Genomic DNA, 57,671 nt, shown 5'->3' with positions numbered 1-57,671 from the left:
CCAAGACATCCACTTGCCGATTATCGTCGCGGCGTTTGCGGATTTCATTTAAGCGGTGGCGCATTTCCCGCACCAGCGCGGCGCGGCGTTTCGGATGCTCCAGCAAATCATCGACCAGATACGGATTACGCACGACCACCCAAATATCGCCCAATACTTCAAACAGCATTCGTGCCGAACGTCCTGTTTTGCGTTGACCGCGCAGGTCTTGCAGGATTTGCCACGCTTCGTTGCCCAACAGTCGGATGACGATTTCGCGGTCGGTATAAGAAGTATAGTTATAGGGAATTTCTCGAATACGCTGAGGGGCAGTAGTCGTGGTCATGGTCGTGTTCCGTTGATGGATGTAATGTTTTTATATTAAAGGCCGTCTGAAAAATGCAATTTCTTCTTGATGGCGTAAAGTGTTAATGTAGTGTAATTTTCGATATTTTTCAACGGAAAAGACAATAAACATTTCAATGGGAATGATTTTCAACTAGGTAATATTGTTTACAATCTTGTCATGTAAATGATTTTCAGACGGCCTGACAGATTTTATCGCTTGAGTTTTTCTGTAAAACCGCTATAATGCGTTTCTTCTATGGCGGGTCTCCCCGCATGGTAATTCGGAACACCGGGTCAGGGGCGGAAGCCAGCAGCCCACTCTGATGAGCCAGTGCCGGGGGTTCGGCTCGCCACCTTATTCAAAAATGCCGGAGATGGTTAAGTCTCCGGCATTTTTCATTGTATAAAGCGTAATAAAAAGGCCGTCTGAAATCTCATTTTCAGACGGCCTTTGAGTTTATGAGCCAGCTATTTATGCTTCTTCTGATTTTGTATTGGGCAAAACGCAGTTCAGGATAATGGCCAATACGGCGCATAAACCTACACCGGCGAAGCTCAAAGTACCTACTTTGATAATCATGCCGCCGATACCTGTCGTCAATACGGAACTGACGATAACCAGATTTTTCGGCTGCATCAAATCGACTTTCGCATCAATCAATGTTTTGATGCCCAAAGAGGCGATTGTACCGAACAGCAGCAACATAATGCCGCCCATAACCGGCATAGGAATCGAAGCCAAAAACGCGTTGAACTTACCGAAAAATGCCATGAAAATCGCAAAAATTGCCGCCCAAGTCATGATAACGGGGTTGCTGTTTTTGGTAATCATCACCGCGCCGGTCACTTCACCGTAAGTGGTCACAGGCGGGCCGCCGATCAAACCGGCCACGCACACGCCCAAGCCGTCGCCGGCGAGGGTTTTGTCCAAGCCCGGGTCTTTAGTGTAGTTTTTGCCGGTTACATTACCGATGGCCATAATGCCGCCGATGTGTTCGATGGCCGGGGCGATGGCAACGGGCAACATAAACAAGGCAGCCTGCCAGTTGACTTGAGGCGTTTCAAAATGAGGGACGGCAAACCAAGGAGCGTTGATGATGGCGCTGGTATCGACCAAGCCCATGATCAAAGCCAACACATAGCCTGAAGCCACGCCGATCAGAATCGGAATCAGCTTCATCATTTTGCTGCCGAAGACAGAAACAATGACGGTTACCGCAAAGGTAAAGCCGGACAGAATCAGCGAGTCGATATAGTCGATGACCTGTTTTCCATCCGCCTGACCCATGGCCATGCTGCTGGCTGCAGCGGCCACGGACAAACCGATTACCATAATCACCGGACCGATAACCACGGGCGGCAACAGCTTGTGTACCGCATCTAGACCGCGCCATCTAATTAGCGCGGCAAAGACAAAGTACATGAAACCTGCCGCAAACAGGCCGAACATGGTAGAAGGCAGGCCCCATTCGCCGATGGAGTAGATAATCGGTGCAATAAAGGCAAAAGAAGAGCCGAGGAAAATCGGCACTTTACGTTTGGTAACCAATTGGAACAACAAAGTGCCCAAGCCTGCGCCCAATAATGCCAAAGCCGGGTTCAGTCCCGTCAGAAGCGGCACAAGCACCATGGCACCGAATGCGACGAACAAAATCTGCGCACCGGCTACCGCCGTTTTAAGCTGATTCATAAAAGCTCCGAAGAAAATTCAAATGGCGCAGATTATACTGATTTATCCTAATTGTGAACATTTATTTACAAAAGGCCGTCTGAACATATGTAACGATGACACCTGTTCAGACGGCCTTATTCGATAGCGAATTGTTAATAACTTATCAAAATCGATTAGGAAAATTTTCAGCCGCGTGTTTCGCGCCAAACCAAATAATCGCGCAGGGGTGGCATGGGCGGATTGATGCAGTGCGGACAGATGCCGGTTGTGTCTTCATCGTCGCTGTCGATATGGTAGTCGTTTGGATCGAAGCGCACCTGCTGCATCACAGCTTGCGCCAATGCTTGTTCCTGTACGACATCAAATTCAAATTTTTCCAAAATCTCATTCAATAGGCAGATTTCGCCGTCGCTGAAAGATTCGCTGTGTTTGACAATGAGGCGTTGATAATCTTTATTGCTGATTTTTTCGTGAAGTAAATTGGTCTGGATAGTCATGATTTTATTGTTGAAATAAGATGGTTAAGGTGCGGATTATAGCGGATATCGTGTCGGCTGTTTCAAAGGGCGTCTTTAAGTTGACGGGCTTTGGCGAATGTGGGGATAAATCTGTTCAATTCAATATTGACTGCCTGAAAATCGCGGCTATCAAAAAAATCGCCGATACGTATGGTTTTTCCCTGATAATCGAAAGACCATGCACCTTGTACACATTTTTGGATACGTAAAATATTGGGGACATTGTGAATTTTTCGTTTCATACCATTTTGGTAGAGGTTTTCGTTTGGCAACCTCTGTTTCCTTCCTTGTGCAACAGGAGCTTGGGGAATATGGTCACGAGAATGCCATTCGGAGATTTCTGACAACGGGAAACTACGCCAACGCCCAATGGAAAACAAGGTATAACCATGAGACAGCGTATGGTTACGGATCTTGATGTTTTCACGTCCGAAAAGTTGCCAAAGAAGGCCGTAAACAAGTGAACCGACTAAGTAGAAAGTAAAAAGTAAAGGGATGAGAATGGCTTCTAAATTAGTGAAATAGTGCTCTTCAAGGTAAAACGGCGCGATGCATGTAAGAACAAAGGAAAACATAAGAAATACCGCGGTAAAACCGATTTCCTGCGAGTCATGTACAACACGAGCAGATACGGCAATGCCGTCGGGCATGCGTTCGATTTTATAACGCGAAGATGCCATCAATAGCCTCCTATTTTTTCAGCCTGATACGCTTTTTGCAGCGGCCTAATTTGCGCCAAGCGGGCATGATCGATTTGTTCGGCAATTAAATGGGCTTTGCCTTGTGCGCGGCACTCGGCGGCAATTTTGCCTGCATCTACTTGATTGGCGGCCTCAAGTAAGGCCAGCCAGTGTTCACGTTGCGGATAAGGCGTGTTTTCAAGATTCAGACGGCCTTGTTTGTCGGCCACGCAGACGTTTAAGGCCGTCTGAAAACGTTCGGGGCGGCGGAATGCGTCGGTTTTTTTCAAAACATTCAAAATAGTTTTACTTTTGAACTGCCCGACTTGATGGAGCATGATGTGCCAACGGCAGACGAGTTCGGCAAGCTCGGCGCAGTGTTTGGGCGCGCGCAGGCGTTGATTGACTTCGCGGACGGGTTCGACGCCGTTAAGGTCGTGTCCGTAGTGTTTCGGCAGTATATCGGCCGGTGTTTTTGCCTTGCCCAAGTCGTGCAATAAGGCAGCATAGCGTTCAGCGAGGGACAGGTTCATCTCGGCGGCTCGTTGTACAACCATCAGCGTATGAATACCGCTGTCGATTTCGGGATGATAGTCGGCGCGTTGCGGTACGCCGAAAAGGGCATCGACTTCTGGCAGTAAAACTTTGAGTGCGCCGCATTCGCGCAAAACTTCAATCATTCGGCGCGGATTTTTCTCCATCAAGCCTTTGGCCAATTCCTGCCAGACACGTTCGGCAACCAAGGCATCCGCTTCGCCGTTTTCTACCATTTGCCGCATCAGCGACATGGTTTCATCGGCAATTTGAAAACCATAACGCGCGGCAAAACGGGCGATACGCAAAATCCGCACAGGGTCTTCGGCAAAGGCAGGCGAAACGTGGCGCAGGATGCCGGCCGCCAAATCTTGTTGTCCGCCAAAAGGATCGATGATCGTGCCGTCTGAATCCTGAGCCATGGAATTGATGGTCAGGTCGCGGCGCATTAGGTCTTGTTCCAGCGTAACGTCTTTATCGGCATGAAAACTGAATCCGGCATAGCCTTTGGCAGTTTTACGCTCGGTACGGGCGAGGGCGTATTCTTCGTGGCTGTCCGGGTGGAGAAAGACGGGAAAATCCTTGCCAACAGGTTGATAGCCTTGAGCTAACATGGTTTGCGCATCTGCACCGACGACTACCCAGTCGCGGTCTTTGACGGGCAGGCCTAAAAGATGGTCGCGGACAGCGCCGCCGACAAGATAGGTTTTGATGGTTTGTGTATTCATATAAAAATCGAACGATATAAAAAGGCCGTCTGAAAAGCCGTATTGGGTTTTCAGACGGCCTGAGTCAGAACGCTATTATGACGCTTTAGGTTTGTTGCTGTCGATAATCTTCAGTCCTGCGGCGACAACAAACCATATCGTTATGCGGCATATCCTTTATAATAAGCCCATTCAAATACGGAGCGGCAAATAATGCAGACTTGGCACGAGGCAATTGGTGCGGAAAAAGAAAAGGCGTATTTTCAAACGATTTTGGAGAAGGTGCGCCATGAAAGGCAGGCGGGGATAACCGTTTATCCGCCCGAGCGCGATGTATTCAATGCCTTTCGGACGACTGAATTCGGAAATGTAAAGGTAGTGATTTTAGGGCAAGACCCGTATCACGGTGCGGGTCAGGCGCATGGTTTGGCTTTTTCCGTCCAGCCTGAAATTGCGGTGCCGCCGTCGCTGGTCAATATTTATAAAGAGTTGGCGACGGATATTGAGGGTTTTCAGATTCCGCAACACGGCTATTTGCAGCATTGGGCGGAACAGGGCGTGTTGCTGTTGAACACGGTATTGACTGTCCGTGCCGGTTCAGCGCATTCCCATGCGACTTTTGGCTGGGAGGCGTTTACCGATGAAGTCATCCGACAATTGGATAAGGAACGCGAGCATTTAGTCTTTATGCTGTGGGGCAGCCATGCGCAGAAGAAAGGCGCGTTTATCGACCGCAATCGCCATTTGGTGCTGACCGCGCCGCACCCTTCGCCTTTATCGGCATATCGCGGCTTTTTTGGCTGCAAACATTTTTCGCAGGCAAACGCTTATTTGCAGGCACATGGTTTAGAGCCGATTGATTGGCAGGTTTAAATAAGATGAAAGGCCGTCTGAAAGCAGATTTTCAGGCGGCCTTATGCTTTAGTCTCAAATCGAATATTCAATCAGCTCGTTTTGAGAAAAGACATAAACCTGTTTCGGAATCAGCCTCAATTCTTTGCCTTCGGCGATTTGGTAACGCGCGGCATCGCTGCCTGCCAGCGTGATATGCACGTCTTGTTTGTCGTGTTTTACCACAATATGCGTCAATGCGCCGACGGCGTGGATTTTTTCGATTTTGGCGCGGATCATCGGGGTTTCGTTTTCGGCGGCAAGCTGCCATTCGTGCGGACGGATGTAGCCGATAGCGGTTTGTTCCTGCCATTTGTAGTGCGTGTCCAATTTCCACGCGAAGCCGTTGTAATGCCAGATGCCTTTTTCGATTCTGCCTTCGAAGGCGTCGGTTTCGCCGAGAAATTCGGTAACGAAGGCGTTTTCAGGTTTGCGGTAAATGGCTTCGGCACTGCCGGTTTGCTCGATTTTGCCGTGGTTCATGACGACGATTTCGTCGGAAACTTCAAGGGCTTCTTCTTGGTCGTGCGTCACCAGAATACTGGTTACGCCTAGGTTGTGATGGATGTCGCGCAACCAGGTGCGTAATTCTTTTCGCACTTTGGCATCCAGCGCGCCGAAGGGTTCGTCCAAAAGCAGGAGTTTCGGTTCGACCGCAAGCGCACGGGCGAGGGCGATGCGCTGGCGTTGGCCGCCGGAGAGCTGGTGCGGATAGGATTTGGCGAGGTGGGAGAGCTGCACGAGTTTGAGCAATTCTTCGACTTTGGCGCGGATTTGTTCTTTAGACGGGCGTTCAGACTTGGGTAATACGGTCAAACCGAAGGCGACGTTGTCAAACACGTTCATGTGGCGGAAGAGGGCGTAGTGTTGGAATACGAAACCGACTTTGCGCTCGCGCACATGCTTGGCGGTTACGTCTTGGCCGTCAAAGAGAATATTGCCGCCGTCGGCGTTTTCCAGTCCGGCGATAATGCGCAGTAGCGTGGTTTTGCCGCAGCCGGAAGGGCCGAGCAGGGAAACGAGTTTGCCGGTGGGGACATTGAGGTTGATGTTTTTCAGCGCGTGGAACGCTCCGAAGTGTTTGTTTAGATTTTGAATAGTAATGCTCATGCTGCGTTCCTTTCGGCGGCGGCGAGTTTTTTGTCTTGTAATTTGGTGATGATGTTCTGCACCGCCAGCGTCGCCAGTGCTAAGAGTGCCAATACGCCGGAGAGGGCGAATGCGCCGGTGAAGTTGTATTCGTTGTAGAAGATTTCGACCAAAAGCGGGATGGTGTTGGTTTCGCCGCGGATATGCCCCGATACCACGCTGACCGAGCCGAACTCGCCCATCGCGCGGGCGTTGGTGAGGATGATGCCGTAGAGCAGCGCCCATTTGATGTTGGGCAGGGTAACGCGCCAAAACATCTGCCAGCCGCTTGCGCCGAGTATCAGCGCGGCCTGTTCTTCGCTGTCGCCCTGTGCTTGCATTAAAGGAATGATTTCGCGTGCGACAAAGGGGAAGGTAACGAATAAGGTCGCCAAAATAATGCCGGGGATGGCGAAGATAATCTGTATGCCTTGCGCTTCGAGCCAGCCGCCCAATGCCGTGTGCGCGCCGAACAATAAGACGAACATCAAACCGGCCACCACGGGCGATACGGAAAACGGTAAATCGAGCAGGGTGGTCAGCAACTGCTTGCCGCGAAAATCAAAACGGGTTAGCAGCCACGCCATCGACACGCCCAATACGGCATTGACGGGGACGACAATCAGCGCGGTAATCAGCGTCAATTTGATGGCAGACCATGCCTCGGGATCGGTCAGAGATTGCAGGTACAAATCCCAACCGCCTTTTAAGGCTTCATAGAATACGGCAACCAAAGGCACGACCAGCATCAGCAGCAGAAAGCCCAAGGCGATAGCAGTCAGCAATACGCGCAGCCAACGCGGTTCGCTCAAGTTTGGATTAGTGGAATGGGTTTTCATGTTAGTGAAGTCTCTATTTATTCTTGTATCCGTTTAGGCCGTCTGAAAAATGTTTGCTTGATGTTTCAGACGGCCTGTTGTTTGTTAAACCTTCGCTCCGGCGCGGCGGCTCAAAGTCCATTGCATGATGTTCAAAATCAGCAGGATGACAAACGAAATCATCAGCATAAACAGAGCAACGGCAGATGCACCCTGAGCATCGTATTGCTCCAGTTTGCCTGTAATAATCAAGGGCAGAATTTCAGACACCATCGGAATATTGCCCGCAATAAAAATAACCGAGCCGTATTCGCCGGTAGAGCGGGCAAACATCATGCCTGCGCCGGTCAACAGGGCCGGTGTGATTTCAGGTAAGAGGACGCGGCGGAACGTAGTCCAACGGCTTGCGCCTAAAGTCACCGCCGCTTCTTCATACTCGCCCGACAATTCTTCTAATACCGGCTGCACGGCGCGGACGATAAAGGGCAGGCTGACGACGATCAGCGCAATCCAAATGCCGATGGGTGTAAACGCGATTTTGATGCCCAAAGGCTCGAAAAAACGGCCTATCCAGCCATTGGGCGCATACAGGGTTGCCAACGCAATGCCTGTTACCGCCGTCGGTAGCGCAAACGGCAAATCGACCAAAGCGTTTACCAACCCTTTGCCCGGAAATTCATAGCGCACCAATACCCAGGCGACCAACGTGCCGAACACGATATTGGTCAACATCGCATAAAACGACATCCGCAAGCTCAGCCAGACGGCCGCCAAGACATTGGGTTCGGTAATCGTGTTCCAAAATCCGCTCCAGCCGATTTCCGCCGCTTTGGCCGCCATCATTGCAAACGGCAAAACCACCAAAAGCGACAGGCATAAAACCGTCAAACCCAGGCTGAGCTTGAAACCCGGCAATACAGAAGGCGTTTTGAGTAACAACATAATGGCAACCGTCAGAATTTAATACACGCTTACTTTAACAAGGCAGTCTGAAAACTGGAAAGAATGCTTTGTTTGGTATAAAGACGATTTTGTTATATTGAAAAGATGAAAAGGTCGTCTGAAAACCAAATTTCAGACGACCTTGCTGGTGTGGTAAATATCAATAGGCAACAGGATCTTGAGATGCAGGCTGGCGTTGCGCCGCGTCATAGTTTTCCTGAGCCGAGCGGACGGCTTTTTCTAAACCGTTGATCCGTTCGAGATAACGGGCGTAGTTACGCTCATTGCCATAACGCACTTTTTTGCCTTCTTCCAAATTTTTCTTGGCGGTATCTAAAGCACGCTTGGCTGCGCCGACGTCAGCCGGATTGACCGGGGCGACAGCTTCTTCCGCTTGCTCGGTTTTGCTTGGGGAAGTCGGCGTTGCCGGTGTTGAAACAGGCGCAGAAGTATAGACGGACGGTTTGCCGATATTGCTGGCTTTGCAGTTTTTGCCGCCGGCTTGGGTATAGACTTTGCGGCCGGCAGAATCGGTACATTCAAAAATAGGCGCGGCGGAAATTGCAGTTGTCAAAGTGAGTAGTAATGTACTGATCCAAATTTTGTTCATTTTTATTTTTCCTTAAAACCATTTCCACCAAACAAGCAAAGCCGCAATCATGATGATGTTGGCGAAGAGGATGGGCTTCCACTGTCTGGGCGCACGTCGTAATTCAGCGCCAGATCGTGTGCGGCGGATATAGAAAAACGGGCTGAGCAGCATGGAAGCGGCGCATACCAAAATAATCACGGCGTAATAGATTTTGTGCGTTTCCATATTGTTTCTCCGTTTCAGACGGCCTGAAATGCTGCCTACAACGCATTTTTGCGTGAAGCGCTGTCTGTTTTTATCTTGCATAGGCATTGGGCACACTTGCTATGGCCTCAATCCTGAGGTCTTTGCAAAAATATGCTACAATCGCGTCCGATTATAACATTCTATTTATAAAGGTTTTACGAATAATGATTTCTACCAACGGCATCACCATGCAGTTCGGCGCAAAGCCGCTGTTTGAAAACGTATCCGTCAAATTTGGCGAAGGCAACCGTTACGGCTTGATCGGCGCCAACGGCTCAGGCAAGTCCACCTTCATGAAAATCCTCGGCGGCGATTTGGAACAGACTGCCGGCGAAGTAGCGATTGAAAACGGCGTGCGTTTGGGTAAATTGCGCCAAGACCAGTTTGCCTACGAAGACATGCGCGTGCTGGACGTAGTGATGATGGGCCATACCGAAATGTGGGCGGCGATGACCGAGCGTGATGCGATTTACGCCAACCCCGAAGCTACCGAAGACGACTACATGAAAGCCGCCGAACTGGAAGCTAAGTTTGCCGAATACGACGGCTACACTGCCGAAGCACGCGCTGCCGAATTGTTGAGCGGCGTGGGCATTTCCGAAGATTTGCACAATGCGACCATGGCAGAAGTCGCCCCGGGCTTCAAGCTGCGCGTATTGCTGGCGCAAGCCCTGTTCTCCAAGCCAGATGTATTGCTTTTGGACGAACCGACCAATAACTTGGACATTAATACCATCCGCTGGTTGGAAGGCGTGTTGAACCAGTACGACTCCACCATGATTATCATCTCGCACGACCGTCACTTTTTGAACGAAGTCTGCACCCATATGGCGGATTTGGACTACAACACCATCACCATCTATCCGGGCAACTACGACGACTATATGCTTGCTTCCGCCCAATCGCGTGAGCGCGCCCTGAAAGACAACGCCAAAGCCAAAGAGAAACTGCAAGAGCTGCAAGAGTTCGTTGCACGCTTCTCTGCGAACAAATCCAAAGCCCGTCAGGCAACCAGCCGTCTGAAGCAGGCAGACAAAATCAAATCGGAAATGGTCGAAGTCAAACCTTCTACCCGTCAAAACCCGTATATTCGTTTTGAAGCCGACGAAAAAGCCAAATTGCACCGTCAGGCTGTGGAAGTTGAAAAACTGGCCAAACGCTTTGAAACCCAGTTGTTTAAAAACCTGAACTTCATCCTTGAAGCAGGCCAACGCCTTGCCATCATCGGCCCGAACGGCGCGGGTAAATCTACCTTGCTGAAACTCTTGGCAGGTGCGTACAACCCCGAATATTCAGGCGGCCTGCTGCCGGACGAAGGCACCATCAAATGGGCGGAAAAAGCCAGTGTCGGCTACTATCCGCAAGACCATGAAAACGACTTCGACGTCGATATGGACCTGAGCGAATGGATGCGCCAATGGGGTCAGGAAGGCGATGACGAGCAAGTCATCCGCGGCACTTTGGGCCGCTTGCTCTTTGGCAGCAACGATGTTGTGAAAAAAGTGAAGGTTCTCTCCGGTGGCGAAAAAGGCCGTATGCTTTACGGCAAACTGTTGCTGTTGAAACCCAATGTCTTAGTCATGGATGAACCGACCAACCACATGGACATGGAAAGCATCGAATCCTTGAACATGGCACTAGAAAAATACAACGGCACGCTGATTTTTGTATCGCATGACCGTCAGTTTGTATCTTCATTGGCTACCCAAATCATCGAATTGGATGGCAAAGGCGGATATGAACACTACTTGGGCGATTACGAAAGCTATCTGGAGAAAAAAGGTTTGGCTTAAATCTTTATCAACAATCTAATAAGGCATTGAGATGCCGTCTGAAAATTTCTATATTTTCAGACGGCATTTTCTTTTCAAAATTAAACAATAGTATATTGAACTTTTATGCCAAAATTATGACTAATAAAAGCATTTTACAAAAGAATAATTCAATATTACGACATTTTTGAAGGAATATATTAAATGGTAAACATTAAAACAGCAGTACCCAATGCCTCTCAATATGGTGCCAAACTTGGCTATACGACTTATGAGGCAGAACAAAGTGAACTGAAAAACGGCGTTGTTAAAAATGCCTCTTCTTCAGAGGCAGAACGCGCAACTGCCCGTGAAGCAAGCGGTCAGGCATATGTTGATTTGCCTACTAATGCATCTGTGTCATTTATTGCACAAGCAGATGCCAATGCCGTAACCATCCGTTATACCGTTCCTGACGGTGAAAGCGGTAAAGTAGAAGTCAAAGTCAATAATACAGTGATCGGTACTTTGGATTTGTCTTCCAAATCTAACTGGCAATATTTGGATAACTATACATATCATCCGAATGATGATATTAAAGTTCATGATACGCCTGCGGCAGATAGGCTTGCCCGCTTCCAATTTGACGAAGTCAGCCAATTATTTAAAGAGGCCAATATCAAGGTAGGGGATAAGGTTACAATCACTAATATCGACAGCACGCCCGTAGGCATTGACTTGGTTGATTTGGAAAAGGCACCGGACGCCATTAGACAGCCTGAAAACAGTGTCAGCATTACTGATTTCGGCGCAGTCGCCAATGACGGCTCGGATGATTACCAAGCATTCATAGCTGCGATTGAATCTGCAAAAGCGTCTAAAAAATCTGTTTACATTCCTGAAGGTCAATTTGATTTTTCACGACCGATTTCCCTTTATGTTCCTGATGGTATTAAGATTACCGGTGCAGGGCAATGGCACACTAAGTTACATTTTTTGAATACTGAAGCTGCTAAATACGATGATAAGGGTTATGCGAGCGGTGGCGGTGGTATTACTTTTGAACCCGGTAGTAAAGATATAGATTTGGGCAATCTCTCTATGGATTCAAATCTAAATTCAAGACATGATGAGAAAGCCAATTATAAAGGGATATCCGGCACTTTAGGTACTGGCTCTTCTATTCACGATATCAAAATTGAACATTTTGAAGCTGGCGTATGGATTGGGGATTATTCTAAAAACAAACCTTTAAATTACACTGATGGTTTGACTATCTCCAATGCCACTATTCGCAACAACTTTGCAGACGGCGTTAACTTTGCACAAGGTACCAGCAATTCCACTGTTATCAATTCCAATATCCGTGGCAATGGTGATGATGGCTTAGCAACATGGTCAAGTCATCATGAGAATACCAATGCCCATGTTGCTGAAAATAACCACTTTTTAAACAATACCGTTGAATTAGGCTGGCGTGCGGCAGGTATTGGTATCTTTGGCGGCAAAGGTCATGAAGTAGCCAATAACCTTATTAAAGATAATGCCAATTGGGGTGGCGTACGCTTAAACACTGTATTCAAAAACAGCCATAATTTTGATTTCAATGATACGGGTATTTCCGTTCACGATAACTTACTGGTAAACAACGGGACTAATGCCGACACATATGGTCGTGTTAAAGGTTCTATCGATTTGGAAGAAGGCAGGGATTATGCTACTCCCGAAAAAGATATTTTGGGAGAACTCAACAATATTAAAATTGAAAATAACACTATTGTGAATAATCTTTCCGACCAAGAGATTACCAAAACCCGTAATCCTAAAGAAGGCAATATTCCGGAGCCTGTAAACGAGACTACATTAACCATCGAAAATAATCATAGCCTTTCGGTAGCAGAAAATACTTCTGCAAAAAATGTAGCGGAAATAGATGATCACAGTCTTACCCAAGCTGCGAATCATTTAGGTGCTGATAATATCATCACAATTACAGACAGCAGCCATGCTCTTGTCAGCGGCGGCGATGGCAATGACCGTATCAGAGGCGGTTTGGGCAATGATACGATTAACGGTGATTCAGGTAATGACATTATTTTTGGCTATGATGGAAACGATCGTCTCAATGGCGGTATGGGTAATGATTCTATACATGGAGGTAACGGCAACGATACTTTATGGGGTGAAAGTGGCAATGACCGTTTGAATGGCGGCGATGGCAACGATGTTTTATTTGGCGGACAAGGAACCGATTACTTGGTAGGCGGTAAGGGTGCCGATACTTATGTTTTCAGCCTTGGAGAAGGTAAGGATACGATTACCGATAATGTGGGCGAACATAATGCACTGCAATTTGGCCAAAATATCTCTGTTAATGACCTGCATATTGATGCCATCACTGATGTTCGAGGCAATATCGATTGGAAAATTACCGTTAAGGGATCAGAAGGGGACAGCATTACCATCAATGACCAATTCGTTTCCGGTAACACTAACAATGCCGTGATTGATACCTTCCGTTTCGATGAAGGCACATTGAGCCTGCAAGAGTTGATGGGTAGGTTGTCAGGTAATGACAATATCAGTAATTTGTCAGACGTCAATACGCATACTGACCGCATGAGCTACTCGTCTGTCGATACGGTTGATGTTCACGATGACACAGCATCTACCGCCAACGCTGGAATTATCTAATTAGCTGTCTTTTAGGCTGAATAAAGGCCGTCTGAAATCTGGCAAACAGGTTTCAGACGGCCTTTTTGTGGCTTATTTTGTTATGGTTGATTGTTTAACTGAATAAACCTTTAAACCACAACACAATCGCGTCCCACATACGGCGCAACCAGCTGCCTTCTTCCACGCCGGTTAGGGCGACGACGTCTTTTTCGGCAATGATTTTGCCGTCTTTCATGACTTTCAGTTTGCCCAATACTTGACCTTTTTCAATCGGGGCGAGGACGGGCTGAAGCGTTTCTAAGATTGGTTTGACGTTTTTGCCGGTATCGTGGGGAATGGTAATGTAAACATCGTCCAAGAAACCGATGTCTACGGCTTTGGTGCTGCCTTTGTAAACTTTGACTTGGGAAATCACTTCTCCGCCGTTGTAAAGTTTAGGCGTATCAAATGCCTGCAATGACCAGTTGAGCAGTTTGCTGCTTTCGCTTGCGCGCGCTTCGGTGGATTCGGCACCGGCAAGGATGGAAACAATACGGCGGTTGTTACGTTTGCTGGAAGCAGCAAGATGATAGCCTGCGCCTTCAGAATAGCCGGTTTTCAAACCGTCGATACTGCTGTCGCGATAGAGCAGAAGATTGCGGTTGGGCTGCTCGATATTATTGTATTTGAAAGATTTATTTGCAAACAAAGGATAGTATTTCGGATAGTCGTTGATCAGCGCGGCTGCCAAAATGGCCAAGTCGCCAACGGTTGAAACATGGCCGTTAGAAGAAATGCCGGTCGGGTTGTTGAAGTGGGTGTGCTTCATGCCCAAGCGTTTGGCTTCTTCATTCATTTGTTTGACGAATTCATCGATAGAGCCGTTACCGATGGCTTCTGCAAGGGTGATGGCGGCATCGTTGGCCGATTGGATGGTTGTCCCCTTAATTAAGGAGCTGACGCTGACAGGCACTTTTGGGTCGAGGAACATACGCGAACCTTCGACTTTCCATGCGGCATTGGAAACGGTCAGCATTTGGCTTGCTTCAAGTGTACCGTTTTCTAATGCTTTAAAGGCAAGGTAGGCAGTCATCATTTGCGTCAACGCGGCAGGTTCGATAGGCGCGTCGGCATTGTTGGATGCCAAGGTTTGCTTGCTGTGCAGGTCGGTAACGATGTAGGCGGTTGCCGCGATTTCCGGAGGCGTTGTCGGACTGTTGATGCTGTGCAACAATGGCTGCGGCTGTGCCTCGCCTTGTACGGCAGGTGCGGAGGCAACCGGGTCGGCGGCAAGGGCGTGGGTATTCAGGAGGGCAGCAAAAATTAAGCTAAGTAGCGTTTTTTTCATCATTGTTTGTAAATTTGAATATGGGTGGATACTGTTATCGAGTAAACAGTTTGGCATACTAAATAGATAGTAAGCGGACATTATACCGTTTCATTCAGGCTTTGCTAAGATTTTTCTTGCCTTCAGACGGCCTCAGGGGTATGGTTTTAACTTTTTCCTCAGGCCGATTCGGCCGAATGACAATTTATTTTCGAACACTGAATACCATGAACCATCCTCTTCCTCTTTCCGATTATCTGACCCGTATTTTGACCGCTTCCGTTTATGATGTAGCCGTAGAAACGCCTTTGGATTTGGCACGCAGTCTGTCAGGCCGTCTGAACAATCAGGTTTTGCTCAAACGTGAAGATTTGCAGCCGGTGTTTTCGTTCAAAATCCGCGGTGCGTACAACAAAATGGCGAAGCTGCCGAAAGAAGCTTTGGATTGCGGCGTGATTGCTGCCAGCGCGGGCAACCATGCGCAGGGTGTGGCTTTATCGGCGCAGTATTTGGGTTGCCGCGCCGTCATCGTGATGCCGGAAACAACGCCTAAAATCAAAATTGACGCGGTAAAGAGCCGTGGCGGCGAAGTGGTATTGAAAGGCGTGTCTTACAATGATGCCTATGATTATGCGATGGAGTTGGCCGAAAAGGAAAAGCTGACTTATATTGCGCCTTTTGATGATCCGGATGTGATTGCCGGCCAGGGAACCATCGGCATGGAAATCCTCCGTCAACACCGCAATATCAATGCGATTTTTGTTCCGATTGGTGGAGGCGGCTTGGCAGCAGGCGTAGCGGCGTTTATCAAACAAGTTTGTCCTGAAATTAAAGTGATTGGCGTGCAAACTGATGATTCTTGCTGTATGAAGCAATCGGTTGAGGCAGGGAAAATCGTACATTTGAAAGATGTCGGCCTGTTTTCAGACGGCACGGCGGTTAAAGTGGTGGGCGAGGAAACCTTCCGCCTGTGTAAAGAGCTGTTGGACGAAATTATTACGGTCAATACGGATATGTTGTGCGGCGCGATTAAAGATATTTTTGACGATACGCGTAGCATTACTGAGCCTGCGGGCGCATTGGCTCTTACCGGCCTGAAGGCTTACGTTGCGAAAAACAATATCCAAGGTCAAAATTTGGTTGCCGTCACCAGTGGCGCCAATATGAACTTCCACCGCTTACGCCACGTTTCGGAGCGCAGTGAGCTGGGCGAGGGCAACGAAGGTATTTTCGCCGTTACCATTCCCGAAGAAAAGGGCAGCTTCCTGAAGTTTATCAATTTGCTGGGAAGCCGGAACATTACTGAGTTCAACTATCGCTACGGCAGCGATAAAAATGCGCATATTTTTGTCGGCTTGCAAACCGCCGGTGCGCAAGACTTGGCCGTCATCAGCAAACAACTGGCTGACGCAGGTTTGCCCAATGTCGATCTGACCAATGACGAAATCGCCAAAATCCATATCCGTTACATGGTCGGCGGACGTACGGAAAAAGTATCCAGCGAACGCTTGGTCAGCTTTGAATTTCCGGAGCGTCCCGGCGCATTGTCCCGCTTCTTGAACCATATGCGCGCCGAATGGAATATTACTTTGTTCCATTATCGCAATCATGGTGCGGACTACGGCCGTATTTTGGTCGGTATCGATGTACCTGAAAGCGACAATGAAGCCTTTGCCGACTTCTTGGAGAGCTTGGGTTATGTTTATAAAGAAGAAACCGATAATCCGGCTTATAAACTTTTCTTGGCTTAATCAGTAAGATAAAAGGCCGTCTGAAAAATTTCAGACGGCCTTGTGTTTTATGTTCGGCTTTATTTTTTACGGAACACCAAGTCCCAAACGCCATGACCCAATCGTTTGCCTCGGGCTTCAAATTTGGTTTCAGGACGATAATCGGGCGTAGGGGCGTAATCGGCAGCCGTGTTTTGCAAAGCGTCGAAACTGCTCAAAACCTCCAGCATTTGCACGGCGTATTCTTCCCAGTCGGTCGCCATATGGACATAGCCGCCGCTTTTGAGTTTGGGCAGCAGCTTTTCAACAAACGGCACTTGTACCAAGCGGCGTTTATTGTGACGTTTTTTGTGCCAAGGGTCAGGGAAGAAAATATGAATGCCGTCTAAAGAACCGTCTTCCAGCATCTTTTCCACTACTTCCACCGCATCATGACGCATTACGCGGATATTGGAAATGTGTTCTTCCTCAATCAGCTTCAAGATATTGCCGACGCCCGGGCCGTGAACATCAATTGCTAAAAAGTCGGTATCGGGCAGACGTTTGGCGATTTCCACTGTCGCGACGCCCATACCGAAACCGATTTCCAAAACTTTAGGATTATCCCGGCCGAATGCGCGGTTCAAATCCAAAGGAGCTTCTTGGAAGTCCACACCAAATTGCGGCCACATTGTATCGATGGCGCGCTGTTGGGCAGCGGTCATATGGCCTTGACGCAAGACGAAACTGCGGATGCTGCGTTTGTGTTCTTCAGGAACGGTATTTTCGGGTGTATTTTCTGGAATGTTTTCGGACATGTTGTTTTAAATCAGTGAGAAATCAAATAAAAGGCCGTCTGAAAAAATCAGACAACCCTGCATATAAATCGGCGTGATTATAGCGAATAAACGCTTTTCCTGAAACCTTTTAAAAAGAAGGTTTCAGACGGCCTTTTTAAGACAATACCGGTTGCGGTACTTTGTGTTGCACCGCATAAACCGCAGCTTGGACGCGGCTGCTTAGATTCAGCTTGCGCAACAGGTTCTGCACATGCACTTTGACGGTTGACTCAGCCAAGTTTAAATGGCGGGCAATGATTTTATTGCTGTGTCCGGCGGCAAGGTAGCCCAAGATTTCCATTTCGCGCGGGGTCAGCTGCGCCAGCAGATGGTCTGAGCGGGAAGGAGAAGGGGAAATCAGCGATTGCACCAAGCGGCTGGTCATTTCAGGGGAGAATACATTGTCTCCGTCGACGGCTTTGCGGATGCTTTCCAAGAGGAAGTCGGCGTTGATGTTTTTCAGCAAAAAGCCTTTTGCCCCCATACGCATACATTCGGTCAAATCATCGCTGTCTTCAGAAACAGTCAGCATGATGACGGTCAGCTGCGGATTGATACTTAAAATTTGAGCCAATGCTTCGCGGCCGTTCATGACCGGCATATCCAAGTCCAGCAAAACTACGTCAGGCTTAAGCTGTTCGACCATTTTTACGCCGGCCAGGCCGTCTGAAGCTTCGCCGACGACTTCAAAATCGGGCTGGCGGGAGAGCAGGGCTTTGATGCCGCTGCGAAATAGGGTGTGGTCGTCAATAAGGGTAATTTTAATCGTCATGATGCTGTTCTCATTTGTTGCGGCAAAGTCAGCATAACCGCCGTACCTTGCCCAATCTGCGATGTAATGGCCAATTCTGCGTTAATCCGTTGGGCCCGTTCCTGCATAATGCCCAAGCCGACATGTTCGCCTGAAGGCCGGTTTGATAGGTGTTCTTTATTAAAGCCTGCGCCGTCGTCCCGAATCGTCATGACAAAATCGCCGTGGTTGGCAATTGCGACGCTGACATGTTGCGCACGCGCGTGTTTCCGGATATTGGACAGGCTTTCCTGCAAGATGAAGATGATTTGCAAATGCTCATCATAATTCAAAGCCTGTCCATCGTCCTGCCATTTTAAATCAACCGGGATACCAGTTTGTCGTTCAAAACGCGCCAGCAGCGATTCTACCGCTTCAGGAAAATCTTTATTACTGATTTTGGTGCGGAAATTCATCAGAAGCTCGCGGACGTCTTCATAGCATTCCTGCACGCCGTCTTTAATGAAGCTGATGTTTTCTTCAGCCTGCTCGCGTTGGTTTGAAGCAAACGCGCTTTCCAACATTTGCACCTGCAAATTCAAAAAGGTCAGGGCTTGTGCAATGCTGTCATGCAAACCTTGTGCAATCAAGTTGCGTTCCTGCAAGACAGCAAGCAAGCGGCGTTCTTGTTCCATGCGGTTGTTGGCGATGGAAATCCCCAGCTGCCCGCTTAAAGTCTGCAACAATTTTTCGTCTTGCTCATCAGGCATATGGCCATCTGAAAAATACAGGGCTAATACACCGAGCTGTTCGTCTTGGTAAACGATTGGGAATTCTACACGATTTCCCTCTTCGGTTTCACCGACACTTGCCGCCAAGTCAGAGCGTTTGCGTTCTTCATCGGAAAGATATACCGTACCGCCCAAAGCGGAAAACGCCGGCAGAATCTGAGCCAAAAATTCTTCTGCGGCCTGTTGCGGCGTAAAGGTTTGGTGCAGGTTGCGCGTAGTCTGGTAGAGCAGGGTCAAGTCACGGTTTTGCCGGGCCAAGTCTTGGGTTTGTTGGGCAACCTGTCCTTCTAAATCCGTATAAAGCGTTTTCAGACGGCGGCTCATTTGGTTGAAGCCCTTGCTGACTTGGGCGAATTCACGAATTTGGTCTGTATCGATTTGTACCCCGAAACGACCTTCGCTGATGGTTTCTACCCCGTCGCGCAATTTTTCCAGCGGCCGGATGATCCACGAATAATGCCAAACAATCATCAAGCCGGCAGCCACTAAAATCATCAACATCATCGCCATTTGAAAACGGCGCAGCCACAAAGTATTTTGCTCGTTGGCGTTTTCCATCGCCTGTAAAAACAGCTCGATATTGCCGGCAAAACGGTATAAGCCGATTTGGGTCGGTCGCTCGTAATGTTGCAAAGAAGGCTTGATGTTGGATTCCCAATCAATCAACAGCATCGATTGGATCAAATCATAAGCCAGCGGCATTTGTGACGGAATCAGCGGATGAATGGCATCGCTTTGCGTTACATTGGCCAGCGTACGTTCAAATTCTTTGATTTGGTTGTCAATTTGAGCATTGGGCGTACGGACGCTTGCCATATAAGCCAAGCGATACACCTGCATTTTCAAGCTGCCCGCATCTTCAATCGTTTTAGCCGCGCTTTCCAAACGCCAAGAAAGCAGCAGGGTAAAGGCAATCGATAAAAAAGCCGAGCCGACCCATAACACAGTCAGTAGTTTTAAACGCGAGGACAGGCTCAGGCCGTCTGAAGATCCGGAGAATAAACGCATAAAGCACGCAGGAAGACTAATCCGATAATCTTATAAAAATATCATTCTTTCGGCCTATAAACAACCTGTCTAAAATAATTGTATGGTTATGATAAGAAAAAACAGGGGTTTAATGTAAAATCATGTTATGATAAAATTCATCTTAAGTGAATTAAATCACAAAGCCAGGTTTCAGACGGCCTGAAGCCTTAAAACTTATTCCATAAATACAACATCGCGAATAACACTTACACACTCTGCTTTGCAAAGGACTACCAAAATGAAAATTTTTGCACTGATATTGGCCGGCGGGCAGGGAAGCCGGATGGGAGGTGTCGATAAAGGGTTGGTGCAATGGCACAATAAAGCCTTGATAGACCACGTTATCGAAAAAATCCGCCCGCAAGTCAGCCATATCGCCATCAGTGCCAACCGCAATCTCGAATCTTACGCCCAACGCAGCGCACACGTTTTCTCGGATGCGCGCCAATGGCAGCATTACGGCCCTTTAGCCGCCTTGTGTACCGCCGCCAACGATTTGCAAATTGCTACTGCAGACTGGCTGCTCATCGTCTCCTGCGATATGCCGCGTTTGCCGGAAAACTTGGTTTCCCAGTTTGAGACTATCGCCAAACGCACGCCGTTGTGCAATGCATTTTACGTTGAAACCCCGTCCAGACCGCATTACAGCGTGATGTTTATCCGTCCGCAAATCCTGCAAAGCACCGTGCCATACCTTTATTCAGGAATGCGCAGCATCCGCGGCTGGTTGCAACAACAGCGCGCGCGGGTTGTCCATTTCCCTTATGAGCAGGATTTTATCAGCTACAACACGGAAAACGATTTGGCCCAGCCTTTGTAGTTGGGTAGGTGAGGGGGCTAATGTTCAGGTAGAGATATGCTAACTTGATGATTATTTAATATCTTTCAATAGGTAATAACTATCTTGTAATTAGTTCCCTTAGAAATTCATCAATCCGTATATTTAAATAAAATATACGTTCTTCGTTAAAATAAACTTTGGCTTTTTCCCTATCGACTGTTGCTTTTAGGTCATTTAGTCTGCCTAAGTCCAAATTTTCGCTGGTATATTTTCTTGCCAGCATCGCACGTAGCAAATCTCCATCTAGCCCTAAACCTTTAATTACTTTTAGCACTTTATCATTGGCATCTTTTTGTTTGTACGTGGTGATGTAATCACTTAATGCTAAATTTGGATCAAGCTTGATATCGCCGGATTGCACATCGTGTAAAAACAACTCAGCAAATTTTTGATCTTCCTTAGAAAGCGTAGCAAAAGAGTGGTGTAGCTCCTCAAGTGCAGCAGCTTCTTCTATGCCGCCGATGGTTTTAAGCCATTTTTCAAAACGGGCATTCATATAATTTTGATCAATTTTGTCGGTTTCGATTTCGTTGATGTGCGAACGCAAATCAAACGGCACATCATCGCTACCGCCACCATTGCCTGAACTTTCTTTAAATAAATCTTTATAACGAGCCAGCAGTTTATCGTAAGTCTCTTGATCGAAATTGAGTGTGGCAGTGATCACGCTGTCGTCTTCCTGTACCACATCATAGCTTGATTTTTCCCAAGAAAAGCCCAAGAGCCGAGCAGCTTGTAAGTGCTCATTGAGCTGATTGAATAGTTTGACAAACTTTGCGCATGAGGTTGTATCATCGGGGTTTTTTGAAAAATCTTCTAATCCTGCCCATTTGAAAATATCGGCAATATCGGCAAAGCAGACATTCATTTTGTCGATAACTTTATCTAAATTATCGACAAACAGCCCCATTGGGCGGTCGCCCGAATAAAGTTTTACGGCTCGCTCAATATTGCGTTGCATCGTATGCGGCTTGCGGTAATAGCGGATTAACCCAAAAGGCTTATCGGTTTTGTCGCATACGCGGTTAGTGCGGGAAAACGCCTGAATCAAGTTGGCGTAATCCAAAATTTTGTCTAAATAGAGCGTATTGAGCCATTTGCTGTCGAAGCCTGTCAGCATCTGATCGACCACAATCAACAAATCCAGCTGCTCGTCGGGCTTGATTCTCTTATACGCATTGATATGCGACAACCTATCCGACAAATCTGTTTTAAATCGGGAATAAGTGGCGTAGCCGAAATTTGTGTGGAACTGGGCGTTGTAATCTTCCAAAATTTCGGCAATCCATTTTTCCTTATCGTTGCCTTGCCCATCGTTAAGAATATTCGGATCGAAAAGGGCGGTCAGTTTCGGCAAGGATTTTTTAGCTTCCTCAGAATTTCCGGCTTCCTCAGCAATTCTGGCTTTCTCAGCAATTCTGGCTTTAATTAGGCGGTAATAATTGACCGCTTCGGGAATAGAGCTGGTGGCAAAAATGGCATGATATTTTTTGCCTTGGCTGAGGCGTTGCCAATTTTCCAGCATGTCGTCAATCACTGCATTCACATGTTCCGGCGTTTGATATTGCACATTGGGTATATAATCTTCAATGCCTTTTTGATATTTGCCGTCTGAAGTATATTCTCCCGCCATCGGCACATCATTCATAAATTGATTGTAGATTTTTTTCTTTTGGTCATCGGCAAATACTTCGCTTTCATCTGTTGCTTTGGCTTCTTGCAAAGCGACAGATCTGCGTAAATCGCTGTCTTTAAAGGTGCGGATATGGAAGGGGTGAAAGCCCAGCACATTTTCATCACGAATGCCGTCTGCAATCGAATATCGGTGCAATTCATTACCGAAAACCGTGGCAGTGGTTGAATTTTTCTTAGCGTTTTCTTCTTCAATCGGCGTGCCGGTAAAGCCGAAGAAAATCGCATTGGGGAAGGTGTGCTTAATGGTGAGCAACATATCGCCAAAAGTAGTACGGTGGGCTTCATCAACGATAAACACCAAACGTTTACCACTGATTTGCTCGATATCAGCCTCATTTACCCCTTCTTCCGCCTTGATATTACTCATTTTTTGAATGGAGGTAACGATTAAGCGGTCGCGGTCTTGTTTGCTTTTCAGCTTGGCGAGCAAAATGGCGGTGTTTTCCGTTGCCTGCACATCATCTTTACTATCGGCAAAATTCTGATATTCCTCCAGAGATTGCTTGCCCAGCTCAATACGGTCGAGCAAGAAAATCACCTTATCCGCATCTTTGCGACGGCTGATTAACTGCGCCGATTTAAAACTCGACATCGTTTTGCCCGAGCCTGTGGTATGCCAAATATAGCCGCCGCGCTGATTGCCCGAAGTCCAATCTGTTTTTGCCACCGTGTCGGCAATTTTGTTGACTGCATAATACTGATAGCTGCGCAACACTTTCAGCTGCTCGTCTTTCGCATCGGCAATGGTGTAATCGCCGATAAACTGGTGCGCCATCGGAATCGAGAGGAAATGCGTCGCCACCTTATCCCAATCGTTCATATACACATTATTGAAATCCGCCCAACGGAAATAAAACGCAGGATTTAATGGACCGCCGGTATTGGCAAAATAGCGGCATTCTTCCGGCGTCATCGCCACAAACACCTGCACCAGGCTAAAAATGCCCGAAAACGCGCCTGCCTCATGGTATCGCTCAATTTGATAGGTCGCTTGGCTAATCGGCACACCTGAACGCTTCAGCTCAATATGAAACATCGGCATACCGTTGATTAACAGCATCAAATCGCCGCGCTGCTTAGGGTATAAATCCGAACGGGGAGAAAAACGAGGTTGTTGGGCAATTTGATAGCGGCTTTTGCCGGCAGAAATTTCCTCACGGTCAAAAATATCCAGCGACACTTCCTTGCCGAAATGACGGCTTTTCTCATTTTCACGCTTGATGGCCACCGTTTTGCCGTTGATAAAGCCGTTTAGCGCATAAGGCGTTTTCAATGCCTGCACCTGCTCCAAAATCTGGTTCATTTCCGTGCGAAGCAACGGCACATCGAGCTTGTCGATATGTTGGTTGGTTTTATTCAAATGCTCCTGCCAGTTGGCAATTAACTTTTCTTCGGTGGGATAGCGCAACACTTCCTTTTCCCAGCTTTTGGTGGCCAGCAAGGCTATCAGTGCTTTTTCAAAATCAGCTTCTTTATTAAACATTCTTTTTCTCCGTAAGGGCGCTACTACAATTTTTCAGACGGCCTCAATCATGGGCAGGAATGCCCGTTCTAGACCAACATCGCCGCCAACAGCCCTTTTTTGAGTTGGTTTAATTTTTCGACTTCTGCCGACTGTAAGGCAATGGTTTCGTCTAATTGGCGAAAGAAATTACCGATTTGAGTTTGTTCGTTTTTGTTCGCAGGAAAAGAGATTGGCATTTCCGCAAAAACATCGTTTTTGATAGAAAATCGGTCAGACCTTGCTCCTGTATCACCATTCAAATACATGAAATGATGCCATTGATTACCTTCAAAATATTGTTCCAAATAAGAAGGTTTAATTTCATCATTTAGACGAAATACATAATAAAGCGGAGACATTACGCCTGTTCTTCCTAGCTTATTTCTCTTTATTGGACCAACTGGAGCGAAGCTAGAAATTCTTGGGTTGTACACAAAATCGTCAGGCTGTACAACATAATAACCACCTATATTTTCTGAATTTGAAATTGATTTATCAAAGAAGTCTTGCTGGCTGATAATTCCGAATTCAGCAGAATTAGTAAAAGTTTCCGCATATTGATAAGCGATATTTTTTTCTTTCACTTTGAAAGCAATCTCCCCCAACTTCCTAGATTCCCACTCCCCCTCAAACCCTTTAAAGCGGATTTCCGGTATTTTTTCACCGTTTGTGGGGAACATTTTTGCCAGCATTGCCTTTTTAAGCTGACGGCTTTTTTCCAACACCGCACGGCTCTCGGCAATTTGGCTGTCTAAACGACTGAAAAACAAACCGAGGTGGGTTTGCTCGGGTTTAGATGGGGACTTAAATGTAATTGCTGTTAAACTTCGCCAATCTGCTCGTGGCATTTTAGTGCCAGACGTAACATTTGCTGTTTCTAAAAATTTTCTAGATTGCACTAGCAAATAGGCAAAGGAATTGGAATATTTAGAACTTGTTTCCAAAGCCCAAATTTCTCCACTTTTTACACCATCTTTCTCAGCAAGCCACCATTTATTCAAATACGGTCGTAAACGACCAAAAAGAATATCGCCTTTCCGAAATGATGAGGTTGTTTGTGTTCTAACTGACGTATCGCCAACTAAAATACCTGAATTACTAATGAGATTTTCTAATTCAACATCTAAATCATATAAACTTGAATCAACAAATTCATTTCTAACGCTCAGAATTTCTCCCAATACCTTTTCTTCCCACACCTCCGTAAAATCTTTAAACCGCAAACGTGGTTCTTGTTGCTTATTCATTTTGTCCCCTTAGCCTTTCAAAATCGCCTGCCATGCGGCAATGCCCTGCAAATCAAACTCGCTGCCGGTGAGTTCGTCCATCATTTGTGCCAGTGCGGCGGCACTTTCTTGTTTGCGTTGGCTGATGTGCTGATAGGTGTCGGCATATTTGTCGCAAAGTGCGGTCAGTTTTTGGCTGAATTGTGCCAGCATGTTTTCAGGCAGCCTGAACATCGCCGCATTGAGCGGAACAAACCATTTTTGGCGGAGCAAATCGAGGGCTTCGGCATCATTAAGGGCTTCAATGGCGGCCTTGGTTTTGCTGTGAAGCTCGGCACTGTCTGCTTTAATATCGGCTTTAATGTCTTTTTCTTCAGCTAATAACTCTTGTGCCTTTAACAACTTACTTTCTAAGCTCTCTTCGGGAAATTCATAGCCATGCCGTAATGATTTTAAATAATTGCTCACATTAGTCTTGCCATAAGTTCCATCTTTAGAAGCTTGAATATTTGTCCAATTAACTGCGCTATTTGATTCAATAAAAGCTAATTTTTCAGCCTTTTTAGCCTTGTTTGACAATAATTCCAGGTAATTTTCTAATGCGATTGTTTCTTCTGTTGTAACGCTTGCATAAATTACTTTGAAATAAGCAGCAATTTCTTTAGCAATAAATGCATCATTATCGTCATTGACATAAGGTCCACTTTTTTCTTCTTCGCTCAAATCATCTAAAATACTCTGTAGTTCGGCGGCAATTTCCTCTAAACGGGTTTCTTTGGCTTTCAGGTTTGCCAATTCCTGTGGCAGTTTGACGGCCTGCACCAATTCAAACGGCAGAATATGCCCCACCCAGCCGTCTTGTACTTCGGCTTCTTTTTTGGTTTTGTTGTCTTTTTTCAGCACCATAAAAGGATCAACCTGCTTAATTGCCTGTTTACCTTCGGTTTGGATCATCTCCAAATCGGCGGCAATGCCTGCCACATCGGCGCGCCATAGGTCATCGAGTTTTTGATAGGCAGTATAAAAATCCAATAAGGGCATTGCCTGTACTTTTTCCCGAATAAGTTCGGCGAGTTGCTGCTGGGTTTGGGAAATGTTGAGCGTTTCCATCGGCTCAATCAGCAGGGTTTCCAAGCGAGCGGGGAAATCGGCAAAGTTTTGGGCAAATTGCGCTTGGTAATTCAGCACGCCGGCGTGGCTTTGCATGGCGGCTTTGAGATTGTCGGTTTTCGGCTGCACATAAGGTGTGCCGTTATCGGTAAATAAGGCCGTCTGTAAACCGTCAAAGGCTGCCCAGTAGTCTGCGAATTGTGCCAGCTCGGCTTTGGGAATGCCGCCGTGTATGGTGGCGAAAATATCCCATTGCTCCGTCGGTTCGGCGGAATCGACATAGCGCGGAATGTTGAGGTTGTAGCCGTTTGCCACAATTTCGGCTTTCGGCACAATGCGGGAGAATTTAGGCAATTCCCGGCGATGGGTCACGCAATCGACAATGCGCTTGATGTCACTTGCCTGCAAATGGTTGTTTTTGCCCACTTTGATGAAATGTTTGGAGGCGTCAATCATCAATACGTCGTTACGTTCGCGCTCTTGGCGTAAAACGATAATGATGGTGGGAATGCCAGTGCCGAAAAAGATATTGGCAGGCAGACCGATAATGGCATCAATATGATTGTATTCAATCAGATTTTTTCGGATTTTCTCTTCTTCGCCACCTCTAAAAAGCACACCATGCGGCAAGACGATGGTCATGATGCCGTCGGGTTTTAAGTGGAAGAGGTCGTGCAATAGAAAGGCAAAATCGGCTTTTGCCTGCGGGGCGACGCCAAAGCGTTTGTAGCGGATGTCGCTTTCTTTGTCTTTGGGATTCCACGGCTGGGAATAGGGCGGATTGGACACTACGGCATCCAGATACAGCGGATCGCCTTCCAGCGGCCAGTCGTCTTCTAATGTATCGGCATTGCGGGTGAAAATATTGCTCGGCAAAATGCCGCGCATGACCAAATTCATGCGCGTGAGGTTGTAAGTGTTTTCTTTTAATTCTTGTGCGTAATATTTGATGCTGTCAGCGCTTTTGAGATGTTTGGCAACGCTATGGCCGATGTTGATCAGCAATGAACCTGAGCCGCTGGTCGGGTCGTAAATGCTGATTTCTTCACGGTCTTTGAGATGGTCGGCAATGATCTCCGACATCAGCAAAGATACTTCGTGCGGCGTATAGAATTCGCCCGCTTTTTTGCCTGCGTTGGCAGCAAACATACTAATCAGGTATTCGTAAATAAAGCCCAATACGTCATAGCCCTGTTTGCCGTCCATCGGAATATCGGCAATCAGTACGAAAAGGTCTTTCACCGCATTGGTTTGGCTGGCGGCGGTATCTCCCAATTTGCTCAAACCGGATTCTAAGGTTTTGAAAATACCGTCAAAAACTGAGATGTAGTTTTCTGCAATATTGCGGCTGAAAGCGCTCATTGCAGTGCGGACGTTGGCAATATTGAAATCCGAGCCTTGGGCTAGCCAAGTTGAGAATAGATGTTCGTAGCTGATGAAATAACCGAGGTTTCTTTTGATATGGTTGACAAGCACCCCGTTAGATTCGGTAAGCTCATCGGCAAAATTTGATTTTTCTAAGCCTTGTTCAAGGGCAAATTTCTCCAGTTTGTCGGACAAAAATTTATAGAAAATAAAGCCTAAGATGTAGTCTTTGTATTCGTTCGCTTCAATTTTGGAACGCATTTTATTCGCAGATTGCCAAATTTTGGCTGCAAGTTGTTGTTTATTCATTTTTTCTCTTATTGGTTTTTGATTTTATACATATTACGGTATTTATGATTACTTGGTGCAGGCTAGCTATGATAAACCATCAACACAGTGTTTACATAATTTACATCGTAGAGGAAGTATGATTCATCGATGCAATGCAAAATGGTAGGAAAGCTCACATTACACAAAGGCCGTCTGAAACTCAACTTTCAGACGGCATCTTGTATCCATATAAGAGCCGCTATCTCTATTGGCGAGGATGAGATTGAGATTGTCATCTTTGAATATAAATGATTAGGATAGAACAAGCGTTTGGATTTTGAAGATGATTTATAAAAACTCTTTGAAATTTCTCTACTCTTTGAAAAAGAAAAAAGGCCGTCTGAAAAGTGCAGGCTGCTTTTTGGGTTTTCAGACGACCTCCAAAGCAGCCCGCACTCAGGTATTTTAGATTGACTAACGCGAGCTATCGGCCAAATACTTTCCGCCAGGCATTCGGATTGATTTTAAACTTGGCTTTAAACTGAAAACGTAGGTTTGCCGCGCTGCCGAAGCCGCTTTGTTCGGCGATGCGTTCTATCGGTAAATCCGTATTTTCCAACAAATCCTGCGCCTGCCATAGCCGCTCTGTGGTGAGCCACTCACCGAAATTCATACCTGTGGCTTGAGAAAAATGGCGGATAAAGGTTCGGCGGGAAACGGCTAATTTTTTTGCCAAATCGTCCAAGCGGTATGGGGTGGCAAGGTTTTGGCGTAGTTCGTCCAATAAGTGATTGATTTTGTCATCGGCGGTACGACGTTCGACAGGTCGGTGGATAAACTGTGCCTGCCCGCCTTCGCGGTGTGGTGCCGCAACCAAGGTACGGGCAAGGTCGTTGGCAACGGTTGCACCGTGGATTTTGCGGATGAGGTACAGGCAACAATCCAACCCGCCTGCCGCACCTGCCGATGTTAAAAAGTTGCCGTCTTCCGCATATAGGCGGTTGGTATCCAGATGAATTTTAGGGAAACGGCGGACAAAGTCGTCTTCGGCAAGCCAGTGGGTGGCGGCGGTTCTGCCGTCTAAAAGTCCTGTGTAGGCAAGGGCGTAAGAGCCGTAGCATAGGGCGACAATATGTGCACCACGTTTCGCTGCCCGCTGTAAATTCTCAGCCAGTTCCGGCGTCGGGGTTTCTTCAATGTTGCGCCAGCCTGCGATGACGATGATGTCGGCTTCTTCCGTCAAATCTAGGCCGCCGTGTATGGGAATGCTTGCGCCCAGTGCCGTGATGACGTCTTTGCTATCATCGGAACAGATTTTCAGGTCAAAGAGCGGATTATTCCGATAGGTCGTCTGAAAAACAGAAAAGGGAATGTTGAAGACAAAATCATTCATGCCCGATTGAGCATATAGCACGATTTTTGGGACAGTTTGATTTTGGCGAAACTCGTTACGCTCGTTTTCAGACGACATTTTGGCACTATCCTTGCGTTTGTTGGCAATATTGCCTATTTTAGCCGATACACCTGCTGTTTAAAATACGCTACATGATTTTTTAAGGAGCAACATCATGAAATCCAAGCAATTTATTCTTGCCACTGTTTTGGGCGCGACAGCCTTTTCCGCTTGGGCAGACGATTCATACCAACATATCCGTAATGCTACCGCCAAGGTCGAATATGCAGGACAGACGTTTTTGGTTGACCCGTTTTTCGCCCCCAAGCATTCCATGAACGGCTTTCCCGGCACGTTCAATAACCAAGCCAAAATGCCGCTGGTCGGGCTGCCGATGAGCGTGAATAAAATTTTGGACGGTGTGGATGCAGTTATCGTTACCCATACTCACGAAGACCATTGGGACGAAACCGCCGCACGTTCCATTCCAAAAAACCTGCCCGTATATGTGCAGCACCAAGCTGACGCTGCCAAAATCCGCAGCCAAGGCTTTACTGATGTACGCGTGTTGAACGGCAGCACTGTCTTCAACGGCGTAACCATCAGCAAAACCGGTGGCGTACATGGTACAGAAGCCATGTATACCAACCCGCAGCTAGCCGAAATCTTAGGCGATGCAATGGGTGTGGTATTCCAAAGCAGCGGACACAAAACCGCTTATATTATGGGTGATACTGTGTGGACGGCAGATGTAAACAAAGCATTGAACCGCTACAAACCCGATTATCTGATTATGAACACGGGCTACGCGCTGATTTCAGGTATTTCAGACGGCATTATTATGGGGACGGCTGATGTATTAAAAGCCAGCCAAGTCATGCCTAAAGCCAAAATCATCACCGTACACATGGATACCGTGAATCATACCGCCGTCAGCCGCGCCGATATGCGTAAATTTATACGCGGTCAAGGCATTGAAAGCCGTGTGAACGTTCCGGAAGACGGAGAAATCGTGAAACTGGATTGATAAACGACACATTACCCTAAGCAGCCTGCACCTTGTTTTTCAAAGTGCAGGCTGCTTTATTTTTTCGCTGCTTTTGTTAAACCGTCCAACCATGCTTGATGGCCGTTTACCATTGGATTTGGCACAGTTTCTGCCAAGCCTTTGGCGAGTTTGCCGATTTGGCTTTCTTCGGTTAATACACGCACGCGGTTGTTAGGCAGGCTTTCTAAAATCCAAGCGCCGAAAATTAAAGTGGTGGTGCTGGCGATTAACGAAAGCATCGTACAAAATCAGCTTGAACAGCAGTAAATTGACTTTGCACTGGTGACACCAGACTTCCAAGCACCGGATATTCACGCAAAAAATTTGTATGATGAACGCTACATCTGTGCCGTTCGCCGCGATTACCCAATAGCCCAACAAACAGAACTTACCCTTGAGCAATTTTGTGAGTGAGAGCAAGCCTTAATTTCCTATCATGGCGGCAGCTTCAGCGGTGTTATTGACCAAGCCCTGAAAGCGATGTGGCTACAAAGAAATGTCAGCCTATCGGTACAAAACTTTATTGTTTTGCCTGAATTACTAGAACAAAGCGATTTATTGGTAGTCGTGCCTGAGCGCTTGATTATTCATTTAAACAATTTCAAACACTTTGAACCGCCCCTTGAAATTCAAGGCTTCACCAAAACCCTTATTTGGCACGAACGGACACATAAAGATCCTGCATATCGCTGGGTTAGAGAGTTGATAGAAGAGGCTTGTTTGGTTGAAGAGAAATAATGAATGCTAATTATAGATATGAGAAATTTTCCTTTATGGTCTGTAAATAACGTGTAGGTGAATGCACTTTTAAAATATGCAGTAAAAAGGCATAATTTAAGACCTCATTTTTCAGAATTATTTGTTGTAGGAGCAAAAAGATGAATATTTTATTATTGGATGGCGGTAAAAATTTCGGCCATTCACATGGCGAGTTGAACCACACGCTTCATAAAAAAGCGAAAGAAGTTTTGGCCGCACTTGGACACAATGTAAAAGAAACCGTGATTGATGCCGGCTATGATGTTGAAGCAGAAATTGAAAAATTCTTATGGATGGATGCAGTGATTTGGCAGATGCCAGGCTGGTGGATGCACGAACCTTGGACAGTGAAAAAATACATAGACGAAGTATTAACCGCCGGACACGGCAAGCTTTACCATAGTGATGGTCGCCATCGTGTCAATCCGACTGAAGGCTACGGCACAGGTGGTTTGTTGCAAGGTAAAAAACACATGCTCTCGCTTACTTGGAATGCCCCGATTGAAGCCTTTACTCGCGAAGGCGATTTCTTCGAAGGTAAAGGCGTGGATGCTTTATACATGCACTTCCACAAACTCAATGAGTTCATCGGTTTGACCCGTCTGCCGACATTCTTATGTAACGATGTGATCAAAAATCCACAAGTAGAACAATACTTATCCGATTACCAAGCACACTTGGAAAAAGTGTTCGGCTAATGGCAAAAAAGGTGGGTAAAAATGCCCACCTTTTTATTATTGTTGAATGGTTGTAATCATTGTAAATGAGCTACATCGTTAAGTTGCTCAATATGAAAACCGCTTTCACTATTGTATTTCACAATACTGATCGAAGTATTTAACAATGACACGGATTTACCCTCATCACGATGGTTTTCCCAAGTCGCTCCGCCTAGTAAGGATAATAAAAGCCGCAAGGTATGGCCATGCGATACCACTAAAATATTGGCTCCCGATTGATGTACTTTAATGATATCGTAAAGGGCGGCCATTGCACGTACTGCTAATTGTTCAAAGGTTTCGCCACCATTGCTTAATGCTTTATAAGCTGCCGGGTCATTGGTCAGTTGTTTAAATTCGGTTAACTTCCGTAGGTCAGTGATCTGCATACCTTCCCAACTTCCAAAAGATTGCTCATTTAGTCCACAGTGCTGAAAAAGAGGAATAGGACGCTGACCGATAATATGGCCAGCCGTATCAATGGCACGTTGTAAAATGCTGGAATAAGCAGCGGTAAATTCTACTTGTTGTAGCGCCGCCCCGGTTTTCTGAGCTCCTGTAATTCCTTGTTCGGTCAGTGGTGAATTGCCTGATCCCTGCAAAAGCTCTTGTTCGTTCCATTGGGTACGGCCATGGCGAATAAAATAAAAAGTGAGTTGTTTTGACATCATAGTTCCTTGGAGATCTGGAAGTATAGGGTATAACTAACTTATGATGCAAAGGCCGTCTGAAACGATAATTTCAAACGGCCTTTTACTTTAACGTGTACCGTTTAGATACGGTCGTGCTTGGAGGATAACAAGCTTACCATTGTCAAACGCCCATTCGATATCCTGCTCGCCATTGGCAAATAGCTGTTTGATTTGTTGGCCGGTTTGGTCAAGGCGACGGATTTGTTCTTGATTCATCACATTGCCACTGGTTACAGGCACCTCCCGTACTCCACCATTTTTATCCAGTTGCAACGCTGTGGTTTCATTAGAGGAGCTGAGACGTTGTACAGAATCATTGCGACGGTTATAGACCACCTGTTCGGCTACCCGTTTGCCTTCAACGACACGAATACCCAACCCGCGTTTGGCGGCAATGTAGGCGCTATTTTTCTGAGCAATATCATAAGGATTGATGGTAACCAACACGCCGGAGAGATCTGCATTGATGCTTTGTTGCACAAAGACACTCATTTTCACGCTATCGTGAGGCAATCCGGCAATACGGCGGGCTTCGTATGCACTGTAATTGAAAACAGAAGCCCAAGATTGCTTCACTGCTTCGGCCAACGCGTTTTCATCGGTAACATTTGGCACGGTGGTGTACAGCCCTGCGCCGCTGAAATTGGGTAGGTCTTCGGAATTAGAGGAGCTGCGGACAAACACGCCTTTGCTGTTTAATTGATTGCGCCATTGCTCAGCCCATTTATGTTTCCATTCCGACGGGATTTCGGCATCGGTAATTTTTTTCTGCAGCGTGAGTAAAGCAGTACGGCGCTTGCGGTTGTCTCCATCACTTTGTGTTTCGATTTGGGCCAGTGTTGTTGCATTAATACCCAGCCTATCCATCATGGCTTGATAATAGGCAAACGGAATGCAGAATCCGTCAGGTACATTACTACCTTTAATATGGGCGCGGATATGACCGAGGTTGGCAGCCTTACTGCCGCAGTAACGGCTGTCATCACGGCGCAGGTTTGACAAAGCCCTAAGGCCATAATCGGAAACATCAGGTTGGGGCAGGGTAAGGCCGTCTGAAAAGCTTTTACTGGTAGTGTTCCGGTTGGTTTGGACAATTCGGTATTGCTTAGCAGTCGCTTCAAATTCGATATGACGGCCAATATATGGGGCTAGGATTTTTTCTGCGTCTTTAAGGTAAATATTGGGAATCCCCCAGCCGCGTGCCAATACATTCACATGCGATAGTGCAGTAGATGGTTTCTCGCTGATAATCCCTGCCACAGGTGGCAGCTCTAGGGGAACCTCTTTCAAAATAATAATATCGTCGGCGCCAACATTATGAAGATCATCTTCTTTGACAATAACGCGTAATGTACCTATCGCTTTACCTTGGTTTAGAGGCAGGTAGGGGAAATTTTTAATCAAACTTTCTTGGGTAATAAAAGGAACTTTGCTTTGCTCGGCAACGGTTTCCTGCCATAAAGAATTGGTTTTATAACGCAACGGAGCGTAGAAACTGTCTTTCAGACGGCCTGCCGCCAATTTCAACAATTCAGGTGTGATTTTGTCTCCTTCCCAAAACTCATAAACATATTCTTGAGTACTATTCTGCCAACTGATAGTACCCAACAGATAACGCCGGTTAGGACTACGGTATTGTTGATTCAATTCAGTTTTTGACAGCATGGGTTTCAAGATGGTAGCCAGATAGTGCTCATGCAGCCGAAATTTGGGAGTATTGATGTAGTCTGTACGGTTATTATTTTCACGATCGATGAGGAAAAGGATATGAGGAATTTCATATTCACTACCTTGCTCATAAATACGCGACAGTAAGTCAAAATCAGCTTGGTTTTTGATTGCAGATAATGCAGGAATTTGTGTTTTAACTGGGGTGGCTACAGTTTGACGCTTTTCAGACTCGTAATTAAGAAGGCTTACGCGCCGTTGGTGCAGCCATGTCGGCTGTCTCAGCTTCAGGACGGCACGCTGAAAGTAAAAACAATATTGGGAGGTAAAAAGCAGGCTTCATGATGTTATCGGTTATCTAAATCAGATGAAAAGAAATATACCTATGGTAAAAATCTAGGGGCTGACGTAGATTAGCGGTTATGCTAGGCTACGAAAATGCAGATAACCAATTGTAAATTAAGCAAGAGAGTTCAAAAGAAACTACTTGAATTTTTTGTACTCCAAGTTACCGCCCGTTCCGCTGCCGATATTTTGGGCATTCAGCCCAACTCCGCTATTCTGTTCTACCGCAAAATTCGTATGGTTATCAGCCATTATCTGGCCTTGGTTGCCGATGAGGTTTTTGAGAGCTCTGTTGAGCTGGACGAAAGTTATTTCGGCGGAAGGCGTAAAGGCAGACGTGGTCGCGGCGCAGCAGGAAAAGTAGTTGTCTTTGGCATCCTGAAACGCAACGGACGGGTCTATACCGTTGTCGTAGATAATGCCAAATCTGATACTTTGATGCCTGTTATCAAACAGAAAATCATGCCGGACAGCATTGTTTACACGGATAGCCTGAGCAGCTATGACAAGCTGGACGTAAGCGGTTTTATCCATTACCGTATCAACCATTCCAAGGAATTTGCAGACCGTCAGAACCACATTAACGACATTGAGAATTTTTGGAATCAGGCAAAACGCGTCTTGCGTAAATACAACGGAATTGATCGCAAATCCTTCCCGCTGTTCTTGAAAGAATGCGAATTTCAGTTTAACTTCGGCACACCGTCTCAACAGCTTAAAATTCTGCGGGATTGGTGTGGAATTTAGGGCTAATCTACGTCAGCCCCATTATTTATCCAGCTACGTCATACTATATTTTGCGTTTTTGAAGTGGTTTTAGTGCTATCTTGTGGTTTCTAAACTTGCAAAAATCGCCTATTTATTTTATAAATGCAAACCATTTTTATTCAAATAATAAGGTTGTGTAATGAAAAAGAAAGCGATTGCCTGTGTAATAGGGGCGGTTTTTTCCGGACAGTTATATGCGGCTCAGATGCCGGTGGCTCAGGCAGAAATAGAGCCTGTGGTGGTTACGGCCGACCGTAATGCGCAAACCTTGGATAAAGCGGCGCCGAATGTGTCGGTTATCGGACGCAAAACCTTGAATCAAGCCTCGGCACAGAATTTAGACGATATCGTGATGTATGAATTCGGCGTCAGCGTGCCGTCAGACAACAATCGCCGCGGTCATGCGGGTATCAATATCCGAGGCATAGACGGCAACCGCATTCTGATGATGGTGGACGGCGTACGCATTCCCGAATCTTATGCAGGCGGCGGTTCCAACGGCGCGATTTCGGGACGCGATATGGTCGAAAGCGACACGCTCAAGCAGGTCGATATTGTCAAAGGCCCTTATTCCGCGCTGTACGGTAGTGATGCGCTTGGCGGCGTGGTGAACATGGTGACGCTCTCACCGAGCGATTTTGTCGATGCGGGCAAACGCGGGTATTTCGGTTTAAAACACAGCTACCGCGGCCGTGACCGCAGCCATGGCGTGACGGCGACTGTGGCAGGTTTCCATGAAAACGCCGAAGGTCTGCTGATGCTGACGCGCCGTCAAGGTCATGAAACCGAAAACATGGGCAGCGATACCAGCTACTCGACTGCGCGTACTGCCACCAACCCTCAGAAAAACAATGCCTATAATATCTTGGCGAAAGGCAATATCGGCAACGAACGCCACCGCTTGGAAACTTTGTACGAACAGTATTACCACGCCAACGATACCGTATTGGCAAACGGCTTGGGTTCGCAATCGCGCGGGCCGGTAACCATCGCAACATCTGAGAGCAACGCCCGCGACCGTATCCGCCGTCAACGTATCGAAGCAGGCTACCGCTACACTGGCGAAGGCCGTCTGAAAGAAGCCAACCTGACTGCCTATCAGCAAAAACTGCGTACGGAAGACGATGCCGTCGATGCGAGCATTACGCGTATGGGCACGCGCCAATTAGGTAACTCGACCCGTTATTCCGACTACGGTTTCAATCAGACCATACGCGGGCTGAACGGACGCAGCGTATGGGAATTTGACGGCGCGGTCAAACAAACCGTCGTTGCCGGCGCCGAATACAAACACACCGAGACCGCCCGTCCGCGCGACAGCCTGACAGTGGACAATCTGACCGGTGCCGTCAGCAAAGTTTATGCAGGCAGCACCTATCCGAATAAAACTTTCCCCGACAGCAAGCGCAAAACGTTCAGCGTTTACGCACAAGACAGCCTGACTTTCGGCAACGGCATCGTCCTGACACCGGCCTTGCGTTACGAAAAAGACAAGCTGAACACTTCGACCGATCAAGCCTATCTCAACGCCAACCCCAGCGGAACGGCGACGCGCTTTAGCGATTCCGCGTTTACACCCAGCCTGCGCCTGAGTGTACCGATGGGTGAGCAGTTCACCAGTTTTGCCACTTATTCCCAAGGCTTCCGTACGCCGCCGTTTGACAGTGCGACCATGGCGTTTGCCAATACGACCTACGGCTATGCCGTCATTCCCAATGCCAACCTCAAATCCGAACGCTCCAACAGCTTTGAATTGGGGATGAAGTTCAAAAACGAACGCACCCGTGCGCAAGTTACCGCGTTCTACAACCGTTATCGAAACTTCATCGACCGCACCGAAGTCGGCACTGCCTCCATAGGCGGTCGCCCGATTATCCAGTACCAATATCAAAACCTTGATCACGTCAAAACCTACGGTGCCGAAGCCTCTGCCGCCTACAAATTCCTGCCGGGCTGGCAAGTCTCCGGCAGCATCGCTTGGATGCGTGGCAAGCAGCAAGACGGCACGCCGCTGGATTCCGCCTACCCGCTCAACGGCGTTTTGGGCGTGGACTACGCGCAAGAAAAATGGGGGGGCGATACCAAACTGCGCTGGTCGAAAAAACACAGCCGCGTCAGCAGCGACAGCATTTTCCAAGCGCCGGGCTACGGCGTATGGGATGTCGGAGCGTGGTACAAGCCGTCTAAAAACGTCGAAATCGGCGCGAACATTTACAATATCGGCAACAAAAAATACTGGCAACACGCAGACGTCGCCGGCATGAGCCGCTCAAGCGTGATGGATTTGTACACCGAAACCGGCCGCAATTTCGCCGCAACCGTACAACTGAAGTTCTAATGTGATTTAACCGTTTTCAGACGGCCTGAGAAAGCGAGCAGGCCGTCTGAAAGCATTCGACAAGGAAAATAAATGAAACTCAAACTCCTTCTGCTTTCCGCACTTATTTCGTTGACCGGCACTGCACACGCGCAACGCATCGTCGTGTTGACCCCCGATACGGCAGACATCGTTGCCGCGCTCGGCGCATTGGACGAAATCGTCGGCCGCGATCAGACCGTTCAAAATCCGGCATTGAAAAACAAGCCCAGTATCGGCATTCATCGCCGCCTGACGGTTGAACCGATTGTGGCCGCCAAACCCGACATCGCCATCGGTTCATGGATGGCGCAGCCTGCCGATATTTTTACCCACCTGCAAAAAGCAGGCATTAAAGCCGTCAATGTTGCGCCCGATGACAGCATCGCCGCCTATCCGCAAAGTATCCGCAACATCGGTCAGCTTATCGGTAAAAGCGCGCAGGCGGATAAGTTGGCCGGTAAGTGGCAGGCGGATATGAAACAACAGCCTTCCAGCGGCAAACGCTACCTCTTCAGCTACGACGGGCGCATCGTATCGGGCAAAAACACTGCCGCCGACGAAATCATCCGCCGCGCCGGCGGTATCAATGCCGCAGCCGCCATTGACGGTCTCAAACCGATGACGCGTGAGGCATGGATTGCGGCCAAACCCGATATCATCATTATTGCCGACCACAACACCGCTATGATAGGCAACGTCAAAACCTTTGCCGCACGCCCCGAAATCGCCGGCTCGCCTGCCGCGAAAAACGGCAAGATTTATTTGTGGAAGGCCAACGATATGTTCCGTTATGGTCTGGATACGCCACAAGTGATTCAGCGTTTGCATGGTTTGGCGAAATAAACGCACCTGTTTTGAAAACTCTGCCCGATTTTTGTTTTCAGACGGCCTCGATTTGTTCCTTCTTGTTGAGTAGGAAGCAAAACGGTTGTCTTAAAAATGCCGTCTGAAACCGTCCCTCAATCCGCTTAAACCGCATGATGTCATGAAACCGCATATCCTTACCCTCTGCCTGCTGCTTACTGCCGCCGCCGTTTATTTGTGCTGCGGCATCGGCTTTGGCGCGTGGGAGTCGCCGTTGGCGATGGATGAAACCGTCCGCCAAATTCGTTTACCACGCATCTATACCGCGCTTTTGGTTGGAGCCGGTTTGTCCGCTTCGGGGACGGCATTACAGGCTTTATTTGAGAACCCGCTGGCCGATCCGAGTTTAATCGGGACGTCGGGTGGGGCGGCCTTGGGCGTAATTGTGTTATTGGCTTTGGGCGGTGGCGAGATGGGTGTGCCGGGCGCGGCTTTTCTCGGTGCATTGGGTGTGTGCCTGCTGATTTTGGCGGTGCATAAACTGCTCGGCGGCGGTACTTTGGGATTGCTGGTGTTGGGGTTTGTGTTGAGCGCGTTTTCGGGCGCGGTGGTCAGTATGATTTTGTTTTTATCTGACGATTTGGTATTGCGCAGCGCGACCACATGGCTGTCGGGCAGCCTTGCCGAAGCCGGTTTCTCATCGCCTGTCGCGGCAATCGCGGTCATGTTGCCCGGTTTTCTGATTTTGCTGTCGGCAGGCAGGCGGCTGGACGTTTTGATGACGGGCGAAGACACGGCTGCCAGTATGGGGGTGTCGGTCGGGGCATTGCGTGTGCAAACCGTAATCGGCGCGGCATTGATGACGGGGGCGGCGGTATCGCTTTCGGGCATCATCGGTTTTCTCGGCATGATGATCCCCAATGTGCTGGCGCAAACCGTCGGCGGCAGTCGCCGCAAACTGATTACGCTGTCGGCTTGGTTGGGCGCAGTATTTTTGATGGTGGTGGACGGCGCGGCGCGCTGGCTAACATACCCTGTCGATCTGCCGGTTGGTATCGTGATTGCCTTATTGGGCGGACCATTTTTTATGTATTTGTTTATCAAGCCTTTGAAAAGCCGTTGATGCCTAAACAGGCCGTCTGAAACTTCATTGCACCATATCTTTTGCCATGCATACCTTATTTCAAATCCGTAATCTTTCCGTCCGCGTCCAAGACAAAACCCTGCTTGAAATCGATCAACTGGATATACCTTCGGGCATGACCGTCATTATCGGCCCGAATGGTGCGGGTAAATCTACTTTACTGCGTGCCTTAATCGGGCAAACAGGGCAGGGGAAAATCACTCTTTTCGGTGAGGCCATTGCGCCGCAAATCCGTGCGGGCAGGGTGGCATGGGTCGGGCAGCATGGCCGTTACAATATGCCGATGACCGTACGCGAATACATTGCGTTGGCGTCATTCGTACAAAAAGGCCGTCTGAACCATGAATGGTCGGACGAGTTGCTCGATTATTTTGATTTGACAGCATTGGCGGATAAGCGTATCGGCAAGCTCTCAGGCGGCGAACAGCAACGCGCCAACATCATCCGCGCCCTGTTGCAAAATGCGCCGGTCTTGCTTTTGGACGAACCGTGCAACCATCTCGATATCCGCCACCAACACCGCCTGATGCAGTATTTGGTCGGGCATTCAAGCCGTGCCTCATCAATAATGGTATTGCACGATTTAAACCTCGCCGCGCGTTATGCGGAACATATTATCTTGATGAATAAGGGAAAAGTCATTGCATCAGGCAAGGTGGGCGAAGTGATGCGCCCCGACTTGCTTGAATCGGTTTACGGTTGGCAGATACGCCGTTGCGAAGATGAAGCAGGGTTTTATTTCAGAAGCTGAGCGCCAACAGGCCGTCTAAAAAACGATAAAGAAAATTTATTTTATCGTTCAAAAATCAAACGAGATGGGAGGATGTTCCCGACTTGAAGAACCAAATTTTACACATTTCACAAGTAAAATGCCGATTTCCATCAAATAGAAATACATTTAATTATTTATAGAATACAATATTTTAAAATAATACTGATTTTTAATTACTCAAAATTATTGACAAGAAAACGATGATGGTTATTTAATATATCAATCTTATTAATAATTTTTATTAATCATTATCATGGTACAGCAGCTTGTTTGGACTCCGAAACAATCCGCGCCCAAGGCATTTCCCGAACGTCAGGCATTGATGCCGGTTTGGGGCGGCGTTCCAATGCCGCGTCCCCAATGGCAGAACATTTGGAAGAAAAAGCTTCCCCATGCCACCGATGTGGACGCGCTTGCTTATCTGCATATTCCATTTTGCGCCAACCATTGCGTTTTTTGCGGCTTCTACCGTAATGCGTGGAAGGATAGCCAAAGCAGCGTGTACACCGACAAAATTATCGAAGAAATGGCCGCTGAAGCTGAAGTCCGTACAGGCAAGGGCAAAATCCGAGCCGTTTATTTCGGGGGTGGTACGCCGACCGCGTTGCTTACGGAGGACCTTGTCCGCCTGATTTGTGCCTGCTACCAATATCTACCGCTTGCCGAAGACTGCGAGTTCACCATCGAAGGGCGCATGAGCCATTTCGATTTGGAAAAAGCACAGGCTTGTCTCGAAGCAGGGGCCAACCGTATTTCCATCGGCGTGCAAACCTTCAATACCGCCATCCGCCGCCGTCTCGGTCGCAAACACAGCGGCGACGAGGCGTTTGAATATTTGGCAAAATTGTGCGAACTCGATGCCGTGATTGTCGCTGATTTGATGTTCGGCCTACCCAATCAAACCGATGAAGTTTGGCAAAACGATATCGCCCGCGCCGCCGAGCTGCCGCTGTCCGGTTTGGATACGTATGCGTTCAACCTTTATCCCATGCTGCCCATCAACCGCATGATTGAAAAAGGCGCATTTCCGACACCGCCGGGTTTCGATATTCAGGCAGACCAATATGCCTACACGGTTGAAACACTGCTGGAAAAAGGCTGGGAACATGTCAGCAACAGCCACTTCGCCTATCCCGGCCGCGGCGAGCGCAACCGCTACAATACCCTGATCAAATCTGACATTCCCTGTTTGGCGTTCGGCTCCGGCGCAGGGGGTAACTTCGGCGGTTTCAGCTATCAGGTGCAGGGCGATTTGGAGAGTTATCTTGCTACGCCGAAAGGCGAGAAAAACATCGCGTTTATGAGCGGCCATAGTCCAAATAAAGCACTGCTCAGCAAAGTTCAGCACGATATTGAAACAGGCCGTCTGAATCCATTATTGTTTGACGGCAACAAAGCAGCGCAAAAGCTGATTGCCCAATGGCAGGAAATGCAGCTTTTTAAAGAACCTGATTCAGACGGCATTATCCGTTTGAATACCAGTGGCCGTTATTGGTCGCCCACCCTTATCCGCAAACTCATGCTCACTCTTCCAACTCAAGAAAAGGATCAAACCATGCAAAAACTTTCAGCCGAACAACAAACCATGTTGCGTCAATCATTGGAAAAAAATCCCGGCCAAGTACTGGAAATGCTGGCCGCGCAAAACCAATGCAGTTTTGAAGACGTTATCCGCTGCCTGCCTGAAGAGAACGTGCGCCAAACCGAAGGCAGCCGCATAGTCGAAATTCTCCAAGCCGTTGCCGCATGGAATGAATCCGTTACCTTCATCGCCCACACCCCCGATGCCATCGTCGAAGTCAGCGGCAAACTGCCTAACGGCAAAGTCGGCCGCGGCTTCTACAACTTTGACCATCCCGAAACCGACGGCGGCGTACACGGCCACATCTACTATGAAAACTGCGCCTCCATCTACCTTTTGGAACGCCCGTTTATGGGTAAAGCCACTTGCTCGCTCAACTTTATCAACCGCAACGGCGGCGCCATGTTTAAAATTTTCGTCGGCCGCGATGAAGCAGGCGAGTTGAAACAACATCAAATCGAAGCCATGCGAAAACTGTTTGATGCCGCTTAAACGGTTTCAGACGGCCTGAAAATCCGTTCCTTGCCGCGTAGAGGAGCGGATTTTCTAACAATAAACATCTACCATACAAAGGAGCCCCAAACATGCAACTCATCTTCGGAGCCAACGGCCCGTCCGGCCGCGCCTATATCCGCACATTGACTGACTCAGCCGATACCGTCGCCGTATTAAGAAAGCCGTCTGAAGACAGTTTTTTTGTCGAACACAATATTCAAACCGTTGTCGCCGATGCGCTTGATGCCGACGCGCTCGATAAAGCGTTGGCACAATACCATCCTGATACCGTGATCAGTTTTGTCGGCGGCAAAAACGAAGAGGGTATCCGCAGCGATGCGCTGGGCAATATCAACATTATTGCCGCCACGAAAGCCGCCAATCCGCAAGCCCGCTTTGTACTGATTACCAGCATGGGCTGCGGTGAACAATGGGACATGATGAGCGAGCCGTTCAAACAGGCACTAGGTGAAGCCGTCCGTGCCAAAACAGAAGCCGAAATCTATCTCAAACAAAGCGGTTTGATTTGGACCATCCTGCGCCCCTGCGGCCTTGCCGATGGCGAAGATAATGCCTATACCTTGACACAAAATGCCCAAGAAATTCCGCAAAAATACATGACGCGCAACGGCTTGGCCGCTGCCGTTGCTGCCATTGTCGGCCAAGCGGACAGCAAGGGCGAAACGTATAGCGTTGGTGCGGCATAACCGGATTGAATAGATTGTCCACTTTCCATTGTTAAAGTTGGAGTAGGTAATTGATTAGTAGCCGATCAAATAATAAAGGATTTGCTGAGAAAAGACTGGGAGATATAAATAAAAGGCCGTCTGAAACATTTCAGACGGCCTTTGATTTTTTACTTTATTCTCCAAATACTGCCTGATCGAAACGTTCAATATAGGCGACTAAATTTGCTTTGGTTCTTGCATATAGCGCAATTTCAGTGTCGATGGGGGTAAGAATCAGGTTTGCAACAACAGGCACGATGGCCACATCAACGGAGGTTAATTCTTCGCCGAAAAAGTAGCGTTTTGTGCCTAAGTAGTTGCTAATGGCGTCTAAATCTCCTTTTCCGAAGGCGTAAATATCAGATTGTGTGTGTCTTCCGATACCATGTCCGTACATTTCTTTTTTCGCGTTTTCCTGTAACACAGCAAAAATCGCTTCGGCTTGTTCGGTCGGCATGCCATCAAACATTGCCTTCATCATAAATGGTTTGCTGAGAGGATCGACGAAACGGTTATATACGACCATCCAATATAAATGTTCTTCTGTCATACGGCGAAAGGCTTCAGCAATCGCTTTTTGTTCAGGCGTTAAATGTTTATCTAAATCAATGCCGTAGGTTTCGGTTAGATAACGCTGAATGAGAGAGCTATCAGGGATCAACTTCTCGCCATCCTGCAATACCGGAACTTTGCCTTTAGGCATTTTGCTGAGATCGGCAACATATTCTTTTTCGAAATCTAAGCCGGATAAACGCAGCATCGCTTCAGTTTTCCAAGCGAAAGGTGATGAACTGCGAATTTTACCTTCACCGGGTAAAGTAAATAATTTAAGCATTTTGTTTTCCTTTCATTATTTGTTATTCAAATACGGTTCTACAATAGTCCAAACAGCCGGGAAGTTCAAGACAAATACCGGATGTGGCGCATTAGGGATAACGGATAAATCGGCATTCTGTGTCATGCGATAGGCGTTGATGACTGTATCCAAGGGTGCATTGGCATCGTCTTCGCCAACCACAAACAACACCGGCGATTGGATCTTACCAAATGTCTCTTTGCCAACTTGGGTGTTGTCATAATTTTTCTGCGCATTGTCAAACCACGTTGCCGTTTGTTGTAGGTTGGGGCGAATGCTTTGTTGCATTTCCCAATAACTTGGATCTAACTGGCGGATTTGTTCATAGCTTGCACGTTTATTTCCCCCGCCTTGAATAAAACCACGTTTCCATTCGCCGGCACCGATAGCAATAATTTTGGCTGCCTGTTCGGGATAATCGGCAGCAAAGGTGAGGGCGGTATAAGCGCCGTCTGAAAAGCCGAGCAAATCCACTTTACCGTTAATTTGTGCGGCTTTTAATACGGCAAGCACATCAGCCGCTTTTTGTGCATAAGTTGGCGCAACACTGCCGACTTCAGATTTGCCATGACCGCGTGTACTGATGGCGATGACTTCATGATTTTGGCTTAAACGGTCAATAAACTCGCCCATTTCAGCTGTTGAACCCACTAATCCGCCATGCAAAACAATTACAGGTGAGCCTTTGCCATAGCGTTCAAAATAAATTTTCGCCCTATCACTTGCCGTCGCATAACGACCAACTTTTTCATTGTTCCCATAAGGCACTTGGCTATGGTAGGCAGTTTCATTTTGTCCAAAATAGCGCAACGGTTCACCGGCAAAACTGCTCGTTGCAAGAGTGGCGAAAAGTACGCTAAACCCTAATTTTTTAAATGCTTTCATGCTGTTCTCCTGAGTAAAGTGCGGTCGTTTTTTTAGGGTTTTGATGATACGCGCAGGTTACATGTCATATTCGGGTTTACGTAACAGGTTCTCTACATTTGGCTCAATTTCTTTGTCCCAAACCTTTTCTTTCCATTCATCATCCGGAATTTCAGTGTAGGCAATAGTGATGAATTCTGCAGGCGTGTTTAGACGCTCGCTGGCAAAAGCCGTTAAATCATCTGCAAAGGCTTGCAATTCCTGTTCAGACAGGTTCTTTGGACAACATTTGATATTGATATGTGGCATAAAGTACTCCTTGCTTCATCTGTTTGTAATGAAATATATTGTATATTACTTTAATTAACTTGATAATCTATCAAATTAAATAAACAGTTTTAAGAAAGGCTTTATAATGGAGCAATTCAAACTTATCTATATTTTTGCCACCGTGCTGCAATACGGCAGTATGAATGCCACCGCGCCGCATTTGGGCATGACCGCCAGCGCAATCAGTCAAGCCATTCGCAAGCTGGAAAATCATTACGGCGTCAAATTGCTTAACCGCACCACACGCAGCCTCACGCCGACGGCAGAAGGGCGGCAGTTGCAGCAATACGCCCGTCAATTAACCGACTGGCACGATGCCGTTGAGCGCGAAATGGGTATTTTGCAAACCGAACCGGAAGGTGAAGTCCGCATCAGCCTACCGACCGGTTATAGCGCGGTTGAACCGATGAAACGTACCGTGCAAACCTTACGACATCGTTACCCAAAAATTCGCTTAATACTCAATGAAAACAACCGCTTGGTGGATTTGCAAAACGATACCGATATCGCTATCCGCGTTGTTTTACATCCTGACGATCCCGACAGCATCGCGCGCCCGTTGGCACAATGGCAAACCTTGATTTGCGCTTCACCAGACTATTTGCGTGAACACCCCATTGCCCAGCCGCAAGATTTACTCAATGCCGACTGGCTTAATCACAATAGCAATGTCCTGCTACACGCATTCAAGTGTTTAGGGCTACCGGAAACGCTGCCCGAAAATCGCACCGATTGCCCAGATTCTTCACTGGTCGCACGAGAATATGCCTGTGCCGGCATGGGGTTGGCGGTGTTGCTTTCTGGCGATGTGGCGCCTTTGATAGAAAATGGTCAGTTAAGCATTGTATTACCTGAACACACACTTCCCACCCGCACCCTTTATGCCACCACCGCACATCGCACCCAATCAGCAAAAGTACGCACCGTATTGGATTGCTTAATGCGTTGTTTTGGTGAAGAAAAGGGATTGATAAAAAGTGCTGGAAATTGACCGCACTTTGTTATTAAAAAGGCCGCCTGAAATTTCAGACGGCTTTTACTTTTAACGCATCCACAATCAACTTAAACACATTGGAATGCCCGCGGCGGCTGGGGTAATAGAGGTAAAGCGGATCGTAAGTGATGGCATACTCGGGTAACAGCTCAACCAACTGCCCAGAATGGAGTGCGTCTGCGGCGATGATATGTGGCAGCCAAGTGATGCCAAGGCCGTCTGAAACGGCTTGCAGGCGCAGATGATTGTTGATAGAAAACTGCGATTTTGGTGTGAACGTAATCAGCTTTTTTTTATATTTGAATTCCCATTGAATTTCCGTGCCGTGTTCGGCGGAGAGCTTCGCACCGATAAGGCGGTGCTGCTGCAAATCATCAATATTTTTCAGCGAACCGTATTGCGCCAAATAATCGGGCGAGGCGACCAATACCATTTTGAACGGCGCAGAAATCGGTACGGCAATCATCTCTTTCGCTACCTTGTTACCTAACCGAACGCCCATATCAAATCCTTCTTTCACAATATCTGCCCAACGATCGTCCACCACGATTTCCAAGCGGATTTTCGGGTATTGGTTCAAAATCGGCTTTAATTTTGGATACAACACGGCTTCCGCTGCCATCGCCGGGGCGTTGATGCGAATCAATCCCGATGGCGTATTCAAAAAATCATTTAATGCATCGACTTCTTGGTTTATGGCTTGATAAAGTGGGAAAAGTTGATCGAAAAGCTGTTGCCCGGCTTCGGTCAGCGATACATTGCGTGTAGTGCGGTTGAACAGACGCAAATTTAGCCGCATTTCTAAATTTTTCATGCTATGACTCAACGCCGAAGAAGAAATCCCCAAAAGTTGCCCCGCTTTCACAAAACTCTGCGTTTGCGCCAGTGTTAAAAAATAATTCAGTTCGTTAAAGTTCTGCATTTTCTCTTTAAACTCTTTTTTATTAGTGAATTTAATTCATTACATTATAAAGATAAACCCTATTTATCTCAATAAAAACAAATCATAAAATGACTTCAACTTCTGAGAATAAACAGAAGACAATATCCGTAAACATCACATCCTTTTTTTATAAATTATTTATTCTAGGAGTAAAAATGAACATTTTATTATTAAACGGTGGTAAAGCTTTCGGTCATTCTCATGGTGAGTTAAACCACACGCTTCACAAAAAAGCAAAAGAAGTTTTGACCGCACTTGGACACAATGTAAAAGAAACTGTGATTGATGCTGGCTATGATGTTGAGGCAGAAATCGAAAAATTCTTGTGGATGGATGCCGTGATTTGGCAGATGCCTGTTTGGTGGATGCACGAGCCTTGGACAGTGAAGAGCAATTCATCATATGAAAGGACAAAACATGATTAACGGGTTAGATATCGAACGTTTCCGAACCACCATGGCAGCGGTTGAAAACGACCATGCAAAAGGCAAGGCAGTATTACGCGCCGATTCGCGCTGGGTATCCGGCACGAAGAATGAAATCTCCGTGCGCCGCTTCCCTGCCTTTACCACAGACGAACCGAAAAACATGGGCGGTGAAAACGCCGCCCCAAATCCGGTGGAATACCTGATCAGCGCTGCGGCAGGCTGCTGCTCCATAGGTTTCGAGTTGCAAGCAGCATTGGCAGGCGTGAAACTGGAACAGTTTGAAATATCCGCAAGCGGCGGTATCGACATGGCCAAACTGTTCGGCATGGAAGATGGCTACGGCGGACTGGATAATCTGGTGCTAACCATAAAAGTAAAAGCCGACGCCGACCTTCCTACCCTGCAAAATTTCGCCGACCGCTCAGCCGCCACCTCCCCAGTGTTGAACAGCCTGAAAGCGCGGGCAAAAGTGGTTGTGGAAAAAATCTAGACGACTCAAAACGTTTTCTTGTTTTCATTTCGTTAAAAGCCCCTTTTCTGGACAACTAGAAAAGGGCTTAATCGCTCAAAGGAGTACATGGCATGCAACAACTGCACACTTTGAAAGACATCGAACAGGCCATCGCCACATACCCTTTAGTATCACTGTACATCAAAGCCCCAATCTGCGGTGTTTGTACGGTCGTGGGCGCCCAGCTTGACTCAGCTTTGGCGGAGGAAGGAAATGTGTATGCCGTAAAAGCCGATATTGCTGAAATACCCGAAATGACCGGACGTTTCCACGTGCTGACCGTACCTGCATGGCTGCTGTTTTATCAAGGCAAGGAAGTAGAACGGATGGCCCGCTTCATCCCTCAGGCACAGATGAAGCAGACATTGGCAAAATGGACAAAAGTAGCAGAAAGCGGATATCAGTAACCGGTCTATCAATGTTTCAGACGGCTGCGGTCTTGATAAAGATTTCTTGGTAGGCGTAAAACTCAATTCGGCGGACTTCCAAAAAGGCGGTTTTGACGAAAGCGAATCGGTGCAGGTAGTACAAAAACTGTCAGAAATGGGCATTGATTTTATTAAGGCAGAAATCACCCAATCCTTATGCAACGAGCTCTGGGAAAAACTCGGCAATGGTGAAATCGGCAAACCGATTATTCATCAAGTATTTGATTTTAAATACGTAGCAAAAGCCCATATAGAAATGGACAAAGGCACGCATATTGGGAAAGTGATGTTGGATTTCACTTTGCTCAATCAATAAGGAGTAACACCATGAAACTTTCCATTCTCAATCTTGCCCCCGTTCGTGAAGGGCAAACTTATTTGCAAGCGGTCGATTCGATGGTGAATCTTGCAAAACACGCGGAGCGCATTGGCATTGAGCGCTATTGGATTGCTGAGCATCATAATATGAAAAATTTGGTGAGTTCAGCGACCGCACTTTTAATTCAACATACGCTAGCCAATACGAAGACCTTGCGCGTTGGCTCGGGCGGCGTGATGTTACCGAATCATTCGCCTTATGTGGTGGCCGAGCAATATGGCACACTGGAGACGCTTTATCCAAACCGTGTTGAACTCGGTTTAGGACGTGCGCCAGGAACTGATATGCAAACGGCTGCGGCACTTCGTCGAGGACGAAAAAGTCTGGATTTCCCTGCGGAAATTGCGGAACTTCGCGGTTACTTTAAAGATTCTAACCCTGTTTCTGCATATCCTTCTGCCGGCTTGAATATACCGTTTTATATTTTAGGATCTAGCACTGAAAGTGCCTATCTTGCGGCAGAACTTGGCTTGCCTTATGCATTTGCTTCACACTTTGCGCCACGTATGATGGAAATGGCAGTGGAGATTTACCGCAAAAACTTCAAACCTTCTACCTATCTTGCTGAACCTTATGTCATCTTAGGTGTGAACGCGATTGTTGCAGAAACCGATAACGAAGCGAGACAACTCGCGACGACACAAACACTATTTTTCTTAAATATAGTGACTAATGCGCAACAAAATTTACAACCACCGATGGCGTCAGAAGAAGACGTTTGGAAAGCCCAAATGCATGCCCAAAAGAAACCACACTTTGGCCCAGTCGATTTTGAGGAAATCCCGATTTACAATCAAGAGCGTGCCGTAGTGGAACAAATGACTGCTTGTTCGCTTATCGGTAGTCCTGAAAGTGTGGAATTTCAACTCAAGCAACTGCGTGAACGGGTACATTTTGATGAAATTATGGCGGTGAGTTATATTTTTGATGAACAAAAACAAGCCCAATCTTATACGATGTTAAAATCGATTGTGGATAAGCAATCGTGATAAAAACATGGCGAGATCATCTCGCCATGTTTTATGCCTAAACCATTTTCGACAATAACATCTCCTTCAACTTGTTATACACCCACACCACTCGCTTGGTCATCCACACTTTTGAGCTTATCAATTCCCACCCGCCAATCAATCACAATGTCGGAGTAGGGCTCAAGTGCGGTCAATAATTCAAACAGAATTTCATCGTTATAAGCATTGGCGGCAGGGTGTACCACACCTTGCATTGCTTTTTCTTTTACATTGTTTTTAGCAAATAGCCGTTCGCTTTCCGCCAAATATTGCGTCGCTTTCGGCAAAAATTGTTCGCCAAATTCAGTGAGCTTGATGTTTCGCGTGTTACGTTTGAACAAACTTTCACCTAATAAGGCTTCGAGATCGGCGATCATTCTTGTGACGACTTGAGGCGAAACGGCGAGCCGCTGGGCGGTTTCACGAAAATTAAAGGTTTCGGCAGCGGAGCAAAAATAGCGAAGGGCTTCTAGTTTATTCACTATTATTCCTTTTTTCAGAATAGTTTATTCTTATTTTATTAATTTTTAAGTCAGAATACTAGGGTTATACTGCATCAAAGTGTTGAATGAAGACATTACCGGCCAAGTAAACAAAGATCGTAATGTGCTAACTGGCGACAGCCCGCTGGCATCAAATAATCTTGGAATTTTAGCGGCAGATGCGTTGTTGAAAAAAGTAGCTAGCTTGGGTTAATTCATTCAATCTAGTCCAAACAAAAAAACAGTCCGCAACTTTAAAGTGAAGTTGCGGACTGTTTTTTTTTGTTTTACATCGGTGGTCCGAAAAATAGCCATGGCGAACTATTTATAATGGCTGGTTCTACGATAGCGGTATCAACCAAGAAGGTTGGCGCGGTTGGAAACTGACAGATTCACAAACCGCCGAGCCAAACGCACGCAATATCGTGCTTTCCAAAGGGTCGATGACGTATTACTTTATAACGCCGAAGGCGCAGAAGAGTTCTCCCGTTTCTTTGCGATTCCAGGTTTGAACCACTGTGATGGCAGCGTCGATTTGCGCTTATATAAGTAATTGTACTACTGAAGAAACAGGAGTTAGCAGACTAAAATCGTAGAGTTATGAATTTAACATAATATAAATTAATTTCCTTTTCCCTATTCTTCTACAAATTCCGCTGTTTTGTTCCTATATGTCAAATGAGAATTAATGGTACTCAAGAGAGTGTGCTCATAGTACTCCAATTTTTAGTATAAAATCAATAGGTTTTAAGAGAGATTTGGCTGTAACTCTACCACTTAATTATTGAGTAGTAGTAGGGTTGAGGGTAGAAAACTTATTACGATACTAAGTACCTTCAACTCATAGCATATAGCTAATTTATAAAGGCCATCTGAATATCAGACGGCCTCCTGTCTATTAGAATTTAGACATTGTAAATTTCTTCGTTCTTAACATTTTCTTAAGGCTTCCGCTTCAGTCGTACCCGGAGGGTTTATACCAAAAAAAGCTGAACCATCCTTGTAACTTGAGACAACTAATACGATCGATCTAAAAAAAAACTTGCTCAAACTGAAATCAAAATAAAGCCATCGTTAACACCGAGATTTGGAAAGCTACGTGAAGGCTTTTCAAATAGTACGAAGCATTTTACTTTCAGGACAAGCTTTGAGTTGGAATAGATCATTTGTTCTTATAGATGAGATTTTCAGGTTTTTTGTCGGGAGAAATAAGAAGTTTATCAAGGTATTCGGGGTCATGCCAGTCATCCCAAGGTGCTAGACTAAAATAAGCTTTAATAAAACCATCAATAATAGCTGAACCTTCGGTATTAATACCAATAATATTTCCTTGTTCAATTAAGTCAATATTAGGAAAATATTGCTTCAGTATATTTTTATTTACTATACCTTTTTGAATAATTGGCCAGAATCCTTTATCTAACGATTCTTCAGTAATAAACATAGCAGCAATAATATCGTTTTTATCTATTTTTATATCTTCATATAAAGGAAGGTTTTTTGAGGAAATTTTCATTTTGGTAATTAAGCAGGCTACACCTATCCAATCATATTTTCCAAGAATCTGTCCAACAGCTAAAAAATCATCTTCTATGGGAATGCCAAAATAATCGCCTACCTGCCATTTCTGTTTTTTTCTTGCCATTTTTTAAAGTTCCTTTCTGTAATTCAATAAGGCATGGGAATTTTTCCACCTGCTGCACGGTAGCGAGGTTCAGACATCTGATGACGTTTATTGGCCAAAGGTCCTCCTCGACTCTTGATACCGCCTTGTAATCTAATGTGATCTTCTTCCAATCGGTCTAGACATTGACCAGATTTAGTTTGCCCAAGTAAGGTAAACCTGTGAGTTGCTCTGAATGCTCTATTATGTTCTCTTTGCCTGGCAAAATATCTTATTGAGGATTTGGCTCGGCCTACATATTTTTCGCCAGTTTTAGGATGTGTCCTCAGATAAACAATTCCACAAGTACCTGGCGGACAATAGCAGGGGTCAGTTTTCTCTGATTCTGGTTTGCTACATACTCCTTATGGCCTCTAGAGGCAATTACTGCTGTTGCCGCCTAAAAGGCGGCTCGGATGCCTTGTTCAACATTGTAATAAATTATATTTCATTTGTAGAAAATATATTATCTTCTATATAGCAGTTTTGAAAAGAGCAATTAGATATTAAATTATCTTGTATATGCATTGATCTGAATACACAATTAATAAATGTGCAATTAGTAAATTTTGTATTACAAACTATTGCCGTAATAAAAGAACAATTAATAAAATTACAATTAGTAAAGGAACTATAGCTTATGAAAGCGCCACGAAATGAACAGAAAAAAAATTTAAGACTTCCAATTTCCCTATGGGATATTTCGTATCTGTGAAAATCAATATTATCCATATGGATTAACTGTCTAGAAATTAAGACATCTAATTCTTTTGTTTCGATTTTAATTAGAGACTTTGTAATATTTTTAAGTAATTCTTGAATGTCATTTGATATCATTTTTATTACCACCAATCTATAGGGTCTAGTTGTATATCTCTCAAAGGTATTCTTGGTTTAGATAATGGAGCAGTTCCTGGTGTACTGGCAGGTATTTGATTACACAATAATCCGGCTACCATTCTATGGTTACCATCTACAATAGTATTTCCATCCATTTTAACTGGAGGGGCAATACTACCTTTTTCAATCAATGCTGTGTATCTCGCAGCAGCAGGGATGGAAACACTTTTTTGTAATGTTAGATAAGATGTTTTCGCTGTAACCATTGTTGTCTGCTATTGCATCTAAACATTTCTTACGTTTTTTTTCTTCTTGGCATTTTCCTGTACATGTATCGCTCTCCGATGATGCAACGACACCTGTTGCGGCAGCTCCAAGCCCCCATATGCAATCCATTTAGGCAATGCCGCATCAGTGGGGTCTGGAGTCATTGTATCAATTACAATCATAGACAATGCCCCTTTGGATATGCTAACAGCATTTAATCCCCAAGGATCCATCATATTTTGTATATTTGTCGAAAATTGATAAAAGTTACTTCCACCTCCCAACCCAATCGGATCCTGATTTACAAACCGACCCACATCAGGCTCATAATACCTGAAGAAGTTGTAATGCAACCCCGTTTCACGGTCGCAATACTAGTTCTGTAATCGGAATGGTTGGTATGCGCTATCCGTTACCTTGGTTTCCTCTTTCAGAAGGCACCAGCCGGTGTAGTTGTCGAACCACAAGAGGTTACCGTCCTTATCGGTCATCTCTCTTGGGATGCCGATTTGGTCGCAGTGGAAGTAGTAGATTTGTTGGCGGCTTTCGCCCTCGGCATTGGTGTGGTTGTGTACCTGTGCCAAGGGTTCGTAGCTGTCGGGATCGGTGTAGATATAGGTATATCTGCCGTTCGGGTGGATTTCTTGCAAGAGGTGGCTGCCGTCCCAAACGAAGCGGGTTTGGTTTTCGAGGTCGTTCCCGCTTAAATCATGCTGGAATGATGTTTCTGAAACTTCTTCGTTTTTCAAACAGCCTTTGCCTATCCTTCTGCCCAAGGCGTCGTAGCTGTACACCCAAGTTTCTTTCGTACCGTCTTTTTTAAAGATTTCGGCTTTAACCAGTTGGTCGTGCAGATCGTAGAAGTAGTTCTGCACTTCGCCGTCGGCCAGTTCGCGGTGGATCAGGTTGCCGAGGTCGTCGTAGTAATAGCTGCTGCCGTTGTAGGTTTGTAGGCGGTTGTCGGGGACGGTAGGGCTGTTGTTGTCGGACAGGATATTGTGTGCGGGGTCGAAGGCGAATACTTCGCTATCCGCTTTGGTAATCTGGCCCAGTTTGTCGTATTCAAACCGGGTCGTGCCCGTCCGTTGGTCGGTGCTGTGGGTCAGGTTGCCGGTGCGGTCGTAGCCGTAGCTGCGTTTGACGGCATAGACCGATGTTACTGCATTTTTAGCTGTCTCGGTCTGCGTCAGCTCGTTGAGTGCGGCAATTTGCCTTTTCAGACGGCCTAAGGGATCGAGTTCGTAACGGCTGGCGAGTTTACCCTGGGTGCGGTAGATTTCACGGTGCAGCTTATCGCGTTCGATGTCGGAGATGACTTCGTCGTCGAGGCTGATTTGGTGCAGGTGGCCGCTGCCGTAATACAGGTAGTTGATCTGTCTGCCGTCGGGCAGGACGGTGGCGGTACGGTTGCCGTTGAAGTCGTAGTGGTAGCGGATGCTTTCGGTAACGGGCAGGTACAGCATGTCGTACTGCGCATCGCGCCAGTCGGTTTCGGGCAAACCGTTTCGGGCGTTCTCTTCCTTAGTCGGTACTTTCCATTGGTGCTGGCCGATGATTTGGCCGTTGCCGTTGTAGTCGAAGCAGGTGATGCTGTGGCGGTTGGCGGCACGGACGAGGTTGCCGTCCAAGTCGTATTGGTAAGCGGTTTCCTGAACCTTGTCGTTGTTGCGGGCGAGGGTATGGATTAAGCGGCCCAATACGTCGCGTTTGAACTCGGTAATCCGCAGCGGGGTTTGGCTGTCGAGGCCGTCTGAAAGCGGGGCGGCGTCTTTTTTGGGGACGGGTTGTCCGCCCAGCTGCGCCATCAGTTTGGCGGCAAGGGAGGCGTCATCACTGAATTCGCGCTGTTCAATCAGTTCGTTGCCGGCGTTGTAGCGGTAGCCGGTGAGCTTATGGTCGAAACCGCTTTCTGCAATCAATCGGTCGAGGACGTCGTAGGCAAAGCGGTAGCGCGCACCGTTTTCATTGGTGAGGCCGACTAGGCGGCGGGCTTTGTCGTAATGGTAGCCGAAGGTATGGCCCAGCGCATTGGTGCGTTGGGTCGGCAGACCGTCCTGGCCGTATTCGTAGGAGGTGGTGTGGCCTTCGCCGTCGGTATGGGTGGTCAAACGACCTGCAGCATCGTAGCCGAAGGTCTCTTTGCTGCCGTCTGGATAGAGGGCGAGGGTGAGGTTTTGATTGGCGTCGTAGTGGTATTCGGTGTGCTGTCCCAGCGCATCGGTAATACGCACCAGCTGTCCTTCAGGGGTGTAGGCCAGTTTGGTTTCGTAACCGGAGCAGTCGGTAATCCGGTCGGGCTGATGGTTTTCGTTATAGTGGTAGGCGGTACTGCTGCCGTTCGGATCGGTTACCGACAGCAACAGACCGTTGCCGGCATATTCGAAACGGGTGATGTGTTTCAGCGGGTCGATATAGGCCAATCCGGCCGCATCGCGGATAATGCGTTGGCAGCCAGGTACGCTCCAACCCTCGCCGAGCCAGCCGGTACCGTCTTGGTCGGAATAATAGCTGCGGCTCCATACTAGAGGCAAAATGCCTTCAAAGGCAAAGTCGGTTTCACCCTCCAAAACTTCAAACCGTGTATCGGATTCACCGGCCGACCGGCACCCACTGCACCCTTACAGGACAGACAGGTTTTAGGGGGAAGTCTTTTGCTGAACTTGCCGTTCATATGGAACATATCGCCGGTGCGCACGATATAGCGTTTGCGGATTTTAACCGAGGAAGAATGGCGCATCGGCCAGGCCGGTTTGGTGGCGGTACGGGAAAGTATGCCCTTGCGGCCCGGAAGTTATAAATAAAGTTGGATAATACTTGTTATTTTTTTTTGTGTTTCAACACTAATTTCCTGGTTAAAATTTTGGATTAATTTAAGAAAATCAATAATTAAGTTGATTTGATTAGTGTTAAATATCGTACTTTGGTCTCTTAGGGCAATATATAAAAAGTCAACAACGTAACCATATAAATAGAATTTAGATAAATTAGAAAAAATATATTTTAAACAGCAAGGAGTAAAATATAATATAGCCTTATTAGTAAAGGCTTGCCACTCTAGTGATTCAAGTATTGAGAGAAAATCATCGTATGTTATCTCAATCCAAGTTTTAGTAGATAGTTGCATTATAGAAAATATATAAAAGTTATCACTATCATCAAAACTTATGATGTTATTTTTATCAACTTTAAAAATTGGGAAAGTAGGCTTAATTTTTTCTTCTAGACAATTTCGTTCTTGTATATATTTTACCTCCATAAGAAATTTTTCAAATTCATAATTCACTCCTAAATCTTTGATAAACTTAGAAATATATTCTAAAAAATCATAAATTATATTAATTTCATTTTTGGTTAAAGATTGTAGTAAATTAAATAGTTCACTTACTTCTCCTTGGGATATGTTAGAATAATAGCTAAATAATTCTATGAAATAATCATTATCTATACTAGGATTTTCTATTGAGTTTAGTAAAAGTGTATTTAAATGTAAAGCATTTTCATTTTTTTGTTTATCTGACATTTGATTTTTAATTAACAAAATTAGATTGTTTTTTTTCATGTCTTACTTTCTATATTTTAAGGTATGGCAGCATTTGCAGGAATTGTTCCCCATAAAGGAGGGAGTAAAGAAGGCAAAAACCGAACAATTCGATAAACTATATATGCAGCTCCAGCACCAGCAACAACTTTTGCTCCTGTTTCTACAGTAGACCTCGGAACAGCAGGATTTTTCCACTGTTTAGGCTGAGGAACTGGTTTTGTCGCCCACTTCCACGCCCCAGAAGGGGGACTTCCACAACCTGAATCGTTCCACTCCTGCAAACGGTCTCTAAGGCTTTTCTGTTGATTCTTGATTTCCTGTTCATGTGTTTTCCACGACTGGGTACCAGGACCATTGCGACCATTAATTTGTTCATTGAACCTATGGCGCAAACCATGAGTGCCACCATTGTTACATTTCCGTTTATCTCTATTAATTAATCTATCAATATCTTGCCCAATCTCTTCGCATGATCGTTTTGACTTTCCTTTTAGACCTAATGGATCAAGCCAACGAGATATATTGAAGGCAAACATATAAAAATTACTACCTCCAAACAACCCAATCGGATCCTGATTCACAAACCGACCCGCATCAGGCTCGTAATACCTGAAGAAGTTGTAATGCAGCCCCGTCTCACGGTCGCAATACTGGTTCTGCAGGCGGAAGGGTTGGTGAGCAGTTCCGGATATGTTGGTTTCACTCTTCAGTTTGCCCCAGCCGGTATAGTTGCCAAACCACAAGAGGTTGCCGTCTTCATCGGTCATCTCTCTCGGAATGCCGATTTGGTCGCAGTGGAAGTAGTGGGTTTGTTGGCGGCTTTCGCCTTCTTCGTTGGTCCGGTTATGTACCTGTGCCAAGGGTTCGTAGCTATCGGGATCGGTATAGATATAGGTATATCTGCCGTCCGGGTGGACTTCCTGCAAGAGGTGGCTGCCGTCCCAAACGAAGCGGGTTTCCTC

56 protein-coding genes, 1 other RNA gene and 2 pseudogenes (1 of these 59 running past the window's edge) are annotated in these 57,671 nt (G+C 46.7%); 25 read left to right on the top strand and 34 right to left on the bottom strand.

The window, feature by feature from the left end; all coding sequences use genetic code 11:
- On the bottom strand, positions 1–325 hold the beginning of the coding sequence (locus ACTHTG_RS00295; protein ID WP_049336118.1) for a DUF3683 domain-containing protein. It extends 3,509 nt beyond the left edge of the window; 325 of the gene's 3,834 nt are visible here — the first part of the coding sequence; it begins with the start codon at positions 323–325; the stop codon falls past the left edge of the window.
- A 260-nt stretch (positions 326–585) separates the two neighbouring features.
- Here ACTHTG_RS00295 and ffs point away from each other — a divergent pair.
- Positions 586–682, top strand: an RNA gene (gene ffs, locus ACTHTG_RS00290) — signal recognition particle sRNA small type.
- A 117-nt stretch (positions 683–799) separates the two neighbouring features.
- Here the strand turns inward: ffs and ACTHTG_RS00285 are convergent.
- The 4 genes from ACTHTG_RS00285 to ACTHTG_RS00270 form a co-directional block, all read right to left on the bottom strand.
- Positions 800–2,017: a uracil-xanthine permease family protein gene (locus ACTHTG_RS00285; protein WP_003679234.1), complete on the bottom strand. Its 1,218-nt coding sequence runs from the start codon at positions 2,015–2,017 to the stop codon at positions 800–802.
- A gap of 167 nt (positions 2,018–2,184) precedes the next feature.
- Entirely contained in the window at positions 2,185–2,496 is a 312-nt protein-coding gene (locus ACTHTG_RS00280; protein ID WP_004520589.1) for a hypothetical protein, read from the bottom strand.
- Positions 2,497–2,558: 62 nt separating this feature from the next.
- Entirely contained in the window at positions 2,559–3,197 is a 639-nt protein-coding gene (locus ACTHTG_RS00275; protein WP_004520588.1) for a hypothetical protein, read from the bottom strand.
- Positions 3,197–4,459 carry a multifunctional CCA addition/repair protein gene (locus ACTHTG_RS00270; protein ID WP_004520587.1) on the bottom strand — a complete coding sequence of 421 codons (1,263 nt, stop codon included), beginning with the start codon at positions 4,457–4,459 and terminating at the stop codon, positions 3,197–3,199. The genes ACTHTG_RS00275 and ACTHTG_RS00270 overlap by 1 nt, the downstream gene beginning before the upstream one ends.
- 192 nt (positions 4,460–4,651) lie before the next feature.
- On the opposite strand from ACTHTG_RS00270, the gene ung reads away from it, so the two are divergent.
- The gene (gene ung, locus ACTHTG_RS00265) at positions 4,652–5,311 is read left to right on the top strand and encodes a uracil-DNA glycosylase (protein ID WP_049336116.1); all 660 of its coding nucleotides are present in this window, start codon (positions 4,652–4,654) and stop codon (positions 5,309–5,311) included.
- Positions 5,312–5,365: 54 nt separating this feature from the next.
- Here the strand turns inward: ung and ACTHTG_RS00260 are convergent, their stop codons facing one another.
- From ACTHTG_RS00260 to ACTHTG_RS00240, 5 genes are all read right to left on the bottom strand, one after another.
- Positions 5,366–6,439 (bottom strand): sulfate/molybdate ABC transporter ATP-binding protein, encoded by a 1,074-nt coding sequence (locus ACTHTG_RS00260; RefSeq protein WP_308538342.1) that lies wholly within the window; start codon positions 6,437–6,439, stop codon positions 5,366–5,368.
- Positions 6,436–7,296 (bottom strand): sulfate ABC transporter permease subunit CysW, encoded by an 861-nt coding sequence (gene cysW, locus ACTHTG_RS00255; protein WP_308538343.1) that lies wholly within the window; start codon positions 7,294–7,296, stop codon positions 6,436–6,438. Before cysW ends, ACTHTG_RS00260 begins: the two co-directional genes overlap by 4 nt.
- Before the next feature lie 84 nt (positions 7,297–7,380).
- Positions 7,381–8,217: a sulfate ABC transporter permease subunit CysT gene (gene cysT, locus ACTHTG_RS00250; RefSeq protein ID WP_308538344.1), complete on the bottom strand. Its 837-nt coding sequence runs from the start codon at positions 8,215–8,217 to the stop codon at positions 7,381–7,383.
- A 160-nt stretch (positions 8,218–8,377) separates the two neighbouring features.
- Positions 8,378–8,827, bottom strand: a complete 450-nt coding sequence (locus ACTHTG_RS00245) for a DUF4124 domain-containing protein (RefSeq protein WP_308538345.1) — start codon at positions 8,825–8,827, stop codon at positions 8,378–8,380.
- A 12-nt stretch (positions 8,828–8,839) separates the two neighbouring features.
- Positions 8,840–9,034 (bottom strand): hypothetical protein, encoded by a 195-nt coding sequence (locus ACTHTG_RS00240; RefSeq protein WP_049336152.1) that lies wholly within the window; start codon positions 9,032–9,034, stop codon positions 8,840–8,842.
- A 185-nt stretch (positions 9,035–9,219) separates the two neighbouring features.
- Here ACTHTG_RS00240 and ACTHTG_RS00235 point away from each other — a divergent pair, with 185 nt between their 5' ends.
- Both ACTHTG_RS00235 and ACTHTG_RS00230 read left to right on the top strand, forming a co-directional pair.
- Entirely contained in the window at positions 9,220–10,848 is a 1,629-nt protein-coding gene (locus ACTHTG_RS00235; protein ID WP_049336108.1) for an ABC-F family ATPase, read from the top strand.
- A gap of 183 nt (positions 10,849–11,031) precedes the next feature.
- Entirely contained in the window at positions 11,032–13,500 is a 2,469-nt protein-coding gene (locus tag ACTHTG_RS00230) for a calcium-binding protein (RefSeq protein ID WP_004520575.1), read from the top strand.
- 94 nt (positions 13,501–13,594) lie between these two features.
- Here the strand turns inward: ACTHTG_RS00230 and ACTHTG_RS00225 are convergent, their stop codons facing one another.
- Entirely contained in the window at positions 13,595–14,812 is a 1,218-nt protein-coding gene (locus tag ACTHTG_RS00225) for a D-alanyl-D-alanine carboxypeptidase family protein (protein ID WP_004520574.1), read from the bottom strand.
- Between the two features lie 203 nt (positions 14,813–15,015).
- Here ACTHTG_RS00225 and ilvA point away from each other — a divergent pair, with 203 nt between their 5' ends.
- The gene (ilvA, locus tag ACTHTG_RS00220; protein WP_440360412.1) at positions 15,016–16,539 is read left to right on the top strand and encodes a threonine ammonia-lyase, biosynthetic; all 1,524 of its coding nucleotides are present in this window, start codon (positions 15,016–15,018) and stop codon (positions 16,537–16,539) included.
- Between the two features lie 59 nt (positions 16,540–16,598).
- Here ilvA and trmB read toward each other — a convergent pair whose 3' ends face one another.
- The 3 genes from trmB to ACTHTG_RS00205 form a co-directional block, all read right to left on the bottom strand.
- A complete protein-coding gene (trmB, locus tag ACTHTG_RS00215; protein ID WP_039862398.1) occupies positions 16,599–17,315 on the bottom strand; it encodes a tRNA (guanosine(46)-N7)-methyltransferase TrmB in 717 nt (238 codons plus the stop codon).
- Between the two features lie 136 nt (positions 17,316–17,451).
- Entirely contained in the window at positions 17,452–18,108 is a 657-nt protein-coding gene (locus tag ACTHTG_RS00210) for a response regulator (protein ID WP_004520571.1), read from the bottom strand.
- Positions 18,105–19,865, bottom strand: coding sequence for a histidine kinase (locus ACTHTG_RS00205; protein ID WP_308538347.1), 1,761 nt, complete (start codon positions 19,863–19,865; stop codon positions 18,105–18,107). Before ACTHTG_RS00205 ends, ACTHTG_RS00210 begins: the two co-directional genes overlap by 4 nt.
- 259 nt (positions 19,866–20,124) lie before the next feature.
- Between ACTHTG_RS00205 and mobA the strand changes: the two genes are divergently transcribed.
- Positions 20,125–20,706: a molybdenum cofactor guanylyltransferase MobA gene (gene mobA / locus ACTHTG_RS00200; protein WP_063075735.1), complete on the top strand. Its 582-nt coding sequence runs from the start codon at positions 20,125–20,127 to the stop codon at positions 20,704–20,706.
- Between the two features lie 79 nt (positions 20,707–20,785).
- Here mobA and ACTHTG_RS00195 read toward each other — a convergent pair whose 3' ends face one another.
- From ACTHTG_RS00195 to ACTHTG_RS00180, 4 genes are all read right to left on the bottom strand, one after another.
- Positions 20,786–23,905, bottom strand: coding sequence for a type I restriction endonuclease subunit R (locus ACTHTG_RS00195; protein ID WP_440362627.1), 3,120 nt, complete (start codon positions 23,903–23,905; stop codon positions 20,786–20,788).
- Between the two features lie 68 nt (positions 23,906–23,973).
- The gene (locus ACTHTG_RS00190; RefSeq protein WP_234395826.1) at positions 23,974–25,173 is read right to left on the bottom strand and encodes a restriction endonuclease subunit S; all 1,200 of its coding nucleotides are present in this window, start codon (positions 25,171–25,173) and stop codon (positions 23,974–23,976) included.
- 9 nt (positions 25,174–25,182) lie between these two features.
- Positions 25,183–27,936 (bottom strand): type I restriction-modification system subunit M, encoded by a 2,754-nt coding sequence (locus ACTHTG_RS00185; RefSeq protein ID WP_440360411.1) that lies wholly within the window; start codon positions 27,934–27,936, stop codon positions 25,183–25,185.
- Between the two features lie 445 nt (positions 27,937–28,381).
- On the bottom strand, positions 28,382–29,368 hold the full coding sequence (locus tag ACTHTG_RS00180) for a GlxA family transcriptional regulator (RefSeq protein WP_440360410.1): 987 nt from the start codon (positions 29,366–29,368) through the stop codon (positions 28,382–28,384).
- 97 nt (positions 29,369–29,465) lie between these two features.
- Between ACTHTG_RS00180 and ACTHTG_RS00175 the strand changes: the two genes are divergently transcribed.
- A complete protein-coding gene (locus ACTHTG_RS00175; protein ID WP_440360409.1) occupies positions 29,466–30,317 on the top strand; it encodes an MBL fold metallo-hydrolase in 852 nt (283 codons plus the stop codon).
- A gap of 56 nt (positions 30,318–30,373) precedes the next feature.
- Here the strand turns inward: ACTHTG_RS00175 and ACTHTG_RS00170 are convergent, their stop codons facing one another.
- Positions 30,374–30,577, bottom strand: a complete 204-nt coding sequence (locus tag ACTHTG_RS00170) for a hypothetical protein (protein ID WP_107723258.1) — start codon at positions 30,575–30,577, stop codon at positions 30,374–30,376.
- A 28-nt stretch (positions 30,578–30,605) separates the two neighbouring features.
- Between ACTHTG_RS00170 and ACTHTG_RS00165 the strand changes: the two genes are divergently transcribed.
- From ACTHTG_RS00165 to ACTHTG_RS00155, 3 genes are all read left to right on the top strand, one after another.
- A complete protein-coding gene (locus ACTHTG_RS00165) occupies positions 30,606–30,752 on the top strand; it encodes a LysR substrate-binding domain-containing protein (protein WP_440360516.1) in 147 nt (48 codons plus the stop codon).
- A gap of 66 nt (positions 30,753–30,818) precedes the next feature.
- Entirely contained in the window at positions 30,819–31,076 is a 258-nt protein-coding gene (locus ACTHTG_RS00160; RefSeq protein ID WP_234394575.1) for a hypothetical protein, read from the top strand.
- 140 nt (positions 31,077–31,216) lie between these two features.
- Positions 31,217–31,795 carry an NAD(P)H-dependent oxidoreductase gene (locus ACTHTG_RS00155; RefSeq protein ID WP_440360408.1) on the top strand — a complete coding sequence of 193 codons (579 nt, stop codon included), beginning with the start codon at positions 31,217–31,219 and terminating at the stop codon, positions 31,793–31,795.
- 56 nt (positions 31,796–31,851) lie between these two features.
- Here the strand turns inward: ACTHTG_RS00155 and ACTHTG_RS00150 are convergent, their stop codons facing one another.
- Entirely contained in the window at positions 31,852–32,484 is a 633-nt protein-coding gene (locus ACTHTG_RS00150) for a histidine phosphatase family protein (protein WP_440360407.1), read from the bottom strand.
- Between the two features lie 90 nt (positions 32,485–32,574).
- The gene (locus tag ACTHTG_RS00145) at positions 32,575–34,173 is read right to left on the bottom strand and encodes a PEP/pyruvate-binding domain-containing protein (RefSeq protein WP_004520555.1); all 1,599 of its coding nucleotides are present in this window, start codon (positions 34,171–34,173) and stop codon (positions 32,575–32,577) included.
- 441 nt (positions 34,174–34,614) lie between these two features.
- On the opposite strand from ACTHTG_RS00145, the gene ACTHTG_RS00140 reads away from it, so the two are divergent.
- The 7 genes from ACTHTG_RS00140 to ACTHTG_RS00110 all read left to right on the top strand — a co-directional run bounded on the left by ACTHTG_RS00140 (position 34,615) and on the right by ACTHTG_RS00110 (position 43,152).
- Positions 34,615–35,268, top strand: a complete 654-nt coding sequence (locus ACTHTG_RS00140) for an IS1595 family transposase (RefSeq protein ID WP_004520552.1) — start codon at positions 34,615–34,617, stop codon at positions 35,266–35,268.
- Positions 35,269–35,428: 160 nt separating this feature from the next.
- Positions 35,429–37,627, top strand: coding sequence for a TonB-dependent hemoglobin/transferrin/lactoferrin family receptor (locus tag ACTHTG_RS00135; RefSeq protein WP_004520551.1), 2,199 nt, complete (start codon positions 35,429–35,431; stop codon positions 37,625–37,627).
- Positions 37,628–37,699: 72 nt separating this feature from the next.
- Positions 37,700–38,491, top strand: coding sequence for a heme/hemin ABC transporter substrate-binding protein (locus ACTHTG_RS00130; protein ID WP_004520550.1), 792 nt, complete (start codon positions 37,700–37,702; stop codon positions 38,489–38,491).
- Between the two features lie 142 nt (positions 38,492–38,633).
- The gene (locus ACTHTG_RS00125) at positions 38,634–39,575 is read left to right on the top strand and encodes a FecCD family ABC transporter permease (protein ID WP_004520549.1); all 942 of its coding nucleotides are present in this window, start codon (positions 38,634–38,636) and stop codon (positions 39,573–39,575) included.
- A 46-nt stretch (positions 39,576–39,621) separates the two neighbouring features.
- Positions 39,622–40,347 (top strand): ABC transporter ATP-binding protein, encoded by a 726-nt coding sequence (locus ACTHTG_RS00120; protein WP_004520548.1) that lies wholly within the window; start codon positions 39,622–39,624, stop codon positions 40,345–40,347.
- A 274-nt stretch (positions 40,348–40,621) separates the two neighbouring features.
- Positions 40,622–42,442 (top strand): heme anaerobic degradation radical SAM methyltransferase ChuW/HutW, encoded by a 1,821-nt coding sequence (gene hutW / locus ACTHTG_RS00115; protein WP_004520547.1) that lies wholly within the window; start codon positions 40,622–40,624, stop codon positions 42,440–42,442.
- Positions 42,443–42,534: 92 nt separating this feature from the next.
- Positions 42,535–43,152 (top strand): NAD(P)H-binding protein, encoded by a 618-nt coding sequence (locus ACTHTG_RS00110; protein WP_070504912.1) that lies wholly within the window; start codon positions 42,535–42,537, stop codon positions 43,150–43,152.
- Between the two features lie 154 nt (positions 43,153–43,306).
- On the opposite strand, the gene ACTHTG_RS00105 is transcribed toward ACTHTG_RS00110, so the two are convergent.
- From ACTHTG_RS00105 to pptA, 3 genes are read right to left on the bottom strand one after another with little or no spacing between them, the layout of a single operon-like run.
- Positions 43,307–44,008 carry a glutathione S-transferase family protein gene (locus tag ACTHTG_RS00105; RefSeq protein ID WP_004520545.1) on the bottom strand — a complete coding sequence of 234 codons (702 nt, stop codon included), beginning with the start codon at positions 44,006–44,008 and terminating at the stop codon, positions 43,307–43,309.
- Positions 44,009–44,023: 15 nt separating this feature from the next.
- Positions 44,024–44,914 carry an alpha/beta fold hydrolase gene (locus ACTHTG_RS00100; RefSeq protein WP_440360406.1) on the bottom strand — a complete coding sequence of 297 codons (891 nt, stop codon included), beginning with the start codon at positions 44,912–44,914 and terminating at the stop codon, positions 44,024–44,026.
- Positions 44,915–44,971: 57 nt separating this feature from the next.
- A complete protein-coding gene (gene pptA, locus ACTHTG_RS00095; protein ID WP_004520543.1) occupies positions 44,972–45,202 on the bottom strand; it encodes a tautomerase PptA in 231 nt (76 codons plus the stop codon).
- Between the two features lie 106 nt (positions 45,203–45,308).
- Here pptA and ACTHTG_RS00090 point away from each other — a divergent pair, with 106 nt between their 5' ends.
- On the top strand, positions 45,309–46,214 hold the full coding sequence (locus tag ACTHTG_RS00090; protein WP_004520542.1) for a LysR family transcriptional regulator: 906 nt from the start codon (positions 45,309–45,311) through the stop codon (positions 46,212–46,214).
- 34 nt (positions 46,215–46,248) lie between these two features.
- Here ACTHTG_RS00090 and ACTHTG_RS00085 read toward each other — a convergent pair whose 3' ends face one another.
- Positions 46,249–47,139, bottom strand: coding sequence for a LysR family transcriptional regulator (locus ACTHTG_RS00085; protein WP_049336075.1), 891 nt, complete (start codon positions 47,137–47,139; stop codon positions 46,249–46,251).
- Between the two features lie 176 nt (positions 47,140–47,315).
- Between ACTHTG_RS00085 and ACTHTG_RS00080 the strand changes: the two are divergent.
- The 5 genes and pseudogenes from ACTHTG_RS00080 to ACTHTG_RS00060 form a co-directional block, all read left to right on the top strand.
- Positions 47,316–47,549: pseudogene (locus tag ACTHTG_RS00080) on the top strand (NAD(P)H-dependent oxidoreductase); the annotation flags it as partial.
- 28 nt (positions 47,550–47,577) lie between these two features.
- The gene (locus ACTHTG_RS00075) at positions 47,578–48,078 is read left to right on the top strand and encodes an OsmC family protein (protein WP_224783358.1); all 501 of its coding nucleotides are present in this window, start codon (positions 47,578–47,580) and stop codon (positions 48,076–48,078) included.
- Positions 48,079–48,170: 92 nt separating this feature from the next.
- The gene (locus ACTHTG_RS00070; RefSeq protein ID WP_004520536.1) at positions 48,171–48,506 is read left to right on the top strand and encodes a thioredoxin family protein; all 336 of its coding nucleotides are present in this window, start codon (positions 48,171–48,173) and stop codon (positions 48,504–48,506) included.
- A 46-nt stretch (positions 48,507–48,552) separates the two neighbouring features.
- Positions 48,553–48,843, top strand: coding sequence for a hypothetical protein (locus tag ACTHTG_RS00065; protein ID WP_004520535.1), 291 nt, complete (start codon positions 48,553–48,555; stop codon positions 48,841–48,843).
- An 11-nt stretch (positions 48,844–48,854) separates the two neighbouring features.
- Entirely contained in the window at positions 48,855–49,895 is a 1,041-nt protein-coding gene (locus tag ACTHTG_RS00060) for an LLM class flavin-dependent oxidoreductase (RefSeq protein ID WP_004520534.1), read from the top strand.
- Positions 49,896–49,969: 74 nt separating this feature from the next.
- On the opposite strand, the gene ACTHTG_RS00055 is transcribed toward ACTHTG_RS00060, so the two are convergent.
- Entirely contained in the window at positions 49,970–50,398 is a 429-nt protein-coding gene (locus tag ACTHTG_RS00055) for a LysR family transcriptional regulator (protein ID WP_004520533.1), read from the bottom strand.
- 79 nt (positions 50,399–50,477) lie between these two features.
- Here ACTHTG_RS00055 and ACTHTG_RS00050 point away from each other — a divergent pair, with 79 nt between their 5' ends.
- Positions 50,478–50,612 carry a hypothetical protein gene (locus ACTHTG_RS00050; protein WP_004520532.1) on the top strand — a complete coding sequence of 45 codons (135 nt, stop codon included), beginning with the start codon at positions 50,478–50,480 and terminating at the stop codon, positions 50,610–50,612.
- A gap of 162 nt (positions 50,613–50,774) precedes the next feature.
- Complete coding sequence (locus ACTHTG_RS00045; protein ID WP_157749784.1) at positions 50,775–50,951, top strand: tannase/feruloyl esterase family alpha/beta hydrolase; 177 nt, start codon at positions 50,775–50,777, stop codon at positions 50,949–50,951.
- A gap of 609 nt (positions 50,952–51,560) precedes the next feature.
- On the opposite strand, the gene ACTHTG_RS00040 is transcribed toward ACTHTG_RS00045, so the two are convergent.
- From ACTHTG_RS00040 to ACTHTG_RS00005, 8 genes and pseudogenes are all read right to left on the bottom strand, one after another.
- The gene (locus ACTHTG_RS00040; protein ID WP_004520529.1) at positions 51,561–52,043 is read right to left on the bottom strand and encodes a hypothetical protein; all 483 of its coding nucleotides are present in this window, start codon (positions 52,041–52,043) and stop codon (positions 51,561–51,563) included.
- 459 nt (positions 52,044–52,502) lie between these two features.
- Complete coding sequence (locus ACTHTG_RS00035) at positions 52,503–52,793, bottom strand: pentapeptide repeat-containing protein (RefSeq protein WP_224783370.1); 291 nt, start codon at positions 52,791–52,793, stop codon at positions 52,503–52,505.
- A 110-nt stretch (positions 52,794–52,903) separates the two neighbouring features.
- Positions 52,904–53,167 carry a hypothetical protein gene (locus ACTHTG_RS00030; RefSeq protein ID WP_141744544.1) on the bottom strand — a complete coding sequence of 88 codons (264 nt, stop codon included), beginning with the start codon at positions 53,165–53,167 and terminating at the stop codon, positions 52,904–52,906.
- A gap of 18 nt (positions 53,168–53,185) precedes the next feature.
- Positions 53,186–53,530: pseudogene (locus tag ACTHTG_RS00025) on the bottom strand (RHS repeat-associated core domain-containing protein); the annotation flags it as partial.
- A 12-nt stretch (positions 53,531–53,542) separates the two neighbouring features.
- Complete coding sequence (locus ACTHTG_RS00020; protein WP_440362626.1) at positions 53,543–55,699, bottom strand: RHS domain-containing protein; 2,157 nt, start codon at positions 55,697–55,699, stop codon at positions 53,543–53,545.
- The gene (locus tag ACTHTG_RS00015; RefSeq protein ID WP_079453697.1) at positions 55,690–55,905 is read right to left on the bottom strand and encodes a hypothetical protein; all 216 of its coding nucleotides are present in this window, start codon (positions 55,903–55,905) and stop codon (positions 55,690–55,692) included. Before ACTHTG_RS00015 ends, ACTHTG_RS00020 begins: the two co-directional genes overlap by 10 nt.
- A gap of 54 nt (positions 55,906–55,959) precedes the next feature.
- Positions 55,960–56,727, bottom strand: coding sequence for a hypothetical protein (locus ACTHTG_RS00010; protein WP_070625102.1), 768 nt, complete (start codon positions 56,725–56,727; stop codon positions 55,960–55,962).
- Between the two features lie 17 nt (positions 56,728–56,744).
- On the bottom strand, positions 56,745–57,671 hold a 927-nt coding region (locus tag ACTHTG_RS00005; RefSeq protein WP_440360404.1), incomplete at its 5' end, for an RHS repeat-associated core domain-containing protein.

Source organism: Neisseria sp. P0017.S009, from assembly GCF_051957375.1.
GTDB lineage: Bacteria > Pseudomonadota > Gammaproteobacteria > Burkholderiales > Neisseriaceae > Neisseria > Neisseria perflava.
The sequence above is the reverse complement of the archived record's forward strand: the minus strand, read 5'-3'. Positions and strand labels throughout refer to the sequence as shown.

Coding starts and splice junctions, on each gene's coding strand:
- ACTHTG_RS00190 (WP_234395826.1), bottom strand. CDS start 25,173: ATGAATAAGCAACAAGAACCACGTTTGCGGTTTAAAGATTTTACGGAG.
- ACTHTG_RS00120 (WP_004520548.1), top strand. CDS start 39,622: ATGCATACCTTATTTCAAATCCGTAATCTTTCCGTCCGCGTCCAAGAC.
- ACTHTG_RS00085 (WP_049336075.1), bottom strand. CDS start 47,139: ATGCAGAACTTTAACGAACTGAATTATTTTTTAACACTGGCGCAAACG.
- ACTHTG_RS00135 (WP_004520551.1), top strand. CDS start 35,429: ATGAAAAAGAAAGCGATTGCCTGTGTAATAGGGGCGGTTTTTTCCGGA.
- ACTHTG_RS00225 (WP_004520574.1), bottom strand. CDS start 14,812: ATGATGAAAAAAACGCTACTTAGCTTAATTTTTGCTGCCCTCCTGAAT.
- ACTHTG_RS00070 (WP_004520536.1), top strand. CDS start 48,171: ATGCAACAACTGCACACTTTGAAAGACATCGAACAGGCCATCGCCACA.
- ACTHTG_RS00280 (WP_004520589.1), bottom strand. CDS start 2,496: ATGACTATCCAGACCAATTTACTTCACGAAAAAATCAGCAATAAAGAT.
- ACTHTG_RS00030 (WP_141744544.1), bottom strand. CDS start 53,167: ATGGTTACAGCGAAAACATCTTATCTAACATTACAAAAAAGTGTTTCC.
- ung (WP_049336116.1), top strand. CDS start 4,652: ATGCAGACTTGGCACGAGGCAATTGGTGCGGAAAAAGAAAAGGCGTAT.
- trmB (WP_039862398.1), bottom strand. CDS start 17,315: ATGTCCGAAAACATTCCAGAAAATACACCCGAAAATACCGTTCCTGAA.
- ACTHTG_RS00060 (WP_004520534.1), top strand. CDS start 48,855: ATGAAACTTTCCATTCTCAATCTTGCCCCCGTTCGTGAAGGGCAAACT.
- ACTHTG_RS00145 (WP_004520555.1), bottom strand. CDS start 34,173: ATGCTGTCAAAAACTGAATTGAATCAACAATACCGTAGTCCTAACCGG.
- ACTHTG_RS00195 (WP_440362627.1), bottom strand. CDS start 23,905: ATGTTTAATAAAGAAGCTGATTTTGAAAAAGCACTGATAGCCTTGCTG.
- cysT (WP_308538344.1), bottom strand. CDS start 8,217: ATGTTGTTACTCAAAACGCCTTCTGTATTGCCGGGTTTCAAGCTCAGC.
- ACTHTG_RS00210 (WP_004520571.1), bottom strand. CDS start 18,108: ATGACGATTAAAATTACCCTTATTGACGACCACACCCTATTTCGCAGC.
- ACTHTG_RS00040 (WP_004520529.1), bottom strand. CDS start 52,043: ATGGCAAGAAAAAAACAGAAATGGCAGGTAGGCGATTATTTTGGCATT.
- ACTHTG_RS00075 (WP_224783358.1), top strand. CDS start 47,578: ATGATTAACGGGTTAGATATCGAACGTTTCCGAACCACCATGGCAGCG.
- ACTHTG_RS00230 (WP_004520575.1), top strand. CDS start 11,032: ATGGTAAACATTAAAACAGCAGTACCCAATGCCTCTCAATATGGTGCC.
- mobA (WP_063075735.1), top strand. CDS start 20,125: ATGAAAATTTTTGCACTGATATTGGCCGGCGGGCAGGGAAGCCGGATG.
- ACTHTG_RS00240 (WP_049336152.1), bottom strand. CDS start 9,034: ATGGAAACGCACAAAATCTATTACGCCGTGATTATTTTGGTATGCGCC.
- ACTHTG_RS00140 (WP_004520552.1), top strand. CDS start 34,615: ATGCAGATAACCAATTGTAAATTAAGCAAGAGAGTTCAAAAGAAACTA.
- ACTHTG_RS00125 (WP_004520549.1), top strand. CDS start 38,634: ATGAAACCGCATATCCTTACCCTCTGCCTGCTGCTTACTGCCGCCGCC.
- ACTHTG_RS00010 (WP_070625102.1), bottom strand. CDS start 56,727: ATGAAAAAAAACAATCTAATTTTGTTAATTAAAAATCAAATGTCAGAT.
- ACTHTG_RS00205 (WP_308538347.1), bottom strand. CDS start 19,865: ATGCGTTTATTCTCCGGATCTTCAGACGGCCTGAGCCTGTCCTCGCGT.
- ACTHTG_RS00170 (WP_107723258.1), bottom strand. CDS start 30,577: ATGCTTTCGTTAATCGCCAGCACCACCACTTTAATTTTCGGCGCTTGG.
- ilvA (WP_440360412.1), top strand. CDS start 15,016: ATGAACCATCCTCTTCCTCTTTCCGATTATCTGACCCGTATTTTGACC.
- ACTHTG_RS00160 (WP_234394575.1), top strand. CDS start 30,819: ATGTGGCTACAAAGAAATGTCAGCCTATCGGTACAAAACTTTATTGTT.
- ACTHTG_RS00105 (WP_004520545.1), bottom strand. CDS start 44,008: ATGCTTAAATTATTTACTTTACCCGGTGAAGGTAAAATTCGCAGTTCA.
- ACTHTG_RS00155 (WP_440360408.1), top strand. CDS start 31,217: ATGAATATTTTATTATTGGATGGCGGTAAAAATTTCGGCCATTCACAT.
- ACTHTG_RS00015 (WP_079453697.1), bottom strand. CDS start 55,905: ATGCGCCATTCTTCCTCGGTTAAAATCCGCAAACGCTATATCGTGCGC.
- ACTHTG_RS00235 (WP_049336108.1), top strand. CDS start 9,220: ATGATTTCTACCAACGGCATCACCATGCAGTTCGGCGCAAAGCCGCTG.
- hutW (WP_004520547.1), top strand. CDS start 40,622: ATGGTACAGCAGCTTGTTTGGACTCCGAAACAATCCGCGCCCAAGGCA.
- ACTHTG_RS00180 (WP_440360410.1), bottom strand. CDS start 29,368: ATGTCGTCTGAAAACGAGCGTAACGAGTTTCGCCAAAATCAAACTGTC.
- ACTHTG_RS00270 (WP_004520587.1), bottom strand. CDS start 4,459: ATGAATACACAAACCATCAAAACCTATCTTGTCGGCGGCGCTGTCCGC.
- ACTHTG_RS00100 (WP_440360406.1), bottom strand. CDS start 44,914: ATGAAAGCATTTAAAAAATTAGGGTTTAGCGTACTTTTCGCCACTCTT.
- cysW (WP_308538343.1), bottom strand. CDS start 7,296: ATGAAAACCCATTCCACTAATCCAAACTTGAGCGAACCGCGTTGGCTG.
- ACTHTG_RS00260 (WP_308538342.1), bottom strand. CDS start 6,439: ATGAGCATTACTATTCAAAATCTAAACAAACACTTCGGAGCGTTCCAC.
- ACTHTG_RS00185 (WP_440360411.1), bottom strand. CDS start 27,936: ATGAATAAACAACAACTTGCAGCCAAAATTTGGCAATCTGCGAATAAA.
- ACTHTG_RS00285 (WP_003679234.1), bottom strand. CDS start 2,017: ATGAATCAGCTTAAAACGGCGGTAGCCGGTGCGCAGATTTTGTTCGTC.
- ACTHTG_RS00130 (WP_004520550.1), top strand. CDS start 37,700: ATGAAACTCAAACTCCTTCTGCTTTCCGCACTTATTTCGTTGACCGGC.
- ACTHTG_RS00275 (WP_004520588.1), bottom strand. CDS start 3,197: ATGGCATCTTCGCGTTATAAAATCGAACGCATGCCCGACGGCATTGCC.
- pptA (WP_004520543.1), bottom strand. CDS start 45,202: ATGCCACATATCAATATCAAATGTTGTCCAAAGAACCTGTCTGAACAG.
- ACTHTG_RS00110 (WP_070504912.1), top strand. CDS start 42,535: ATGCAACTCATCTTCGGAGCCAACGGCCCGTCCGGCCGCGCCTATATC.
- ACTHTG_RS00245 (WP_308538345.1), bottom strand. CDS start 8,827: ATGAACAAAATTTGGATCAGTACATTACTACTCACTTTGACAACTGCA.
- ACTHTG_RS00175 (WP_440360409.1), top strand. CDS start 29,466: ATGAAATCCAAGCAATTTATTCTTGCCACTGTTTTGGGCGCGACAGCC.
- ACTHTG_RS00090 (WP_004520542.1), top strand. CDS start 45,309: ATGGAGCAATTCAAACTTATCTATATTTTTGCCACCGTGCTGCAATAC.
- ACTHTG_RS00035 (WP_224783370.1), bottom strand. CDS start 52,793: ATGGATAATATTGATTTTCACAGATACGAAATATCCCATAGGGAAATT.
- ACTHTG_RS00150 (WP_440360407.1), bottom strand. CDS start 32,484: ATGTCAAAACAACTCACTTTTTATTTTATTCGCCATGGCCGTACCCAA.